Source organism: Curtobacterium sp. ZW137 (assembly GCF_003762905.1).
In the GTDB taxonomy this organism is placed as follows: domain Bacteria; phylum Actinomycetota; class Actinomycetes; order Actinomycetales; family Microbacteriaceae; genus Curtobacterium.
Genome location: NZ_RJKS01000003.1, coordinates 1 through 56986 on the forward strand (window position 1 = coordinate 1; position 56986 = coordinate 56986).

Sequence of the window (56986 nt, forward strand, 5' to 3'; positions counted from 1 at the left end):
CACGTCTCCGCCGACGCCGCGAAGCTGCTCAACAGCACCTTCAAGACCGACGCCGTCAAGGCCGGCCTCCTCGTCGGAACCGCCACGATCACCGCCCAGATCAAGTAACACCCAGCACCACCAGCACCACACACGAGAACGCCGCCCCCACCAGGGGACGGCGTTCTCGTCGTTGCGGTACCGGTCAGGCGTCGTGCCGGTCAGGCGTCGTGCCGGTCAGGCGTCGAAGCGCGTGCCCTTCGGGTTCGGCGGCAGCAGGAACATCACGAAGAGCACGAGCGACCCGATGCCGACGAGCACGTGCAGGAACTGCCAGAAGCCGGACAGGTTCGCGTCGTGCAGACGACGGGCCCCGAGGGCGAGCGAGCCGATCAGGGTCACGAGCGCCCAGAGCACGAACAGGTACGAGCCGACCGGGTTCTCGAGCATCGGGGTGTCCGGCGTGAAGATCTGCGGGACGAGCTGCAGAACCAGGCCGATGGCGAGCGACGTGATCCACCACCACCAGAACTCGGCACGCGAGGCCCGGCCGGTGAACACCGTGTACTTCCGCCAGAACCGCCGGACGGCCTCGGTGAACGGGGCGCCGTAGAAGGGGTCCCGGAGGGCCACACCGCCGGGCTGGGGGCTGTCGTCACTCATGCCCCAAGCCAACCATGTGACCCTGCCGGGAGACCCCCGCCTACACGAGCGAGTCGCGCCAGGCCGCGTGCAGCTGGGCGAAGCGCCCGGTACCCGCGATCAGGTCGTCGGGGGTGCCGTCCTCGACGATCTTGCCGTACTCCATCACGAGCACCCGGTGGGCGATCGCGACGGTGGACAGACGGTGCGCGATGATCACGGCCGTGCGGTCGGCGAGGAGGGTCTCCAGGCCTTCCTGCACGAGCCGCTCGGACGGGATGTCGAGCGATGCCGTCGCCTCGTCGAGGATGAGCACCTTCGGGTCCGCGATGAACGCCCGGGCGAACGAGAGCAGCTGTCGCTGCCCCGCCGAGACACGACCACCGCGCTTGTTCACGTCGGTGTCGTACCCGTCGGGCAGCGCCATGATGAACTCGTGCGCGCCGACCGCCTTCGCCGACGCCTCGATCTCGGCGCGGGAGGCCCCGGGCTTCCCGAGGGCGATGTTGTCCGCGACGGTCCCGGAGAACAGGTAGGCCTCTTGCGTGACCATGACGATCGCGCGGCGCATGTCCTTCGTGTCGAGGTCCCGCAGGTCCACGCCGTCGAGCTTCACGGAGCCCTCGGTCGGGTCGTAGAAGCGCGCCATCAGCTTGGCGAGCGTCGACTTCCCCGCACCGGTCGATCCCACCAGGGCGATGGTCTGCCCCGCCGGGATGTGCAGGTCGAACGCCGGCAGCACGACCTTGCCCGCGTTGTAGGCGAACACGACGTCGTCGAAGTCCATCTTGCCGTGGGCGTCGGCGAGCTTCGTCGGCTTCACGGGGTCCGGCACGCTCGGCCGCTCCTCGAGGACGCCGGAGATCTTCTCCATCGCCGCCGAGGCCGACTGGTACCCGTTGTAGAACATCGCGAGTTCCTGCGCCGGGTCGAAGAACCGCTTGGCGTACAGCGCGACCGCGAGCAGCGCGCCGACCTCCATCGAGCCGCCGATCACCCGGTAGCCGCCGACGATGACGACCGCCGCGAGCGTGGCGTTGCCGATGAGCACGAGCACCGGGTCGAAGGTCCCGAACAGGTTGAACACCTTCGTGTTCGCCAGCCGGTAGTCCTCGACGAAGCCGCCGTACTCGTCCTTGTTGCGGGACTCCTTGCGGAAGGCCTGCACCGCGCGGATGCCCGTCATGGTCTCCACGAAGTGCACGATCACGCGGGCCGAGGTGACACGCGTCGCGCGGAACAGCGTCTGCGAGTTCGTCTGGAACCAGCGGATCAGGAACCACAGCGGCACGAGCGACACCGCGAGCACGAGCCCGGACGTCGGGTCGAGCGACACGAGCGCCACCGCGGTGAACACCATGTAGAGCACGCCCTGGATGAGCTGGTTCAGCCCCGAGTCGAGGAGCTCGCGGATGGAGTCGAGGTCACTCGTCTGGCGGGAGATGATCCGGCCGGACGTGTAGGTCTCGTGGAACTCGAGCGACAGCCGCTGCGTGTGCAGGAACACCCGCTTGCGGAGGTCGAACAGGATGGCCTGGCTGATCCGCGCGGCGAGCACGGTGTACCAGGCGGTGAGGACCGCGCCGAGGACGGCGACGACGATGTACGTCGCGACGACCCCGAACGCCGGCACCCAGTCGTTTCGGTCGAGCACGTCGGGCAGGGCGTTGTCGATGCCCCACGCGATGAGCGCCGGGCCGGCGACGGTTCCCGCCGTGGAGACGACCACGACGATCCCGAGCAGCACGAGGCGCAGCTTCAGCGGCGCCGCGAGCGAGCCGAGCAGGGCGAGGGAGCGGCGCCGCAGGCGCTTGCTCTCCGCCTTGGTGAAGTCCTCGCGCTCCTCGCCACGGACTCCGAGGGTGGTGATCGAGGCAGTGATCGGCGCGGCAGTCTGCGTGTCCGCAGCGTCGTCGCTGACCGGTGCCGTGCCTCCCGGCAGGTTCTGGTCGGTCTGCTGGCTCATGCCATCGCCTCCTCTCGTGCGGTCGCGTCGTCGTCGTCCAGGGACGAGATGACGTAGCGGTAGTGGTCGTTCGTGGCCATCAGCTCCGAGTGGGTGCCGACGGCGGTGACGACGCCGTTCTCCATGAGTGCGACGCGGTCCGCGAGCGTCACCGTCGAGGGACGGTGCGCCACGATGAGCGACGTGGTCTCGGCGAGCACGCGCCGGAGCCCGGCCTCGACCCGCGCCTCGGTGTCGACGTCGAGCGCCGACAGCGGGTCGTCGAGCACCAGCACGGACGGACGGGCCGCGATCGCACGGGCGAGCGCGAGGCGCTGCCGCTGGCCGCCGGAGAGGGACAGGCCCTCTTCCCCGACCCGGGTGTCGACGCCGTCCGGCAGGTCGTCCACGAAGGACGCCTGCGCGATGTCGAGCGCCTCGCGCATCAGGGCCTCCGCCTCGTCACCCGTGACGTCCGGGCGACCGAGCAGCACGTTCTGCCGCACGGTCGTCGAGAACAGGGTGGCGTCCTCGAACGCGACGCCGACGTGGCGACGCAGCTCTTCGCGGGTGAGGTCCCGGATGTCGACCCCGTCGATCGTCACCGAACCGCCGGTGACGTCGTAGAGCCGCGGGACCAGGGACAGCAGCGTGGTCTTGCCGCACCCGGTGAGCCCGACGAGCGCCATGGTCTCGCCCGGCTCGAGCCGCAGCTCGACCCCGTTGATGAGGTCCGGGAACTGCGGGGGCGAGTCCTGGTACCGGAAGTGGACCCCGTTGAAGGACAACGCACCGTGCGGCTCCGCGATCGTCTTCGGGTGTTCCGGGTCCGTGATCGTGTTCTCGGAGTCCATCACCTCGAAGAAGCGGTCGACCGCGGTGCGCGTGTCGAACGTCATCGAGAGCAGGAAGCCGATCGACTCGATCGGGAACCGGAGCACCGTCGCTGTCGCGAAGAACGCGAACAGCTGCCCGACGGTGAGCTGGTCCTGGCTGGCCAGGTAGATCCCGGCGAGCAGGCACAGCGCGAAGGCGACATCCGGCACGAGCAGCAGCCACAGCCAGATGCTCGCGATGGCCTTCGCCTTCTTGATCTCGGTGCCGCGGAGCGCCTCGGCCTGCTCGCTGAACTCCTCGAGCTTGTAGCCGCCGCGTCCGAACGCCTTGAGCACGCGGATGCCGTGCACCGACTGCTCGACACTCGTCGCGAGGTCACCGACCTGGTCCTGGCTGCGGCGCGCGACGACGGAGTACCGGCGCTCGAACAGCAGCCCGTTGATCCACAGCGGGATCGACGCGATCAGGAAGATCAGCCCGAGCAGCCACCCGAAGGTGAACAGCACGACGAATCCGACCACGATCGTGACGATGTTGACGACGAGCAGCACGACGCCGAACGCCAGCCAACGGCGGATCAGGGACAGGTCGGAGACCGAACGGGACAGCAGCTGCCCCGACTCCCACCGGTCGTGGAACGCGACGGGCAGGTCCTGCAGCTTCGCGTAGAGCGAGTTCCGCATGCTCGCCTCGATGCGGGTCGACGGGCGCATCACCATCCGGCGGCGCGAGGCGATGAAGAACGCCTCGAGCACACCGAGGGCGAGCACGCCGAGACCGGCGGGCCAGATCTGTGCGGAGTCCTTCGACGACAGCGGGCCGTCGACCAGCCACTGCAGGACGTAGGGGATTGCGAGCGCCACCAGGGAGGCACCCATCGCCGCGGCCATGCCGGCGATGAGGCGGCCCTGGAAGGGCTTCACGTAGGGGTAGATCCGCGCGATCGCGCGGAAGGTGGACGGGCGCGCCGTGGTGGGCGACTTGGACATGCGTTGCGTCCTCATGCGTCTGCCGTGTCCCCGGGTCGCGTCACGCGGCGTGCGTCGCGCGTCGACGGCCTGGAGGCTCGGTGTTGCGTTGCGTGGTCATCATCAGCCGGGCGCGTGGTCGCGCGCCACCGCCGTCACTTCCGTGACGTCGGTCGGGCCGGTAGGCACCGGGAGACACTCGTCCCCCGGGTTCAGGCGGGTGGTTCGCGGTCGCCGTGGTGGTGCGACGCCGCGAGGCCGTGGGAGACGGCCTGGCTAGGCGGCGGCCGCGGCCCGGCGGGGTCGCGGAGCGGGAGCGGTCCCCACGACGGACACGAGACCTGCGCGGGCGGCCGTCGCCACGGTTCCGGTCATGTTGTCCATCGTCACTCCAGTCGTCGTCTTCGTCACCGTTGTGTCCGCGGTGCCGCCGACCCCGGGGAGTCGTCGGCTGCCTGTCGCGGAGCCTTACAGACTATTCACAGCACGTCACAGGGCGCAACAGGTTTCCGGCAATTGCTCGAATCAGTGGAAGAAGTGACGCTCGCCCGTGAAGTACATCGTGACGCCGGCGGCCTTCGCCGCGGCGATCACCTCGTCGTCACGGACGCTGCCGCCGGGCTGCGCCACCGCGCGGACACCGGCGTCGAGCAACACCTGCAGGCCGTCGGCGAACGGGAAGAACGCGTCCGACGCGGCGACCGAACCGGCCGCACGCTCGCCGGCCCGGTTCACCGCGAGGTGGCACGAGTCGACGCGGTTGACCTGGCCCATGCCGACACCGACGCTCGCGCCGCCGTTCACCAGCAGGATGGCGTTCGACTTCACGGCGCGGGACGCCTTCCACGCGAACGCGAGGTCGGCGAGGGTGGCGTCGTCCGCGGGCTCGCCCGAGACGAGGCTCCACGTGGACTGGTCGAAGCCGGTGAAACGGTCGGCGTCCTGCACGAGGAAGCCGCCGGAGATCTGCTTGACCTCGCGCGGGGCGAGCGCGAAGTCCGCCGGGAGCGTGAGCAGGCGGATGTTCTTCTTGCGGGAGAGGATCTCCAGCGCCTCGGGGTCGAAGCCCGGTGCGACGACGACCTCGGTGAAGATGTCCTTCACGGTCTCGGCCATCGCCACCGTCACGGGACGGTTCGCGGCGATGACCCCACCGAACGCGGACAGCGGGTCGCAGGCGTGCGCGGCGGCGTGCGCGGAGGCGATCGGGTCGGCGGCGTCCGCTGCACCGACCGCGATGCCGCAGGGGTTGGCGTGCTTGATGATCGCGACGGCCGGCTCGGCGAAGTCGAACGCGGCGCGGACCGCTGCGTCGGCATCGACGTAGTTGTTGTACGACATCTCCTTGCCGTGCAGCTGCGTCGCCTGGGCGATGCCGGTGCCCTCGGCGGACGTGTACAGCGCCGCGGCCTGGTGCGCGTTCTCGCCGTAGCGGAGGGTCGCGGCCAGGTCGGCGCCGAACGACAGGTGCTCGTCGAAGGTGCCGGGGGTCGCGATGTCGCCCGCCGCGCTCGGGGCTGCCGCGGCCGCGGCCACGTCGCTCGCGAAGTACGACGCCACCGCGGTGTCGTACGCGGCGGTGTGCGCGAAGGCCTGTGCGGCGAGGCGCTTCCGGAGCTCGAGCGTGGTGCCACCGGCACGGACCGCCTCGACGACCTCGGCGTAGGAGCCCGGGGACACGACGATCGCCACGTTCGGGTGGTTCTTCGCGGAGGCACGGACCATCGCCGGGCCGCCGATGTCGACGTTCTCCACGACGGTCGCGGTGTCGGCGCCCGAGGCCACGGTCTCGACGAACGGGTAGAGGTTCACGACGACGAGCTCGAACGGCTCGATGCCGAGGCCCGCGAGCTGCTGCTCGTGCGACTCGAGGCGGAGGTCGGCGAGGAGCCCCGCGTGCACGGACGGGTGCAGCGTCTTCACGCGGCCGTCGAGCGACTCCGGGAAGCCCGTGACGCTCGACACGTCGGTCACCGCGTACCCGGCGTCCCGGATTGTCTGGGCCGTGGAGCCGGTCGACACGATCTCGACACCGGCGTCGGCGAGGGCGCCGGCGAGCTCGAGCAGGCCGGACTTGTCGCTCACCGAGATGAGGGCGCGGCGCACGGGCACGACGTCCCGGTCGCGGTAGAGGCTGGGGTCGGCGGCGTGGACGCTCATGCGCTCGTGGTGCCCTTCAGGTCGGTGTGTCCGTTGGCGATGTCGAGGATGGTCTGGATGAGCAGGCGCCGCTCGACGGGCTTGATGCGGTCGTGCAGCGTCGACTCGGAGTCGCCGGGCAGGACGGGGACCCGCTCCTGCGCCAGGATCGGGCCGCTGTCGACGCCGTCGTCGACCTTGATGACGCTCGCCCCGGTCTGCTCGACCCCGGCGGCGAGGGCGTCGCGGACACCGTGCGCGCCCGGGAACTCGGGCAGGTACGCGGGGTGCGTGTTGATGATCGCGGGCCCGAACTCGGAGACGACGGCCGGGGGCAGCAGGCGCATCAGGCCAGACAGCACCAGCAGGTCGGGCGACCATGGCCGGATCTGCTCGGCGAGCGCCTGACCCCACTCGGCGCGGGAGTCGAAGCGGGAGAACGGGACCGTGAAGGTCGGGATCGAGTACTCCTCGCCGAGACCGAGGCCCTCGGCGTCACGGTCGGCACCGATGGCGACGACACGGGCGGGGTACTCGGCGTCACGGGTCGCTTCGAGCAGGGCTCGGAGGTTCGAGCCGGTACCGGAGATCAGGACGACCAGTTCGAGCACGGGTCAAGCCTAGCGGCGGTCGAGCGGTGCGACGCCCGTCACCGGTCGCCCTTGGGACGGCGCCACCAGGGCAGCTCCTCCTCGGGGATCTGGTCGGTGGCGTCCCAGCGCTTCCCGGCGGGTGCGGCGGGCGGGGTGACGACGGGTTCGTCGTCGACGTCGTCGCGGCCGGCCACGAACTCCTCCGTGCTCCAGGGGAAGGCGGGCTGTTCATCGATCCGGGCACCCGCGACGTCGGGGCGCTCCGGGCGGTGCCGGTCCGGGCGGTCGTCGGGCGCGGTGTCCGGGCGCTCGGCGTCCGAACCCGTGACCCGCTCGCGGAGGCTCTCCGCGCGGTTCTTCAGGCCGTCGGCCCGGCTCTTGAGGCCGTCGGCGCGGTCTCGGACGCCGTCGCGCACGCCGTCCGCCGCCCCACGGAGTCGGTCGCGGATGCTCCCGACCCGTCCGGCGGTCTCCGGGGTGCGGGAGGCGTCCGCGTTCGCCGGCACCGCGGGAGCGCCGGTCCGCGCCCAGTCCGGCAGCCGCACGTCGTGGTCGGTGTCGACCGCGTCCGGTGCGTGGTCGGTCTCGACCGCGTCCGGTGCGTGGTCGGTCTCGTCCGCGTCCGGTGTGTGGTCGTCGGCGCGGGTGACGGGGTGGTGCGCCTCGTCGACGACGAAGCGGTGCACGTCGGTGGTGCGCCCGGCGCCGGCGCGGTCGACCGCGTCGAGGAGGGACCCCTCGGCATCGACGGACGCCGCGGCCGCTGCGGTCTCGGTGTCCTCGGTCTCGTGCCAGCGTTCACGCGTCCAGGACCGCTCGGGCATCCGCACGAGGTCCTGCCCGATCGCGAGCGCCACGATCGCGGGCACACCGACCTCGAGCGCGGCGAGCGACCCGACGACCAGGGCGTGCGGCCCGACGTCGGCGAGACGCCCCGGCCCGAAGGACCCCGACGACAGCCACGCGACACCGCCGGTGAGCACGCCGGCGACGATGCCGGTCGCGAGTCCGGCGGACGCACGGAGGAGCGCGCTGTCAGCAGCGCCGAGCACCCGCACGAGCCGCGGTCGCAGCAACCCGCCAGCCGCGAACCCGGCGAGCACCGGGACGAGGATCCACAGCAGGCCGAAGGTGTGACCGGAGGACGGCAGCGCGCCGAACACCGGGATGCCGGGGATCGGGCCGAGCGTCGTGCCGATCGGCGAGACGCTCGATCCCGTCCCGATCGCGAACCCGGGGCCGACGAGCCACGCGGTGGCCCAACCGACGAAGTCCGGCAGGAACGCCAGCTGCCCGATCGTCAGCGAGATCCCGCCGACGACCCCGGCGTGCGAGCGCTCGTACAGGGTGATCACCTCGGCGAAGGACCCGAGCAGCAGGAACCCGACGACGATCCCCGCGACGGCGACGACCATCGCGGTCGCGGCGGTCCCGGCGCGGAGCCCGAAGCCGACGACGGCGCGCCAGACCTCGGGGATGCGGTGCACCTGGTCGAGCACGCGACCGGTCACCGCGTCCGCGGGCATCGAACGTCGACGGCGGCAGACCTCGGCGGCGACGAGTGCGGGGACGCCGAACCAGAGCGCGGGGAACACGATCGCCTGCCAGAGCGTGGGGTGCGACGCGGAGGACGTGGCGGACAGGCCGAGGCCGAGCCCGAGGAGCGCGACGGCGGCGGTGCCGACGAGGATCCCGGTGACGCGGTGCTCCGTCTCGGCGAAGCGGCGCCCGGCTCGTGCGCCGAGCCAGGCCGTGACGACGGCGAACCCGAGCGCTGCGAGCGTGATCGAGATCGGGGCGGCAGCCCCGCTGACCCCGGACGCCTTCGCGGCGGCGGCGCTCAGCACGAACGTGACGTCGACCCCGTGGCCGACGAGCCAGATGTTGCCGGCGGCCTTCCAGAAGACGTCCCAGTCGACCTGCAGCCCGTACTCGAAGCCCCAGAGGAGCGTCAGCGGGACCAGCACGAGGCCGACACCGACGCCGACCGTCACGACCGCCTCGATCGCGGCGAGCAGAGCGGTTCCCAGGCGGTTCATCGCAGCGAGGATACGTGCCCCGCACCGCGAACGACGGGAGGCTCGGCGCGGAACCCGCACCGAGCCTCCCGGCTGGCTCCTGTGGAGCCGTGATCCGCTCAGCGAGCGGCGACCACCTCGCGCAGCAGCGCCGCCGTCTCGGACGGCGTCTTGCCGACCTTGACACCGGCCGCCTCGAGCGCCTGCTTCTTCGCCTCGGCGGTGCCGGCCGAGCCGGACACGATGGCGCCCGCGTGGCCCATCGTCTTGCCCTCGGGGGCGGTGAAGCCCGCGACGTACCCGACGACCGGCTTCGTGACGTGCGCCTTGATGTAGTCGGCGGCACGCTCCTCGGCGTCGCCACCGATCTCACCGATCATCACGATGGCCTCGGTCTCGGGGTCGGCCTCGAACGCGGCGAGCGCGTCGATGTGCGTGGTGCCGATGACCGGGTCGCCGCCGATGCCGATGGCGGTGGAGAAGCCCAGGTCACGGAGTTCGTACATCATCTGGTAGGTCAGGGTGCCCGACTTGGAGACGAGCCCGATCGGGCCCTTGCCGGTGATCGTCGCCGGGGTGATGCCGACGAGCGACTCCCCCGGGGTGATGATGCCCGGGCAGTTCGGCCCGATGATGCGGGTCTTCTCGCCGAGCGCCTTCGCGTGCGCCCAGAACTCCGCGGAGTCCTGCACCGGGATGCCCTCGGTGATGACGACGACGAGGGGGATCTCGGCGTCGATGGCCTCCATCACGGCGTCCTTCGCGAACGCCGGCGGGACGAAGACGATCGAGACGTCGGCACCGGTGGTGTCGATGGCCTCGCGCACGGAGCCGAACACCGGCAGCGTGACGTCACCGTGGGTGACGGTGGTGCCGGCCTTGCGGGCGTTCACGCCGCCCACGACCTGCGTCCCGGCCTTGAGCATGAGCGCGGTGTGCTTGGTGCCCTCGCCGCCGGTGATGCCCTGGACGATGACCTTGGAGTCCTTGTTGAGGAAGATCGACATTGTTCTGAGCGCTCCTTACGCCGCGGCCGCGGCGAGCTCGGCGGCCTTCTCGGCCGCATCGTCCATGGTCGCGGCGATCGTCACGAGCGGGTGTGCCGCGTCGCGCAGGATCCGGCGACCCTCTTCCACGTTGTTGCCGTCCAGGCGGACGACGAGCGGCTTGGTGGCCGCGTCGCCGAGGATGCCGAGGGCGGCGACGATGCCGTTCGCGACGGCGTCGCAGGCGGTGATGCCGCCGAAGACGTTGACGAACACGCTCTTGACCTGCGGGTCGCCGAGGATGACGTCGAGGCCGTTGGCCATCACCTCCGCCGAGGCGCCGCCGCCGATGTCGAGGAAGTTGGCGGGCTTCACGCCGCCGTGGCGCTCACCGGCGTAGGCGACGACGTCGAGCGTCGACATCACCAGGCCCGCGCCGTTGCCGATCACGCCGACCTCGCCGTCGAGCTTGACGTAGTTGAGGCCGTGGGCCTTCGCCTTGGCTTCGAGCGGGTCCTCGCTCGCGGTGTCCTCGAGCTGCTTGTGCTCCGGGTGGCGGAAGTCGGCGTTCTCGTCGAGGGAGACCTTGCCGTCGAGGGCGAGGATCTGCCCGTCGCCGGTGCGGACGAGGGGGTTCACCTCGACGAGGGTCGCGTCCTCCCCGGCGAAGACGTCGTAGAGCTTCGCGAACACGCCGGCGACCTGGGTGACGAGCTCGTCCGGGAACCCGGCCTGGCGCGCGATGGCCTCGCCGGCCTCCTGGTTGATCCCGGTCAGCGGGTTGACCTCGACGCGGGCGAGCGCCTCGGGCTTCTCCACCGCGAGCTGCTCGATCTCCATGCCGCCCTCGACGCTGACGAGCGAGAGGTACGAGCGGTTGGCGCGGTCGAGCAGCACGGAGAAGTAGAACTCCTCGGCGATGTCGGCACCCTGGGCGATCATCACGCGCTGGACGGTGTGGCCCTTGATGTCGAGGCCGAGGATCGCCTTCGCGTGCTCGTAGGCCTCGTCGGGGGTCTTCGCGACCTTCACGCCGCCGGCCTTGCCGCGACCGCCGACCTTCACCTGCGCCTTGACGACGACCACCCCACCGATCTTCTCGGCGGCGGCCTTCGCCTCCTCGGGGGTGTCGGCGATGATCCCCTGGAGGACGGGGACGCCGTAGGACTCGAAGAGGTCCCTGGCCTGATACTCGAAAAGATCCACGCTGTTCTTCTTCCCGCACGGTGTCGTGCGTCGGCATCGGTTTCGCAGGTCGCAGCGCTCGACGTCGAGGGTCGCTCGATGTCGAGACAACGGCCGCCGACCACCCTAGCGCCGACACATGGACGTCGAGACAAGACGGACGGCTGAGGAGCCACCGACCGCTGCGGCGTACACAGGAACCACCCCACGGAAGGAGCGCACATGACGGCGTCAGAGAACCAGCAGGCACAGGAACGACTCGGCGAACTCCTCGAGCAGCGAGCGTTCGACCGCTTCGGCGAGGTCTGGGCCGAGGACGTGGTGGACCACGACCCGGCACCGGACCAGGCTCCCGGACTCGCCGGCATCGTCGACTTCTGGACGCAGTTCACGACCGCGTTCCCGGACTTGACGCTCGAGCCGGACCCGCTCGTCGTGACCGACGACTTCATCACCGCGGTCTTCACGATCCGCGGTACGCACACCGGCCCGTTCCAGGGCCACCAGCCGACCGGGCGCACGTTCACCGTCCGCGGCATCCAGGTCTCGAAGTTCCGCGACGGCAAGATCGCCGAGCGCTGGGGCGCCACCGACGAGAAGGGCCTGGCCGAGCAACTCCAGCTCGACCGGTCCGACGTGCACTTCGTCAGCGCCTGACCACCCGTACCCCCGACACCACGACCACCAGGAGGAACACCATGTCCGATCCCGGCATCAGCCCCGTCGACGACTTCGACTCCCAGGAGCGCCGCGACGACGACATCGACCGCGAACACGTCGGTCCCTACGAGGTCGACGAGGCCGAGGAGTCGCTCGAGACAGTCACCAACGACGCGGTCGCCGGCGAGACCGTCGAGCCGCAGGTCGGTGACGGCACCGACGACGGCCCCACCGGTGGCGCCCCGCGAGAGGGCAGCGCCGACCTCTGGGAACACGACGACGACACCGAACGCCCCGACCTCGGCGGCGACCTCGGGACCAAGCCGCTCTGAGCGGCGGTCCGGTCCGGCACACGGGTGCCGTGACCAACGGACGGACTGGAGGCTCGGCGCCGGACGTGCGCCGAGCCTCCAGTCCGTCGTCAGGTCGGGAACCCGACCTCGCGCACTTCCTCGCGGACAGCACGCCCGTCATCTCCGGTGGGCGCGCCATCCTGCTGCAGATCGCGGACCCGGTGGTCGCCGCCGGCGTGCGACGGCACTCCGACTTCGCCCGGCGGCCACAGCAGCGGCTCGCCCACACGCTCATGTACGTGTACGCCGTCGTGGTCGGGACGCCGTCGGACGCGGCGATCGCGACGTCCTTCGTGAACCGCGCGCACACGGCCGTCGCCGGCGCGGACGACGTCGACCGTCAGCTCTGGGTCGCGGCGACCCTCTACGACTCCGCGCTCCGGGCGCACGAGGAGTTCGGCGACCCAGTCCCGCCCGGACTTGCGCAGCGGGTGCTCGACGCCTACGCGCCACTCGGCGTCGCGCTGCGTGTCCCGGCCTCCCGGTGGCCCTCGACCGTCGCGGCGTTCGACGCGTACTGGACCGCGACGCTCGGGACGCTCCGGGTCTCCGACGACGCGCGCGGAGTCGTCCGCGACCTCCTGCACCCCCGGTTCGCTCCCCTGTGGGTGCGGGCGGCGATGCCGCTCGTGCGGATCGTCACGGTCGGGATGCTGCCGGACGTCGTACGCGCGCAGTACGGGTTCGCGTGGGGCCCGCGCGAACAGGCGCGGTACGCCCGCACCGTCCGGTTCGTGCGTCAGATCCGGGCCGTCGTGCCGGGCGCGTTGCTCCGGCTCCCCGGTCCGCTGCTGCTCCGCGCGATGCGTCGGTACGCCACCAGGCGCTAGGGGTTGGCTGGGGACATGGCTTCCGCTCCGCTCTCCGGCGACTCCTCGTTCGCGTTCCCCGAGCTCGACGACCCGCCCGCCTCGCCGCTCGACGTCGCGCGCACCTGGGTCGCGAACGCTCGGGACGTGTCCGAGCCGATGTCGATGACCCTGGCCACCGCGGCCGACGGAGCCGTGAGTGCCCGCACCGTCGACGTGAAGTCGATCGACGACCGCGGACTGGTGTTCGGGTCGTCGACCCAGAGCCCGAAGGGGCAGCAACTCACCGCGAACCCGGCCGCAGCACTCCAGGTCTACTGGCGGGAGACCATGCAGCAGCTGCGGTTCGAGGGCGTCGTCGTACAGCTCTCCGACCAGGAGTCCGACGAGCTGTTCAGCGCCCGGTCACCCAAGTCGCGCGCGGCCACCGCGGTCGCCGCCCAGTCGGCGCCGCTCGAGGGCTCGTTCCAGGACCTCATCGACGATGCGAACGCACTGCTCGAGGAGTCGGAGGACGTGCCGCGTCCGGCGTCGTGGAGGGCGTGGCGGCTCGAGCCGACGTCCGTGGAGTTCTGGCACGGCAGCCGCGACCGCATGCACCGACGCCTGCAGTACCGCCGGACCGCCGACGGCTGGACGTCCGCGGTGCTGCAGCCGTAGCGGGCGCGTCCCGGCGCGGGGCGAGCTCCGCGCGATCGGCCAGCTCGACCATCGGCGGCGGTGCGGCGGCGGCGGTGCGCTTCGGCGGCGGTGCGGCGCCGGCGGTGCGGCGCCGGCGGTGCGGCGCCGGCGGTGCGGCGCCGGCGGTGCGGCGCCGGCGGTGCGTTTCGGCGTCGCACTACCGATACCCGCTCGAACCACGGACGACCGTGGTTCGAGCGGGAATCGGTTGTGCGCCGCCGGCCAGAACCGCGGCGTCGAATCACCGAAACGCGAGAGGATGAGCGGGTGAAGCGAGGGAACGGACCCGCAGTGCGTCGGGCGACCAGTGCCGACGCCGCGGCGATCGCCCACGTGCACGTCACCGCGTGGCGCGAGGTGTACGCGCACCTGCTGCCCCCGTCGTTCCTGGCAGCCCTGGACGTCGACGCCCGGGCCGAACGATGGCGGGGCATCATCGCGGACCCGCAGACCGACGTGCTCATCGCCACGATCGGCGATGCCGTCATCGGGTGGGCATCCGCCGGCAGCGGGCGCGACACGACTGCACCCCGCGACCGCGAGCTCGAGGGCATCTACGTCCTGGCAGCGGCGTACGGCTCGGGTGCCGGCCAAGCACTGCTCGACGGAGCAGTCGGCGACGCTCCCGCGTACCTCTGGATGGCGGACGACAACCCCCGTGCCGAGGCGTTCTACCGGCGCAACGGGTTCCTTCGCGACGGCGCGGCCAAGCGTGAGCACCTCGGGCCGCACCCGATGGAGGCCGTGCGACTGGTCCGGTGAGGTCGGCTAGAGCTTCTCGATCGGAGCGATCTTGATGAGGAGCTTCTTGCGGCCCGCCGAGTCGAACGCGATCTCCGCGATGCGCTTGGCGCCCTGACCGGTCACCGCCAAGACGGTGCCCTCGCCGAAGTCGACGTGCTTGATGCGGTCGCCGGGTGCGAGTTCCATGTCGCCGTTGTCGCGGACCTGCCCGGACACCCGGTTCGCCCACTCGGTCTTCGGACGGGTCTTCGCCGCAGCGGCCGCGCGGTCGTACGAGCCGCCGCCCCAGCCGCCACCACCGCGGTAGCCACCACCGCCGCCACCGCCGGCGCCGTCGCGCTTGGCGTTGAGCGCCCGGGGCTGCGTGCCGCCGCGGCTGTTCGCCATGCCCGGGGACTGCTTCCACTCGATGAGCCCCTCGGGGATCTCCTGCAGGAAGCGGGACGGCATCGCCACGTTCACGTCGCCGAACTGGGCGCGGGTCATCGCCAGCGACAGGAAGAGCGACTTCTTCGCTCGGGTGATGCCGACGTAGAAGAGCCGGCGTTCCTCGGCGGGGCCGCCCGGCTCGTTCGCCGACATGCGGTGCGGCAGGAGGTCTTCTTCGACGCCGGTGAGGAACACCGCGTCGTACTCCAGGCCCTTCGCGGTGTGCAGCGTCATGAGCGACACCGTGCCGGACGAGTCGTCGAGCTCGTCCGCCGCAGCGACCAGCGAGACTTCGGTCAGGAAGTCGCTGAGGGTGCCGTCGGGGTTGTTCTTCTGGAACTCGCGAGTCACCGCGACGAGTTCGTCGATGTTGTCCGCGCGGGCGGCGTCCTGCGCGTCGGGCGACTTCCGGAGCTGCTCGAGGAGCCCGGAGCCGTCGAGCAGCTGCGTCAGGGTGTCCACGACCGGCTGGTCGGCGGCCTTCGCCGAGACCTCGTCGAGGAGCGCCGCGAACGAGGTGATCGCGTTCCGCACCTTCGGCCCGAAACCGAGCTCGTCCGCGTGCCGCAGGGACTCGCGCATCGTGACGTCGTGGTCGTCGGCGTAGCGCTGCAGCGTGGTCTCGGTGACGGCACCGATCCCGCGCTTCGGCACGTTCAGCACGCGGCGGAGCGCCATCGGGTCCGCGGGGTTCGCGACGGTGATCAGGTACGCCATCGCGTCCTTGATCTCCGCACGCTCGTAGAACTTCGTGCCGCCGAGCACCCGGTACGGGATCGCCGCACGGATGAAGATCTCCTCCAGCGCACGGGTCTGTGAGTTGGTCCGGTAGAACACCGCCATGTCGCGGTAGTCCATGCCGTCCTCGTGCAGGCGCTGGATCTCGTCCGCGACGAACTGTGCTTCGTCGTGGCCGGTGTAGCCCGTGAACCCGACGATCTTGTCGCCCGCGCCGACCTCGGTGAAGAGGTTCTTCACCTGCCGGTCGAAGTTGTTCGCGATGACGGCGTTCGCCGCGTCGAGGATGTTCTGCGTCGAGCGGTAGTTCTGCTCGAGGAGGACCACCTTCGAGTTCGGGAAGTCCCGCTCGAACTCGACGATGTTCCGGATGTCCGCGCCACGGAAGGCGTAGATCGACTGGTCCGAGTCACCGACGACCGTCAGCGAGGCACCCGCGATCGATCCGTCGGCTTCGCGCATGCGGGCGACGTGCTGCCCTTCGTCCTCGAGCCGGTCCACCTGCTCAACCGGCACCGGACGAGTGAGCTCGCGGATCAGGGAGTACTGCGCGTGGTTGGTGTCCTGGTACTCGTCGACCAGGATGAAGCGGAAGCGCCGCTGGTAGAGCGCTGCGACTTCCGGGAACGCCCGGAACAGGAACACCGTCTGACCGATGAGGTCGTCGAAGTCGAACGCGTTGGCCCGGCGGAGCTCGTTCGTGTAGCGCCGGAAGACCTCGGTGAACATGACTTCCTGCGGATCGTTCGCGTTGATGTTCCGCGCGTACGAGTCGATGTCCTGCAGCTCGTTCTTGAGCTTCGAGATCTTGGACGCCGCGGCGCCGACGGTCAACCCGAGGGTGTCCGCTTCGAGGTCCTTGATGATCCGCTTCAGGAGCGCACGCGAGTCCGCGGAGTCGTAGATGGTGAACGACTGCGGGAACCCGAACCGCTCGGCTTCGCGTCGGAGGATCCGCACGCACGCCGAGTGGAACGTGGAGATCCACATGCCTTCCGACGCCTGCCCGACGAGGGCACGGACGCGCTCGCGCATCTCGGCGGCGGCCTTGTTCGTGAACGTGATCGCGAGGATCTGCGACGGCCAGGCTTCACGGTTCGCCAGGAGCAGCGCGATGCGGCGCGTGAGCACGCTCGTCTTGCCGGAACCGGCGCCGGCGACGATCAGCAGGGATTCGCCGCGGTACTCGACCGCTTCCTTCTGCTGGGGGTTCAGACCGGCGGTGAACGGGTCTTCGTAGGGGCGGTTCCCGGCACCCGGCTCGGGCGTCGAGTCGAATGGGTCGAGCACGATCGTCATGTCCGGGACAGTCTAGGCCGGGCCCCCGACACCGGCGGTCCCGTCCTCGACGAGCGAACGTGCGCGGACCGCGAGGTCGGCGTGGTCGGCGAACACCCCGTCCACACCGGTCCGGATGATCGAGGTGAACCACCGCTCCCAGTCCCCGTGTCCCGCGACCTCGCCGCCACGACGGAGCGGCGCCGGCAGGAACCGGTTCTCCGGACGGAGCGTCCAAGTGAACACCGCGAGCCCGGCGGCGTGCGCACGATCGACGACGTCCGACCGGACCGGCCGGGGATCGTCAACGCGGACCGGATCGGTTCCCGCCATCACCGTGCCGACGGGGAGGCTGATCCCGTCGAACTCCGCGGCGAGCGCCGTCAGCGCCGGGTCGGTGCGTTCGGCGGCGTAGCTCGGAGCTGCGGACCCGTGGGCGGCGACCTCGTCCGCGGCACTGCCACGGGCCTCCTGGAGGTACACGAGCCGGCCACCCGCACCACGCGCGCGGAGGTCGCGGAGCACCCCCTTCTCGAAGCACTCGAACGTCAGTCGGTCGTCGTCGCGCCAGCCGGCGTCCCCGACGGCGGCGTCGACGAGCGCTCCCATCGGGTACCCGATGCCGTCGAAGTACGTTGCGTGCTTCACCTCGGCCACGAGGCCGACCGGTCGCGGAGCGGCGTCGAGGATCGCGAGCAGGTCCTCCAGCCGCAGGATCGGGTCGTCGCCGTCGTGCGAGGCGGACCGCGGGCGCAGCTCCGGCAGTCGCTCGCGGGTCCGGAGCGTGCTGAGCTCGTCCCACGTGAAGTCCTCGGTGAACCAGCCGGTCAGCTGGGCGCCGTCGATCCGCTTGGTCGTGCGGCGATCGCGGAACTCGGGGTGGTCGGCGACGTCGGTCGTGCCCGAGATCTCGTTCTCGTGCCGGAGCACCAGGACACCGTCCTTCGTGGGGACGAGGTCCGGTTCGATCGCATCGGCGCCCAGGTCGATCGCGAGTTCGTACGCACTGCGCGAGTGCTCGGGCCGGTACCCGGAGGCACCTCGGTGGGCGATCACCAGGGTCATGCGGCCGACCCTACTGGGGTGGGGTGTCGTGCCGGCCGCACGAGGCCCGGACGACGAGTTCCGGCGGGAACTCCTCGTGGTTCGGCGCGGTGCCGTCGAGCACACGCCGGACCGCGGCTTCCGCCATGGACTCGATGGGCTGCCGGACGGTCGTGAGGGGCGGCCACGTGTACTCGGCTTCCCACGAGCCGTCGAACGCGACCACTGCGACGTCCTCGGGGACACGGACCCCGCGCTCGTGGAAGGCGCGGAGCAGGCCGACCGCGGTGCGGTCGGAGGCCGCGAAGACCGCGTCCGGCCGATCCGCCTCGTCGGCGCCGTCGCCGCTGGCCGTGCCGTCGCCCTCGTCGGCGATCTGCAGGCCCGCCACGTAGCCGCCTTCCCGGGTGTAGCCGCCGTCGTACACCCGGCCTGGAGGCACGCCCTGACCCGCACACGCATCTCGCCATCCACGGTGGCGGGCTTCTCCCGCATCGGGCTGGCCGACGAACGCGATCCGGTTCCGTCCGTGGGCCAGCAGGTGCCGCGTTGCCAGCTCCGCCCCGGAGCGGAGGTCGGTGCCGACGCTCGCGACACCCGCACGTGCCGCGGAGACGTTGAGGTCGACCCACGGGAGCCCCACCGGGTCGATCGCGGACCGGTCGACCGCGCCACTCGAGAGCACGAGCACGCCGTCGACCATCCGGGCGGCGAACTCCTCGAACCGGGCGCGGATGCCGTCTGGCTCGAAGCTCGTCGCCGTCGAGTACAGGGCGTAGCCACGCTCGCGCGCTGCCGACTCGATCGCCGCCGCGTACTCGGCGAAGAACGGGTTGGCGAACACCGGGTCTTCTCGGTCGGGGACGGCGAGCACGAGTGTGCGCGCCGATCCGGACCGGAGTGCCCGTGCGGCCTGGTTGGGGCGGTACCCGAGTTCGGCCACCGCGGCGAGGACGCGCCGCCTGGTCTCCGGGGCGACCGGCGCGCCGCCGTTCAGGGCGTAGCTGACGACCGCGTCGGACACCCCGGCGAGCCGAGCGACGTCCCGCCGGGTGGGTTTACGTGCTCGTTCACCCGTCGGTGTCTCGTTCAGTCGCCCGCTCGGCTCCTCGTTCGGTCGCCCACTCGGCTCCTGGTTCGGTCGCCCGCTCGGCTCCTCGTTCGGTCGCCCGCTCGCTCGATCGGTCACCGGTCGATCATGACACCCGGTCGGCGACGGGCAGGCGCTCCCCGACGGCCACGGGCGCATCGCCCTGGTCCGGGATCGGCAGGCGCTCGCCGTCCCGACGAGCGGACTCGAACGCGATCAGGCCGGGCAGCGTGTACCGCGCGGCCTGCCAGGCGTTGACCGGGGGCAGGACGCCGTCGTTCACCGCGGTGACGAAGTCGTCCACCAGGAGCTGGTGCGAGCCTTCGTGCCCGTTGGGCGCGAAGTCGAACTCCGCGGGCAGGCGACCCGTCAGGGAGTCGTGGACGGGGGCGTGCCCGGAGACGAAGGAGCTGCGGAGCGCGGGCGAGACGTCGGCGAGGCGCGGGTCGTCTTCGTCCATGGTCGGACGAGTGGCGATCTCCTCGGAGACGTCCGTGACGCCGTCGCGGTCCTGCCAGACGGAGTTCGTGACGAGCTGCTCGAAGCTGCCGTCGGTGCCGAACCAGCGGAACCGGCTCTCACGGATGTACGACGGGAACCCGACACGGCGGAACTCGTTGATGCGCATCGAGCCGCCGCCGTCGAGCTCGAACAGCGCGGTCATGTTCGAGTAGTCGTTGTCGAACATGCTGACGTCGGTGTCGAACACCCCGTCGCCGCGGTCGTCGTGCACGCCGATGCAGCTGACGCTCGTCGCGTGCCGCGGGACGGCTCCGAGGACGCCGCCGATGGCGTGCGTCGGGTACCACATGGGCGGGTAGCTCGCGGTGGCCTTCCAGTCGTCGCCGCCGCTGTACTTGTAGGCGTCGTAGAACCCGAGGTCCATGTCGTGGACGTAGTCGCCCTCGGCGTAGAACACCCGGCCGAAGGCGCCCTGCTCGGCCTTCTGCCGCGCGAAGACGGTCGCGGGGTTGTACTGGCTGGTCTCCCCCATCATGTAGGTGAGGCCGGTCTCCTGCACCGCCGCGATGATCGCTTCGATCTCGGTGACGGCCACGGCCATCGGGACCGCGGAGTACACGTGCTTGCCCGCGCGGAGCGCCTGCAGCACGAGCGGCCCGTGGGTCCAGCGCTGGGTGAAGATCGCGACCGCGTCGACGTCGGGGCTCGCGAGCATCGCGTCGAGGCTCGGGAAGGTCCCCGCGAGGGCGAGTTCGTCGACGAGCTGGTCGGCGCGCTCCGGGATGACGTCCGTGGCGTACACCGCCGAGATGCCGGGGTGCTTGTCGAAGAGGGTCGCGAAGTGGCTGGCGAACTGGCCTGCTCCGACCATGCCGAGGGTGAACGTCATGCTGGCTCCTTCTGCCGGGGTGCGTCGTTGCTGTCCCATTGTGGTGACGCGGGTTTACTCGTGTCAACCCTCGGTTCCGGGTGTGGAGGGGCGTGTGTCCGAGGGCACATGTGGAGGACTGAGCGACTCCGGTCCCAGGTCCCGGCGCGAGCATCCGGTCATGGCCGACCGATCCCTCTCCACCGCCGTCGAGTACCGCATCGAGCGCGCGGCTCGCCGGGTCCTCGACGCCGGCCGGCAGCCGCGCAGCCCGGCCCGGGTGTTCGTGACGGAGTTCCTCGTGTTCGGGGCGAAGCAGGCGTGGGCGTGCACGTTCGGCGCCGCACTGCTCCTCGTCATCGCGACCGCACGGCTCGCGTGGCCGGAGGACGCACCGCTCGCCCGGAACGACGCCCTGACGATCGCCGCGGTCCTGATCCAGGTCGGGATGCTGGCGTTCGGGCTGGAGACGGTCCGTGAGCTCCGCGTCGTCCTGCTCTTCCACGTGGTCGGCACCGTGATGGAGGTCTTCAAGACCGACGTCGGCTCCTGGTCCTACGACGGCGGCGGTGTGCTCCACATCGCCGGGGTACCGCTGTTCTCCGGGTTCATGTACGGCGCCGTGGGGTCGTACATGGTCCGCGTGTACCGCCTGTTCGACCTGCGCTTCGAGCGGTACCCGCGCCAGTGGTGGACCGCGGTCGTCGCCGGCGGGGTCTACGGGAACTTCTTCGCGCACCACTTCGTGTGGGACGCCCGGTACCTGCTGCTCGGCGCGGTCGTGCTCCTCTTCGCCCGGACCACCCTGCACGCCCGGGTGCACCGCGCCACGCTCCGGATGCCACTGCTCGTCGCGATGGCCCTCGTCGCGGTGTTCATCTGGATCGCGGAGAACGTCGCGACCTGGGCAGGTGCGTGGACCTACCCGGCCCAGCAAGCCGCGTGGCACCCCGTCGCCCCGACGAAGATCGTCGCGTGGCTGCTCCTCATGACGATCTCGGTCGCGCTCGTCACCTGGCTCTACCGCCCGAAGCCGCCCGACGTGCCCTCGGCGAACTCCCGACGCCCGCCGATCCGCCGCGCAGCGCGTGCCCGTAGAGTGCAGGCACCGGTGGCAGCACCGGCGTCCGCTCGCCGCGAATCCTCAGCCTTCCGGCGCGATGCCCACCTAGGCTGAGAGGACGCGAAGGAACGGTCCACGTTCCCGCTCGACGACCCGAATCCAGAGGAATCACGAGGACACCATGGCTTTCAAGCCCGGTTTCGATCAGTCCCCCGCCTTCAACGACGCGGGCCGGAACGCTTGGGGCGCCGGCGCCAATTCGCAGCAGCGGACCGGATGGGGCCAGACCCCCCAGCAGTCGGCGGGCATGACGCCTGAGCAGCTGCAGCACATGTACGACCGTCCGTCGGCGAACACCGTCGACACGGACCGCATGTCGTACGAAGACACCATCATCAAGACGCTCGTGGCGTTCGGCGTGCTGGTCGTCGGTGCGGTGGCCGGCTGGAACCTCCCTCCGGTCGTCTGGATCGCCGGCGCGCTCATCGGCTTCGTGCTGGCGCTCGTGAACACCTTCAAGAAGAAGCCGTCCGCGGGCCTCGTGCTGGCGTACGCGTTCTTCGAAGGACTCTTCGTCGGCGGCATCTCCGGCTACTACAACAGCGCGTTCGAAGGCATCGTCACGCAGGCGGTCTTCGGCACCCTCGGCGTGTTCTTCGTGACGCTCCTGCTGTTCACGTCGGGCAAGGTCCGCGCGACCCCGAAGGCGACCAAGTTCTTCCTCGTCGCGATCGTCGGGTACATGGCGTTCTCGCTCGTGAACCTCGTCCTCATGTGGACGGGCGTCACCAGCACCGCGTTCGGACTCCTCGGCACGACGATCTTCGGCATCCCGCTCGGCGTCGTCATCGGCATCTTCGTGGTCATCATGGCCGCGTACTCGCTCATCCTCGACTTCGACCAGATCAAGACCGGCGTCCAGCGCGGCGCACCGCGCATCTACGGGTGGACGGCAGCGTTCGGCCTCATCGTGACGCTCGTCTGGCTCTACCTCGAGATCCTGCGCATCCTCGCCATCATCGCGAGCAGCCAGCGCAGCTAGGGCGCGCAGCGCCCGCACGAACGCGAAGGGCCCCGGCGAGTACGCCGGGGCCCTTCGTCATGCCCGCGCTGCCCCACCCGGACGCGCACGGCCGGACGCACGAAGGCCCGCCGAGCGCAGCTCGACGGGCCTCCGGGAGCGTCAGGCGCTCACTCCCACTCGATCGTCCCCGGCGGCTTCGACGTGACGTCGAGCACGACGCGGTTGACGTCCTTGACCTCGTTCGTGATGCGGTTCGAGATCTTCGCGAGCACGTCGTACGGCAGGCGCGTCCAGTCCGCGGTCATGGCGTCCTCGGACGAGACCGGACGGAGCACGATGGGGTGCCCGTACGTCCGGCCGTCACCCTGGACGCCCACGGAGCGGACGTCGGCGAGCAGGACGACCGGGCACTGCCAGATCTCCTGGTCGAGGCCGGCGGCGGTGAGCTCGGCGCGCACGATGGCGTCGGCCTCACGCAGCAGCGACAGCCGCTCGGCGGTGACCTCTCCCACGATGCGGATCCCGAGTCCGGGGCCTGGGAACGGCTGGCGCCCGACGATGACCTCGGGCAGGCCGAGCTCGCGGCCGACGGCGCGGACCTCGTCCTTGAACAGGGTGCGGAGCGGCTCCACGAGTTCGAACGTCATGTCCTCGGGGAGGCCACCGACGTTGTGGTGCGACTTGATGTTCGCGGTACCGGCACCACCGCCGGACTCGACGACGTCCGGGTAGAGGGTGCCCTGCACGAGGAACTTGACCTCGCCCTCGTCGCCGTCCGCGCGGGCCTCGAGGACGAGTGCCTCGGCCGCCGCTTCGAACGTGCGGATGAACTCGCGCCCGATGATCTTGCGCTTCTGTTCCGGGTCGCTCACGCCGGCGAGGGCGTCGAGGAACTGCTGCTCGGCGTCGACCGTGACGAGGCGGACACCGGTCGAGGCGACGTAGTCCTCTTCGACCTGCTTGCGCTCGTCGGCGCGGAGGAGCCCGTGGTCGACGAAGACACAGGTGAGCTGGTCGCCGACGGCCTTGTGCACGATCGCGGCGGCGACGGCGGAGTCGACGCCACCGGAGAGCCCGGCGATCACGCGTGAGGAGCCGACCTGCGCCTGGATCCGGGCGACCTGCTCCTCGATCACGTTCGCCGAGTTCCAGTCGCCGGGGAGCCCGGCGGCGCGGTGCAGGAAGTTCTCGAGCACGGCCTGGCCGAACGCGGAGTGCTTGACCTCGGGGTGCCACTGCACGCCGTAGAGCTTGCGCTCGTCGGAGGCGAAGGCAGCGACGGGGGTCGACGAGCTGGACGCCAGGACCTCGAAGCCCGCCGGGGCCTCGGACACGGAGTCGCCGTGCGACATCCACGTGGTCTGGGACGCCGGCTGTCCACCGAGCAGGACGCTGTCGGTCCCCGTCACGGAGACGTCGGTCGCGCCGTACTCCCGGAGCCCGGTGTTCGCGACGGTGCCGCCGAGTGCGGTGGCCATGGCCTGGAAGCCGTAGCAGATGCCGAGGACGGGGACGCCGAGCTCGAGGATCTCGCCGTCGAGGGCCGGTGCCCCCTGCTCGTAGACGGACGACGGGCCACCGGACAGCACGATGGCTGCGGGGTCCTTCGCGCGGATCTCCTCCGCGGAGATCGAGTGCGGGACGATCTCGCTGTAGACGTTCGCTTCACGGACGCGGCGAGCGATGAGCTGCGCGTACTGTGCTCCGAAGTCGACGACCAGGACGGGGCGCTGTTCGGTCTCGCTCACCGAGCGGCCTCCTTCTCACGCGCCTGTTGCGCGGTCAGCTCGTGGTAGGTGTCCATGGCGATCTTCTGCATGCGGTGCTCGACCACGAACGACATGAACGGGATGATGCCCCCGAGGGCGATGAGCAGGAAGCGGATCGGCTTCCAGCGCATGATGCTCCACAGACGGAAGTCGGTGAACAGGTACAGCACGTACAGCCAGCCGTGGGCGATGAGGATGCCGATCGACAGGTTGAACGTGCCCGGGTCCTTGCCCGCCGTGCCTTCCGGCACGAAGAACGCGCCCCCGCCGAGCTGCATCTCGAGGTGCAGCGGCGTGTACTTGATGACCATCTCGATCACCAGGGCGAGCAGGAGCACACCGGTGATGTACGCCGAGACGCGGTACCACTTCACCGCGCCCGGGATCTTCGGGATGTCGCGGGTTCGGACGGTCAGAGCCATATCGGCCATCCTACCGTCGCGTGAGGAGGACCTCTTCGTCCTCGTTCTCGCGCTCCCAGGCGTCCTTCACGAAGCGCCACCAGAGGAACACGGCGAACCCGGCGAAGACGACCCACTCGACCGCGTAGAAGAGGTTGAGCCAGTCGAACTGGACGTCCCGGGTGGGGGCACGATCGGCCACGGTGCCGAGGTCGGCTGCCGACGAGGTGGTGCCGTCGGCGACGACGTACCCGCCGTACATCCGGTCGTCGAAGGCCTTCCAGGTGTTCACGAAGCGTGCGGGCGCGACGGCCGAGTACTGGTCCTGTGTGAAGGAGTCCTGGTCCGGCGACTCCGACGGGTAGTAGCGGCCCTCCACCGTGATCGTCGCGCCGTCCGCCAGGCGGTCACCACCGGCGACGGCGGCCGAGCGCTGGTCGGACCATCCGAGGACGACCGGGAGGCTCGCTCCGGTGACCGTGTCGACCATGTGTCCCACGGTCTGGTAGCGCCCACCGCCGCTCCGCCCGGTCAGCACGGTCGTGTCACCCGCGACGAACCGACCGGTGACGGTCACCTTCTGGCCGGCGAGGCTGTCACCGACCCCGCGCTCGGGCTTCGAGACGTCCGAGAGCACGTGGCGCGTCTCGGTGGTGGCCGGCAGTGGCTTGCCGTTCTCGATGCTCCGTTCGAGCTGCCACTTGCCGAGGAAAGCGAACACCGCAGCGAGGACCAGCGCCAGCAACAGCAGGGCGATCCACCTCGGTCGTCGGGCAACGGCCCACATGCGTTTCAGTACTCCGGATCGCGTTGGCGTGCCGGGCGTTCGGGGCGCTCGGCGGGGATCTCGACCGACGACGTCCCGCTGCTCACCGTCTCCGGTTCTGGCGTGGGTGTCGTCTCCGGTTCCACATTCTCCCGCTCGTCCCTGCCAGCAGCCTCCACGAGGGCGATCTCCTCGGCGAACCGGGCGTCCCGCTCGGCCTTCCGCGCTGCCGCCGCCTCGGCGGCGGCGCGCTCGCGCCCACGCAGCTTGCGCACCCGGGCGGGACGCAGCACGAGGCGGCCGATCCGGTCCGAGTTCGACGCGAGCACGGGGCCCAGAACAGCCATGATGAGGACGTAGAGGCCCGCGAACGCGGTGATCCGAGCCTCCAGACCGGCGGCGGCCGAGAGCGTCGCGAGGATCAGCGCGAACTCACCACGGTTCACCAGGATGACGGCGGTGTTGATGCCCTGCTGAGCGTTGAAGCCGTTCATCCGGGCGACCAGCTGACCTGCGACGGCGTTCAGCACCACGGTCATGCCGATGGCCGCGAGGACCGGCCAGACGACCTCACCGAAGGTGGAGATGTCGAGGCCGAGGCCGAAGTTGACGAAGAAGAACGCGGCGAAGACGTCGCGCATCGGCAGAGCGAGCTGCTCGATCCGGTCGCGGTACCGGGTGGCGCCGCAGAGCAGCCCGATGACGAAGGCGCCGATCGCGTCGGTCACGCCGAGCAGGTCGCCGATGCCACCGAACATCACCGCGAGGCCGAAGAACAGGATCGTGAACAGCTCGTCGTCACGGGTCGCGAAGATCCGGGAGACCTGCTTCCCGCCCCACCGCGCCAGGCTGAACATCACGATGAGGAAGCCGAACGCCAACGCGAGCTTGCCGATCACGCCCCAGATGTTCGTGTCGCCGGAGAGCACGACGGACACGATCGCGAGGTAGATCGCGATGAAGACGTCCTCGATCACCGTGACACCGAGGATCATCGGCGTCTCGTCGTTCGCGAGTCGTCGGAGCTCGATGAGGAGCTTCGTGACGATGGCGCTCGACGAGGTCGCCGTCATGCCCGCGATGACGAGCGCTTCTCGCGTGCCCCAGCCGAGCGAGAAGCCGAACGCGAACCCGGCGGCCATGTTGATCGCGACGTACGTGCCGCCGGAGATCAGGAGCTTGCCGGCGTTGCCGTAGAACTCCTCCTGGTCGAACTCCAGCCCGAGGTTGAACAGGAGCAGGATCAGCCCGAAGGTGGCGATCAGCTCGATGGTGTGGGACTCGACGCTCAGCCCGATCCACGGCGTGTGCGGACTCGCGATGAGCCCCACGATCATGTAGATCGGGATGGCGGGCAGGCCGATGAGCTTGCCGAGTCGTCCGAGGACGTAGGCGATGAGGAACAGGCCGCCGATGGTCAGCAGCTCACCACCGAGGTCCATCCGCGTTACCTTCCGGGCGGGGCCTCGGCAGCAGCTGCCGCCGCGAGCTCACCGCTGCGGTAGAACGAGAAGGCCTTCGCGACCTTCTCGGGGGAGCCGGCCACGACGATGGTGTCGCCGGGGAAGACCACGAAGTCGGGCGAGGGCGCCGGGTTGGCGCTGTCACCGCGGACCACGGCGACGACGGTCAGGCCGATGAAGCCGGAGTCGTGGAGGTCGCCGAGGGGCTTGCCCGCGATCGCGTCGTCGTAGTCGACGGAGAACCAGTCGATGGAGAGGCCGGGGATCTCGTCGAGCTTGTCGAGGCCCTCGGTGATCCGGGTACCGCCGAGGAGCTCGGCGAGCGTGTGCGCTTCGTCCTCGCTGAGACGGAGCGAGACCTTCTCGGACTTGTCCGCGCCGTCCGAGACGTCGGCGAACGAGATGAGGTCGGAGTGCCCCGACCGGTGCGTGATGACACCACACTTGCCACCGTCGTCGGTGTAGAAGCTGTGCAGCACGCCGACTCCGGGGAGTTTGACGCGATGAACGTCGACCATGATGGCTCCCTTTTCGAGTACGCCCATGCTAACCACCGTGGAGTCCCGAGCATTCCATCTGTGGAAACTCGGTCAGCGCAGGATCCCGAGGCTCCGGGCTGTGGAGACGGCCGCCGTTCGCGACGTCACCCCGAGCTTCGAGAACACGTGCACCAGGTGCGACTTCACGGTCGCGTCACTGATGTGGAGCGCCGCGGCGACGTCACCGTTCGAGGCACCGTCGGCGACGAGTCGGAGGACCTCGAGCTCTCGGCCGGAGAGGCTCACCTGCGGCGACCGCATCCGCTCCATCAGCCGTCCGGCGATCGCCGGGGCGAGTGCGCTCTCGCCCGCCGCGGCGGCGCGGACCGCAGCCACGAGCTCCGCCGGCGGCGCGTCCTTGAGGAGGTACCCGCTCGCGCCCGCTTCGACCGCGCTCAGGATGTCGCCGTCGGTGTCGTAGTTCGTCAGCACGAGGACGTACGGCGGGGCATCGAGGGCGCGGATGCGTCGCGTGGCATCGGCACCGGTGAGCGACTGCCCGAACTGCAGGTCCATGAGCACGAGCTCGGGGCTGAACGCATCGGCGTACTCGACCGCTTCGTCGGGATCACCGGCTTCGCCGACCACCTGGATGCCCTCGGCCGCGTCGAGCAGGGCACGGAGCCCGGCCCGGACGACCGGGTGGTCGTCCGCGATGACGATCCGGATCACCTCCCCACCTCCAGCACCGCCACCAGCGTCGTCCCCCGGCCGAGAGCGGTGTCGACGTCGAGTGTGCCGCCGAACTGGGCGACGCGCTCTCGCATCGCCCGCAGACCGAACGAGTCCGTCCGCCCGGCGCCGGACTGCACGGTGACCGGATCGAACCCGGACCCGTCGTCCGCGACGGTGAGACGGGCTTCGTGCTCATCGGTGGTGAGCACGATGCGGACGATCGTCGCCCCGGCGTGCTGGACGACGTTGGCCACGGCACCCTGGGCGATGCGCAGGAGTGCGCTCTGTGCCGTCATCGGCAGGTCGATGGCATCCGGGACGCTGACCCGCACGGCGAGGCCGTCACGCGTCGAGGACTCGGCGAGACGGCGGAGCGCGGCGGCCAGACCCTGGTCGAGCGACGGCGGGGAGAGCTCGCGGATGAACCGTCTGGTGTCGGCGAGGCCCTCGGCCGCGGTCGCACGGGCGAGTCGGATGTGCTCGATCCCCGGGCGCTCCCCGTCGGCCAGTTCGGCGGCGTGCAGGAGCATCTGGATGCTCGAGAGGCCCTGCGCGACGGTGTCGTGGATCTCGCGTGCGAGCCGCGACCGCTCGGCGAGGACGCCCTGTTCGTGCTGGGTCGCCGCGAGCTCGCCCTGGGTGGCGATGAGTCGCGCGACGATCTCTTCGCGTTCGACGGCTTCACGGGCGAGCGCACGGTACCCGAGCCCGATCAGCAGCGCCACGCCGGCACCGACGAGCGGCCCGACGACACCGCCCACGGTGAACCCGCCGTGGACCCCGAGCGCCACGATCGCGACCCCGGTCGCCACGACCACCGCCGCGGGGCCGACGACGCCCGGGAGTACGTGGAGGTACAGGAAGAAGAGCGGGAAGACCAGGTAGGCGGCCTCGGGCACGAGGACGAGGAGCGCGATCCAGACCACCGTGAGTGCACCGATCCAGCTCGCGCTCGCAACGGTGCGCCAGCGTGGTCCCGCACGCGCCACGCGGCCACCGGCGACGTAGACCGCGGCGAAGACCACGGTGAGCGTGAGGGCGATCCACATCGACGGGCCACGATCGACGAGGACCCGCACCACGACCAGGACGGTAAGCACGGAGAAGAGCACGTGCAGCCCCGTCCGGAGCCCCACGAAGACCGGGGTGAGCGTGCTGTGTGCCATGGCACCACCAGCGTACGGAGCAGGCATCCGGAGGAGATCAACCGAAAGTTCGATCCCAGGACCAACCCGGACGACGATGCTCCGCGACCCCCATCCGGCGAGGCTGATGGAGACGTCGCAGAGGGTCTGCGACGCAGAAGGGAGACACCGTGTTCGTCGCCTGGCGCGACCTGCGACATGCCCGCGGACGCTTCGTCCTCATCGCCGCGGTGGTCGCGTTGATCACGTTGCTCGTCGGCTTCCTCGCGGGGCTCACCGGGGGCCTCGCCGCCCAGAACGTCTCGGCGGTGCTCGGCCTCCCCGGCAGCCGGCTCGTCCTCCAGCAACCGTCGAGCGGCCAGCCCTCGTTCTCCGAGTCCACGGTCAATGCGGACACCGTCGCCGCCTGGCGTGCCACGGGCGGCGTCGACGGGGTGGTCCCGATCGGGATCGTCCAGGGCCGCGCGCAGGGGGTCGAGACCAGCAGCGCGGCCACGGGCACCCCCGTCGGCGTCGCGCTGTTCGGGCTCCCGCACGACGCGCCCCGTTCGGCGGTCTCGGACCTGGCACCGGCCCGCGACGACCAGGTGGGGCTCTCCGCCGGCGCGGCCGAAGACCTGGGCGTCTCGGCCGGTGGCCACGTCACGATCACGGGCAGCACCTACCGCGTCGCCAGCGTGGGCGTCGACGCCTGGTACAGCCACACGCCCGTCGTCGCGATGACCCCGAACGCCTGGGCAGCGGCCGACCAGCGACTCGGCGGCGACGGTGAGGCCACCGTGCTGGCCGTGCGCGGGGACCCCGACTGGGACGCCGCCGCCGATCGCACCCACACCGCCGCCGATGCACCACTGCTGAGCCTCGGCGCCCTCGAGACCTTCAAGTCCGAGGTCGGGTCCCTCGCGCTGATGATCGCGATGCTGTTCGGCGTCTCGGCACTCGTCGTCGGGGCGTTCTTCACCGTGTGGACGATGCAACGCGCGGGAGACGTCGCCGTGCTCAAGGCGCTCGGGGCGAGCACGGGCTCGCTCGTCCGCGACGCACTCGGTCAGGCTCTGGTCGTACTCGTAACGGGGATCGGCGTCGGCATGCTCGCGGTCGTCGGCCTGGGCGCACTCGCCGGTGGCGCGTTGCCCTTCCTCCTCAGCCCGCTGACCACCCTCGTCCCGGCCCTCGCGATGGCCGTGCTCGGTCTCGCCGGGGCAGCGGTCGCCCTCCGGACCGTCACCGCGACCGACCCCCTCACCGCCCTCGGGAGCAACCGATGATCACCCTCGACGACGTCACCCTCACCTTCCCGGACGGCGCATCCCGCGTCACCGCTGTCGACCACGTGACACTCCGAGCCGACGCGGGCGTGGTCACGGGCATCACCGGTCCGTCCGGCTCCGGCAAGTCCTCGCTGCTCGCGGTCGCGGCGACGCTCATCCGGCCAGACGCCGGCCGCGTGCTCATCGGCGACGTCGACGCGGCGGAACTCACCCGTGACGAGGCCACGACGATGCGGCGGGAACGGATCGGCATCGTCTTCCAGCAGTCCAACCTGCTGCCATCGCTCACCGCCCGGGAACAACTGCTCGTGATGGCCGAACTCGGCGGGACACCTCGAGCGCAACGCCACCGGATCGCTGAACGCGCCGACGAACTCCTCGACGCCGTCGGCCTGTCCGGTCAGGCGGGCAAACGCCCGGCGCAGCTCTCCGGCGGGCAACGGCAGCGGGTCGCCATCGCCCGGGCGCTCGTCCACGAACCGGACGTGCTGCTCGTGGACGAACCCACGAGCGCGCTCGATCAGGAACGCGGGTGGGCGATCATGGACCTCGTCGCACGCCTCACGCACGAACGTCGGACGGCCACCCTGCTCGTCACCCACGATCTCGTCCACCGGGACGCGCTCGACGACCTCGTCACCATCGTGGACGGTGCGATCGCAACCAGTGCGCTCTCGATGGCCCGCGGGGGCTGAACGATGCGGACGAGCACAAGCCGCCGGTCTCCCGATCTCCTACTCGGGTTCGGTCGTCTTCTCGCCGACCACCTGCTCGTCGGACGCCTTCGCCCCGTCGGTCGTCCCCGAGCCGGCGGCGCCGGGCACCTTGACGTCGTCCTCCTCGAAGCCGAACGCGATGTCCGGCGCCTCGAGACGCACGCGGTCCGCCGACTCGTCGTCGGGCTGCAGCTGCGACTCGCGTTCGGCCGCGACGCGCTTGAGGTAGTTCGCGACCTCTGCCTCGGTCTGCTCCTGGTCCCAGCCGAGGACACCGGCCATGAGCCTGGCCGCGACCGGGGCCGCCGACTCGCCACGGTCCCACGCCTCGATCGAGATGCGGGTGCGGCGGGCGAGGACGTCCTCCAGGTGCAGGGCACCCTCGTGCGAGGCCGCGTACACGACCTCCGCGCCGATGTAGTCGTCCGCGCCGGGCAGGGCCTCGGCGAGCGCCGGGTCCTCCTTCACCAGCTGGAGCACCTCGGTCGTCAGCGTGCCGTAGCGGTTCAGGAGGTGCTCGATCCGCACCTTGTGCACCCCGAACGACTTCGCGGTGCGGCCGCGCTTGTTCCACGCGGCCGGGTAGCCCTCGGCGCCGAGCAGCGGGATGTCCTCCGTCGTCGAGGCGGGGATCTTGCCGTCCATCGCCGCGACGGCCTCGTCGATGGCGTCCTTGCCCATCACGCGGTACGTCGTCCACTTGCCGCCCGCCACGACGACCAGGCCGGGGGCAGTGTGCGCGACCACGTGCTCGCGGCTGAGCTTCGACGTCTGGTCGGACTCGCCTGCAAGGAGCGGACGGAGTCCGGCGTAGACGCCCTCCACGTCCTCGCGGGTGAGCGGGACACGGAGCACCTTGTTGACGTGCTCGAGGATGTAGTCGATGTCCGCCGCGGTCGCCGCCGGGTGCGCCTTGTCGAGGTACCAGTCGGTGTCGGTCGTGCCGACGAGCCAGTGCCGCCCCCACGGGATGACGAACAGCACGCTCTTCTCGGTGCGGAGGATCATGCCCATGTTCGACTGGAAGCGGTCACGCGGGATGACCAGGTGCACGCCCTTGGACGCCCGGACCTTGAACTGCCCGCGGGTCCCCACCATCGCCTGGGTGTCGTCGGTCCAGACGCCCGTCGCGTTGACGACCTGCTTGGCCCGGATGTCGAACTTCTCGCCCGTCTGGATGTCGTGCGCGTGCGCACCGACGACCCGCTCGCCCACCTTGATGAAGCCCTCGATCCGGACCCGAGCGGCAGCGTGCGCACCGTACGACGCCGCGGTGCGGACCAGGGAGGAGACGTAGCGCGCGTCGTCGACCTGCGCGTCGTAGTAGGTCATGCCGCCGACGAAGGCGTCCTTCTTCAGGGACGGCATCGAGCGCAGCACCTGCGTGCGGCTGAGGTGCCGGTGGTGCGGGACGCCGGGCGGACGACCGCCGGACCAGCTGAAGGCGTCGTACATCGCCATGCCGATCCCGATGTAGAAGCGCTCCCACACGCGGTGGTTGAGCGGGAAGAGGAAGCGGACCGGCTTCACCAGGTGCGGAGCGATGCGCTGCAGGAGCAGGCCGCGCTCGATGAGGGCTTCACGGACGAGCGCGAAGTTGAGCTGCTCGAGGTACCGGATGCCACCGTGCACGAGCTTCGAGGATCGGCTCGAGGTCCCCGAGCCCCAGTCCCGCGCCTCGACGATGCCGACGCTCAGGCCGCGGGTCACGGCGTCGAGCGCACTGCCGCCGCCCACGATGCCGCCGCCGACGACCAGGACGTCGAGCTCCTTGGTCTTCAGCGCCTCGATCGCTGCGGCCCGTTCGTCCGGGCCGAGCTTCGCCCCGGGGTCGAACCCCGCCGTGCCGAACGCTCCGGTGGGTGCCTTCTTGCCCGAGACCGTCGATGCCATGGTCGCCTCCGCGCTGCCGAGCACGTCGTGCGTGCTTCTCGTCGAGCGCCGTGGCGTCACCCGCGCTGTACGGGTGCCACCGTCACTGCTGGTGGTACGGCGCCACGACCACTTCTACTCGCTGGAACTCCTTGGCGTCGGAGTATCCGGTCGTGGCCATCGAGCGACGCAGCGCGCCGACGATGTTCGCGCGGCCGTCCCACGTCGGGGTCGGGCCGTTCAGGACGTTCTCGAGCGGGGCGATCGTGCCGACCTCCACCCGTCGGCCACGGGGCAGCTCCGGGTGGTGTGCCTCGGCACCCCAGTGGAAACCGCCACCCGGCGCTTCGGTCGCGCGGGCCAGCGCGGTGCCGAGCATGACCGCGTCGGCGCCCATCGCGATTGCCTTGACGACGTCTCCCGCGGTGTCGAGGCCGCCGTCGGCGATGACGTGCACGTACCGGCCACCGGACTCGTCCATGTAGTCACGGCGGGCACCGGCGATGTCGGCCACCGCGGTCGCCATCGGGGCGTGGATGCCGAGCGCCGCGCGCGTGGTCGACGCGGCACCGCCACCGAACCCGACGAGGACACCGGCCGCACCGGTGCGCATCAGGTGCAGCGCCGCCGTGTAGGTGGAGGCGCCGCCGACGATCACCGGGACGTCGAGCTCGTAGATGAACTTCTTGAGGTTGAGGGGCTCGGTGCTCTGCGAGACGTGCTCGGCGGAGACCGTGGTGCCGCGGATGACGAAGAGGTCGACACCGGCGTCGACGACCGTCTGGGAGAACTCCTGCGTGCGCTGCGGGCTCAGGGAACCGGCGACCGGGACCCCGGCGGCGCGGATCTCGGCGAGACGCGCGGTGATCAGCTCGGCCTTGACGGGCTCGGCGTAGATCTCCTGCATGCGCTTCGTGACGTTGCCGTCGGTGAGCGCGCGGATCTCGGCGTAGTAGGGCTCCGGGTCTTCGTACCGGGTCCAGAGGCCTTCGAGGTCGAGCACACCGAGGATCCCGAGCCGGCCCATCTGGATGACCGTGGCGGGCGAGGACACCGAGTCCATCGGCGCCGCGAGGATCGGCGCTTCGAACGTGAAGGCGTCGATCGACCACTGGACGTTCACGTCGCGCGGGTCACGGGTGCGCCGCGAGGGAACCACCGCGATGTCGTCGAACGCGTACGCCCGTCGTCCGCGCTTGCCTGCACCGATCTCGACTTCACTCACCCGGCAAGCCTACCGGGCGGGGTTCTCACGCCGCACGGTCCAGGTGGACGGGTCGGGTCGCGCGCGCGGCGGGACGGGCGTCGGCGAGCGCGGCGGGACGGGCGTCGGCGGGCGCGGCGGGACGGGCGTCGGCGGGGCGGGGCGTTTGGCGGGCGCGGCGTTGGCGGGCGCCGCGTCAGCGCGCGCGGCGTCGACGCAGCACGCGGAGCGTCAGGCCGAGGCCGAGCGCCAGGACGATCAGCACGACGAGCAGTGCGGCCGCGACCTTGACCAGGAGCGCGGCACCGACGAAGAGCACGGCGAACACGATCCAGACCAGGACGTCCATCGCGACGCTCGACACTCGTTGCACGCCGAGAACCTACCCCGTCGGGCGTCTGGCCGCGTCCGCTCCGGGGAAAGCGACACGGTGCGGCGTTGTGCGCGGCGCATTGCCCTGCGCGCTGTCGCTTCCGTCGCGTCGACCCCGAGCGCACCGCATCGACGCGGCCGAGTGACCCCGGGCGTGGGAGAGGGGCCGTGCGGCGCTGACGCGACTTCGCACGACCCCTCTCGGTGCCGGTACCGCCCCCACAGCGGCACCGGCGGGTCGACCCCGCTCAGCGATTGCTCGCTACCGAGCGGCGTCGACGTCCTTGGCGAGCGTCCCGAGGTAGAGCTCGATGACCTTGGGGTCGTCGGCGAGCTCACGTCCGGTGCCCGAGTAGGCGTTCCTCCCCTGGTCCAGCACGTACCCACGATCGCAGATCTGCAGACAGCGTCGCGCGTTCTGCTCGACCATGATGATCGACACTCCGGCCTTGTTGATCCGGCGGGTGCGGATGAAGGTCTCGTCCTGGCGCACCGGGGACAGGCCGGCGCTCGGCTCGTCGAGCAGCAGCACCTTCGGGTCCATCATCAGCGCACGGGCCATCGCGACCGACTGCCGCTCACCGCCGGAGAGCGATCCGGCCCGCTGCCCCTTGCGCTGACCGAGCACCGGGAACAGGTCGTAGATGACCTCGAGGCGCTCGGCGAACTTCCGCGGCCGCAGGTAGAGGCCCATCTGCAGGTTCTCCTCGATGGAGAGCGAGGGGAACACGTTGTTCGTCTGCGGCACGAAGCCGACACCCGCCTGCACGAGCTTGTTCGCCTTCATGTTGGTGATGTCCTCGCCCTGCAGGGTCACCGTCCCCTCACGCACGGAGACCAGGCCGAACAGTGCCTTGAGGAGCGTCGACTTGCCGGCGCCGTTCGGGCCGATGATGCCGATGAGCTCGCCGGGGTAGCAGTCCAGGTCGCAGCCGTTGAGGATGTTCACGCCGGGCAGGTAGCCGGCGACGAGGCCACTGGCCCGCATCACCGGTTCGAGCGTCGCCGTGGCGGTGCCGCCACCGGTCACGTCGGGCGCGCCGGTCGGGTCGGCCGGACCGGAGGCCCTGTTCGGGTCCACGGGGTTCGTCGCGTCGGTCATCGGGTCGCCTTCCCGTCGTCGGCGGCGGTCTCCGCCGTGCCGTCTTCTGCCTGGTCTTCCTCAGCGACCTCTTCCGCGAGTTCCTCGTAGGTCTCCTCGGTGAGGAGCGAGTCGTCACCGAGGTCGGTGTCGTGGTGCGCGCCGAGGTACGCGTCGATGACGGCCTGGTCGTCCATCACGGTGCCCGCCGGCCCCTCGGCGACGACCTTGCCCTCCGCCATCACGACGACCCAGTCCGAGATGTGCCGGACCATGTGCATGTCGTGCTCGACGAACAGCACCGTCATGCCGTCGTCGCGCAGGGACTGGATGTGCCCGAGGAGCGACTGGGTCAGCGCCGGGTTCACGCCGGCCATCGGCTCGTCGAGCATGATCATCGTCGGGTCGGACATCAGCGCCCGCGCCATCTCGAGGAGCTTCCGCTGGCCGCCCGAGAGCGAGCCGGCGTAGTCGTCCTTCTTCTCGAGGAGCTTGAAGCGCTCGAGGAGGTCCTCGGCCTTCGCGGTGATCTCGCGCTCACGCTTCGACCACACCGGCTTGATCAGCGCGGCGAAGAAGTTCTCGCCGGGCTGGTCCTTCGCACCGAGCAGCATGTTCTGCATCACGGTGAGCCGGGACAGCGCCTTGGTGAGCTGGAAGGTGCGGACCATGCCGGCGCGCGCCACCTTCGCGGCGCCGGTGTTGCCGAGCGTCTTCCCGTTGAAGACCCAGCGCGCGTCCTTGCCGCTCGAGGGCTTGTCGAAGCCCGTGAGCAGGTTGAAGAACGTGGTCTTGCCCGCGCCGTTCGGGCCGATGAGCGCGGTGATCGAGCCGCGCTGGACCTCGAGGTGGTCCACGTCCACCGCCGTCATGCCGCCGAAGTGACGGGTGATGGCGTCGACCGTGAGGATCGGGTCGGGCTTCGCGGAGCCCGGGGTGTGCGCGACCGTGGTCGTCGATGGTTCAGACACTGAACGTCAGCTCCTTCTTGTTCCCGAGGAGTCCCTGTGGGCGGAAGACGATGAGCAGCATGAGCGCGACGCCGACGAGCACGTAGGAGAACTGCTCCGCCTGCTGCGCGTTCATGATCGAGTTGGGGATGAAGTCGCCCGCGAGCGTGCGGATCGCGAGCCGGAGGACGAAGAACAGCACCGAGCCGAGTACCGGGCCGAACACCGTCGCAGCACCGCCGAGGATGAGCGCCGTCCAGATGAAGAAGGTCATCGAGCGGCCCATCGCGTCCGGTTGCACCGAACTCGGCAGGACGTAGATGATGCCGGCCAGAGCGCCGAGCGCACCGCCGAACACGAGCGCCTGCATCTTGTAGGAGTACACGCTCTTGCCGAGGGAACGGACCGCGTCCTCGTCTTCACGGATGGCCTTCACGACGCGGCCCCACGGGCTCCGCATCAGGAGGAACAGCACGAAGGTGAACAGGGCGACGAGGCCCCAGCCCACGATGCGGATCCACCAGCCGTTGACCCCGTTGTTCGAGTACGTGAACCACAGGATGGTGGTGGTGCCGTCCGGCAGGAAGCTCAGCGCGTTGAACGCGTCGCGGTAGCTCGACCCGGTGATGCCGTTCGATCCACCGGTCGTGGTGGTCAGCAGACTCGACCTGCCGACCATGCGGATGATCTCCGCGCCGGAGATCGTCACGATCGCCAGGTAGTCGCCACGGAGCCGCAGTGTCGGGATGCCGAGGATGATCGCGAACACGATCGCGACGAGCAGGGCGATCAGGACGGCCATCCCGAACGGCAGCCCGTTCGTGATCGAGATCGCGAAGCCGTAGGCGCCGAGCAGCAGGAACGCCGCCTGGCCCATGTTCACCAGACCGGTGAGCCCGAAGTGCACGTTCAGCCCGATCGCGGCGAGCGCGAACGCCGCCGTGGTGGGCGCGAGGGCCTCCTGCGTCAGCGCGCTGAGGAGGTTGACGATGTAGTCCATGGCTGCCCCTTAGCCGATCCGCTCGGCACGGCCGAAGATGCCCTGCGGCCGGAACAGCAGGATGAGGATGAGGATGACGAGTGCGGTGGCGTACTTGAAGTCGCCCGGCAGCACCAGGTTCGTGAGCTCGACGACGACGCCGATGATCATCGAACCGACGAGTGCGCCGTACGCGGTACCGAGACCACCGAGGGTCACGGACGCGAACATGAGCAGGAGCAGCTGCAGACCGGTCTGCCAGTTCACGCCGTTGAGCACGAGGCCGAGCATCACGCCGGAGAGACCGGCGAGACCCGCGGCGAGCGTCCACACGAAGCGGATCACCCGGTCGACGTCGATGCCGGACGCCGACGCGAGCGCCGGGTTGTCCGAGACCGCACGCGTCGCCCGGCCGAATCGGGTCTTCGCGAGGAAGAGCCCGGTCGCGATCAACACGACGAGGGCGATGCCCATCGCCACGTAGGACTGCACGGTCAGGGTGACCCCGGCGAACGTGACCGTCGACGGGTTGCTCTGCTGGATGCGGACGGTCGAGGCACCGAAGAAGTACTGGAACGCGTACTGCGCCGCGATCGACAGCCCGATCGTCACGATCATGAGCTGCGTCAGGCTGATCCGTCGGCGGCGCAGCGGTTTCCAGATGATCATGTCCTGGAAGTAGCCGCTCGCCGCGCAGAGGACGACGACGATCACCCCGGAGAGCCAGATGTTCCAGCCGAGCTGGTTCGCGAACACGTACGCCAGCAGACCGCCGAGCGTCACCTGCTCACCGTGGGAGAAGCTCGACAGCCCGGTCGTGCCGTAGATCAGCGACAGGCCGATCGAGGCGAGGGCGATGAGCAGTCCGAGCCGGATGCCGGACACGAACTGCTGCCAGGCCCGTGCGGCGGTGACGCTCGTCGTGGCGTCGCTCGTCGTCGCGCCCTGCTGGTCGGACAGCTGGAAGATCTGTCCCGCGTTGGCGTTGAGGTTCGCCTGCACCGTGCGCTTCGCGTCGGCGGCGTTCGTCAGGTACTGCCCCTTCGGGAGGGTGTCCTGGTCCACGGTCACGGTGTACTGACCGGAGGCCGGGACGCTCACCGACCAGCGGCCGGCGTCCGTCGTGGTCGACGTCGCCGTGAAGCCCGACGGGCCCGCGACGTCGACGTCCACGCCGGACGCGGGCTTCCGCGCGGAGTCGAGGATCGTGCCCTGGATGCACCCGTTCGTCGGGCTGACGGTGCAGGGCAGGGTGCTGGACGGTGCGGTGCTCGCGCTCGCGCTGGCACTCGCCGTCGCGGTGGTGGTCGCGCCCTGGGCGGGGAGCGTCACCGCCCAGTCGATGAGGAAGGTCGCCAGGAACGCCGCGACGAGCACGACGACGAGCACCAGTCGGCGACGGCCTGGCGCACCGGGGCGGAATCGGCGCAGCAGCGCCGATCCCGCAGGAGTGATGGATCCCACGGAAGAGCCTCTCGTTCGGATGACGAGGAACCTATGGTGATTTTGTGTCACCCGTGTTTCCAAAAGATTCCCTGTGGAATTCGTGGCGCAACTGTGACGATGTGGAGGAACCGTCCGTTGCGGAGCCGACCCCAGCCTCCAGGCCGGTTCCGGAGCCGCTCCCCACCGGGCACCCGCCGGAATGCGCGACCCGCCGCGCGCGTTAGCATGGTCTATCCGGAACCCGACGCTGCGTCCGGTGTCTCACCACTTCACCTCGCCCACGAAGGGGACCCATGGACCAGCCGGATCCGTTCGGATTCATCGGACTCACGTACGACGACGTCATGCTCCTGCCGGGGTACACCGACGTCATCCCGAGCGAGGCGTCGACGACGTCCCGGCTCACCAAGCGGATCTCCGTCAACGTCCCGCTGCTCTCCGCGGCGATGGACACCGTCACCGAAGCCCGCATGGCCATCGCCATGGCGCGCCAGGGCGGCATCGGGATCCTGCACCGCAACATGTCGATCGCCGACCAGGCCGCAGCTGTGGACAAGGTCAAGCGCTCCGAGTCGGGCATGATCACCAACCCGGTGACCACGACCCCGGACGCGACCGTCGCCGAGGTGGACGCGCTCTGCGGCCAGTTCCGCGTCTCCGGGCTGCCGGTCGTCGAGGGCGACGGCACGCTCGTCGGCATCATCACCAACCGCGACATGCGGTTCGTGGCGCCGTTCGAGCAGCAGACCACGCTCGTCCGCGACGTCATGACGAAGGCGCCGCTCATCACGGCACCGGTCGGCATCGACCCGGACGACGCCGTCGCGATCTTCGCCGAGCACAAGATCGAGAAGCTGCCGCTCATCGACGAGGCCGGCAAGCTCCGCGGCCTCATCACCGTCAAGGACTTCGACAAGAGCGAGAAGTACCCCGACGCCACCAAGGACGACGCCGGCCGACTCCGTGTCGGTGCCGCGATCGGGTTCTTCGGCGACGCGTGGCAGCGCGCGACCGCCCTGCTCGAAGCGGGTGTGGACGTCCTCGTCGTGGACACCGCCAACGGCCACAGCGCCGGCGTGCTCGACATGGTCCGTCGCCTGAAGGCCGACCCGGCGTTCGCCGGCGTCGACGTCATCGGCGGCCAGGCGGCCACCCGCGAAGGCGCACAGGCGCTCATCGACGCGGGCGTGGACGCGGTCAAGGTCGGCGTCGGCCCCGGGTCGATCTGCACCACCCGCGTCGTCGCCGGCGTCGGTGTGCCGCAGGTCACCGCCGTGTACGAAGCCTCGCTCGCCGCGCGTGAAGCCGGCGTGCCGGTCATCGCCGACGGTGGTCTGCAGTACTCGGGCGACATCGCGAAGGCCCTCGTCGCCGGCGCGGACACCGTGATGCTCGGATCGCTCCTCGCGGGCACCGACGAGTCCCCCGGGGACCTGGTCTTCGTCAACGGCAAGCAGTTCAAGGCGTACCGCGGGATGGGCTCCCTCGGTGCACTGCAGACCCGTGGCAAGAAGACCTCGTACTCGAAGGACCGCTACTTCCAGGCGGACGTCCCCTCGGACGACAAGCTCGTCCCCGAGGGCATCGAGGGCCAGGTGCCGTACCGCGGCTCCGTGGCGAACGTCGTGTACCAGCTCGTCGGTGGGCTGCGGCAGTCGATGTTCTACGTCGGCGGCCGGACCATCCCGGAGCTCAAGGCCCGCGGCAAGTTCGTCCGGATCACCCCGGCGGGGCTGAAGGAGTCGCACCCGCACGACGTGCAGATGGTCGTCGAGGCGCCGAACTACAGCCGGTAGCCAGAACTCCTGCTCGAAAGCGACAGTCCCCGGTGGGTAGCCCACCGGGGACTGTCGCTTTGCGGCACCACACCGCCCGCAGCGCAGCCCGCGCGGTGCCCGGGCGCGCGCGGCGCCCGTCCCCGCGGGCCACCCGCGAACCGGAGTACCCGCACAGGTTTCGTCACGGCTCGGTAACGAAACACTTTCCGTACCGCCCCGTCACACGGGCGAAACACCCGGACCCTACTTTTGCTCGCATCCCCACACGGAGGCGTCGCACTCGACCCGATGCGACAACAGCCCCCGTGCCGAGAAAGGGTTCCACGGATGATCAGAACCACCCGCGCCACCACGGCGCTGGCACTGGCGGGAGTCGCGGCGGTGCTGCTCGCGGCGTGCTCGACCTCCGGCAGCGCCGACCCGTCGTCGTCCGCCTCCGCGTCCAAGAAGGACCCGGCGGCCAGCTGCCAGGCCCCGTCGTCGCCCGGCACCGACGCGCTGAAGATCGGCACGATCCTGCCCCTCACGGGCTCGCTCGCCTACCTGAACCCGCCGGCCGAGGCCGGTGTGGGCCTCGCGGTCGACGACATCAACGCGGCCGGCGGTGTGCTCGACAAGGACGTCTCCATCGACCCGCAGACGGACTCCGGCGACAGCACGGACATGACGGTCTCGAGCTCGGCGGCGTCCAAGCTCGTGAACGCGAAGGTCCCGGTCGCGATCGGCGCGGAGTCCTCGTCCGTGACGCTCAACGTCATCGACCAGCTCACCAGCAACTGCATCGTGGAGATCTCCCCCGCGAACACCGCGTCCGACCTCTCGGGCTACTCGTCGTACTACTACCGGACCGCTCCGCCGGACTCGGTGCAGGGTTCGGCGCTCGGCCAGCTCGTCACGGGTGACGGCAACGCCAAGGTCGCGTTCCTCGTCTTCAACGACACGTACGGCACGGGTCTCCGCAACTCCGTCCAGGAGGCCGTCGAGTCCTCCGGTGGCCAGGTCGTCTACGGCGGCAAGGGCAAGGGCCAGGAGTTCCCGCCCGGACAGACCACGTTCTCGTCCGAGGTCACGGCGGCCCTCGCCGCCAAGCCCGACGCGATCGTCGTGCTGGCGTTCGACGAGACGAAGTCGATCATCCCCGAGCTCGTCTCGCAGGGCTGGGACATGTCGAAGGTCTACATGTCGGACGGCAACACCGCCGACTACTCGAAGGACTTCGACAAGGGCACCCTGAACGGTGCGCAGGGCACGATCCCCGGCGCCTCGCCGAAGGACGACCTGAAGCAGCGTCTCGCCGCCTACTACAAGAAGTCGTCGGGCAAGGACCTCGCCGACTACTCGTACGCGGCTGAGTCCTACGACGCCACCACCCTCGCCGCACTCGCTGCGGTGAAGGGCAAGGGCACCGACTCCGGCACGATCCAGGCCAACATGGACAAGGTGTCCGGGGCCGACGGTGGCACCGAGTGCTCGACGTTCAAGGACTGCAAGGCCCTGCTGGACGACGGCAAGGACATCCACTACACGGGTCCGTCGGGCATCGGTCCGTTCGACTCGAACAACGACCCGTCGAGCGCCTACATCGGCATCTACAAGTTCGACGGCGACAACAAGCCGGTGTACCAGAGCGCCATCCAGGGCTCGGTCAAGAAGTAGCACCGCAACGAAAGCGACAGTCCCCGGGAGGGTTCCTCCCGGGGACTGTCGCTTTCCGCGATCGGTCGCGTCCGGCCCGGCAGCTGGTCGCCACCACGGCGGACGGGAGGCTCGGTTCGGCCCCGTCAGGCCGCCACGGCTGGCACCGCGGTGCGGCGGGCGCGGCGCGCAGCCACGAACGAGTCCGTGGACAGGATCAGCAGCGCGATCCACACGATGCCGAACCCGATCCACCGCGAGGTCGACATCGCCTCGTGCTGGATCGTCACCCCCACGATCAGCTGCATCACCGGCGTCAGGTACTGGGTCAGCCCGAGCGTGGACAGCGAGAGGCGCCGCGCCGACGACGCGAAGAGGAGCAGCGGCACCGCCGTCGCCGGGCCCGCGCCGATCATGATGAGCGCGTGCACCCAGCCCTGGTTGCCGAAGGTGATGCCGCCGCCGATGCCGGTCACGCCGAGCACCACGAGCGTGACGACGGCGACGGGGGTCAGCCACATCGTCTCGATCGTCAGCCCGGACAGCGCGTCGACGGTCCCGCCGACGCGCTTCTTCACGAGCCCGTACAGCCCGAACGAGAACGCCAGCGCGAGGGAGATCCACGGCATCTGCCCGTAGCCGACCGCGATGACGACGACCGCGACGATGCTGATGCCGACGGCGGTCCACTGCGCCGGGCGCAGCCGTTCCCGGAGGAGCACGACGCCGAGCGCGATCGTGACGAGCGGGTTGATGAAGTACCCGAGCGCTGCCTCGACGGTGTGGCCCGTCGTCGTCGCGATGACGTACACGGTCCAGTTCACGACGATGAGCACCGCGGCGATCGCCATCACGCCCATCACCCGGCGCTGGGCGATGAGGGAGCGCGTGCGCAGCCACGACCGCGTGACCAGGATGGCGACCAGGCAGAACCCCAGCCCGAAGACGATCCGCCACGCGACGATCTCGAACGCTCCCGCCGGCGCCATCGCGACGAACAGCAGCGGCATCAGCCCCCAGAGCCCGTACGCGACGATCGCCTGCACGACGCCGACCGATGCCTCGCTCCGAACCGCCCGCTCTGTCACGGACCAATGCTACGGAAACGGCGAACGCCCCGGCAGCACGAGGCTGCCGAGGCGTTCGACGGGTGGAGCAGGTGTCAGTGCTCGATGACCGCGAGGACGTCGCGAGCGGAGAGGACCAGCAGGTCCTCGCCCGAGTACTTGACCTCGGTGCCGCCGTACTTCGAGTAGATGACCTTGTCGCCGACGGCGACGTCGAGCGGGACGCGGTTGCCGTTGTCGTCGATGCGACCCAGGCCCACGGCCACGACCTCGCCCTCCTGCGGCTTCTCCTTCGCGGTGTCCGGGATGACGAGACCGGAAGCAGTGGTCTGCTCCGCCTCGACCTGACGGATGACGATGCGATCTTCGAGCGGCTTGATGGTGACGGCCACGGTGACCTCTTCTTTCTCGGTACTGACTCGGTACAGATGAAAACCGGTTGGCACTACGCACACGAGAGTGCCAGGTCCAACTGTAGGGGGCCTCTGGCACTCGGTCAATCCGAGTGCCAGTCCTCCTGGTGATGACAGGATCGTCTCATGGACGCCACCGAACTCGCTCAGCTCCTGACCCCGGACGGGATGGCGCTCCTCGACCGGACGCCGGCGGTCTCCGACGACGGCGAGATCGTCCGCGTCGTCTCCCGCCTCCGGGCCGAGGGACACGATCCCCGCCTCGTCGCCGCGGTGCTCACGCAGGCGAAGCTCCGGCAGAAGGCCCGCGGCAAGTTCGGCGACTTCGCGAGCCGGATGCTGTTCACCGAGGCGGGCCTCGAGCAGGCGACGCGGCTCTCCGTCGCCGCCCGGCACGCCGGGCGGTTCGCCGCGGCCGGGCTGCACCGGGTGGCCGACCTCGGCTGCGGGATCGGCGGTGACGCACTCGCGATGGCCGCGCTCGACCTCGACGTCACCGCGGTCGACCAGGACGAGGTGACGGCGGCGGTGGCGACGCACAACCTCGCACCGTGGCCGGACGCCCGTGTGCTGCTCGGTGACGCGGCGACGTTCGACGTGTCGAGCGTCGACGGGGTCTGGATGGACCCGGCACGACGGACCGCCGGGCACACCAACACCCGTCGGCTCGCCGACCCGGACGACTGGTCGCCATCGCTCGACACCGTCTTCGCCGCCGCCACCACGACCCCGACCGGCGTGAAGCTCGGACCGGGCATCGACCGCGACCTCATCCCGGACACCGCCGAGGCGCAGTGGACCTCCGTCGACCGGGAGGTCGTGGAGCTCGCACTGTGGTTCGGCCCGCTCGCCCGACCCGGCATCCGGCGCGCCGCGACCGTCATCGGTACGCACGGCATCGCCGAGCTGACCGGGGCGGAGGACGCCGAGGACGTCGAGGTGGGCCCGGTCGGCGAGTACCTCCACGAACCCGACGGCGCGGTCATCCGGGCACGGCTCATCGGCGACCTGGCCCGGTCGATGGACGGCCGGATGCTCTCCGAGGGGATCGCCTACGTGACGTCGGACAGCCCGGTGACGACCCCGTTCGCGCAGACCTTCCGGGTGCTCGACACGATGCCGCTCGACGTCAAGCAGCTCGCCGCACGACTGGCCGCGGACGGGGTCGGCACGGTCGAGATCAAGAAGCGCGGCGTCGACGTCGACCCGGCGCAGTTCCGGAAGCGTCTGCGGCTGCGCGGCGGCTCACGCCGGATGACGCTCGTCCTCACCCGCGTGGCGGGACGGCACACCGCGCTGCTGTGCGAGCGCCTCAGCTGACGAAGGCGCCGGAGTCCGAGCCGTAGTCGGTGCCGTAGTCCGAGTAGCCACCGGAGTGGCCGATCGCGAAGACCACCAGGGCGATCCAGAGGATCCAGATGCCGGTCATCACCCAGCCGGCGATGATGCCGGTCAGCGCGAGACCGCGGCCCTGCTCGCCGCTCTGCCGGATCTTGCCGAGCGCCACGTGCCCGAGGATCGCGCCGGCGGGGCCGAGCAGGATCGCGATGAAGAAGAACGGGACCGCGCCGAGGCCGAAGACGATCGACAGGATCGCGAGGATGTTCGTCTTCGGGCGCTGCGCGTACGGCTGGTACCCGGTGTTGGCGTAGGCGCTGCCGGGGGCGGCGTACGGGTTCTGCTGCTGCGCGTACGGGTTCTGCTGGGCGTACGGGTTCTGCGGCTGCTGGGCGTACGGATTCTGCTGCTGGCCGGGCTGCGCATACGGGTTCTGCTGCTGCTGCTGGCCGGGCTGCGCGTACGGGTTCTGGGGAGCGCCGTACTGCGGCGGCTGCGGTGCGCTGTACGGGTTCTGCGGCTGCTGCTCGTCCGGCTTCGGCCGCTCGTTCTGATCGGACACGGTGCACCCCTCCCGACGGCCCGTGCGGCCGTCCGTTCGATCCTCCCACACCGGCGGGGACCGGACCTCAGACCTGGACGGTGGTGACGGGGAGCGTCGAGTCCGCGGCGATCCCGAGGTCGCTCGGCGCGTGCCCCTCGGCGACGAGCCGGGCACCGACCGCCGCGATCATCGCGCCGTTGTCGGTGCAGAGGTCGAGCGGGGGGATCCGCAGCGCGACCCCCGCCTCCGCGCAGCGCGCCTCGGCGACCGCACGGAGCCGGGCGTTCGCGACGACGCCGCCGCCGAGCAGCAGCCGGGGCACCCCGGAGTCCCGGCAGGCGTTCAGCGCCTTGGTCACGAGGACGTCGACCACGGCTTCCCGGAACGACGCTGCGACGTCCGCCACGGGGACCTCACGCCCCTCGTCGCGGCAGCGCTCGACCCACCGGGCAACGGCGGTCTTCAGCCCGGAGAACGAGAAGTCGTAGCGGTGCGCGGCCATGTCCTTCGGCAGGGTGAGCCCGCGCGGGAACCGGATCGCCTTCGGGTCCCCGTCGGCAGCGGCGCGGTCGATCTGCGGCCCGCCCGGGTACGGCAGCCCGAGGAGCCGTGCGACCTTGTCGAACGCTTCGCCCGCGGCGTCGTCGATGGTCTCGCCGAGGAGTTCCACGTCGTCGACGAGGTCCCGCACGAGGAGCAGCGACGTGTGCCCACCGGACACCAGGAGCGCCACCGTCGGCAGCTCGAGTTCGCTGCCGTCGGCGCGGAGGACGTCCGCCCCGACGTGTCCGACGAGGTGGTTCACCCCGTACAGCGGCTTGCCGGTGGCCACGGCGAGCGCCTTCGCCGCCCCGACACCGACCATCAGGGCACCGGCGAGCCCGGGGCCGGCGGTGACGGCGACCGCGTCGAGCTCGTCGAGGGTCACGCCGGCGCGCTGCAGCGCCTCGGACAGGGTCGGGGTCATGGCCTCTAGGTGCGCGCGTGCGGCGACCTCGGGCACGACGCCGCCGTAGCGCGCGTGCTCTTCCATGCTCGACGCGATGACGTTCGCCAGGAGGGTGCTCCCCCGGACGATGCCGACGCCGGTCTCGTCGCACGAGGTCTCGATGCCGAGCACCAGTGGTTCACGCATCGAGTGCCTCCTGTCCGACGGGGCCGGGCCCCGGCGTCTGCGCGGGTGCGAGCGCGGCCCGCATCACCCACGCGTCGACGCCGTCCGGCTGGTAGTAGCGCGGCCGGGTGGCGATGTGCTCGAACCCGAACGCGGTGTACATCGCCTGGGCGACCGGGTTGTCGGCGCGGACCTCGAGGAAGACCTCTTCCACGCCACGGCGACGGGCTTCGTCGAGGAGCTCGGTGAACAGCACGCGGCCGATGCCCTCCCCGCGGTGCTCCGCCGACACCGCGATCGTCTGGACGTCGGCGACCGGGTTGCCCGCGAGCGAGGACAGGCCCGCGTACCCGACGATCGTCGGCGCACCGTCGTCGGTGGTCTCGACGACGACGTAGTACCCGTGGGGCGAGTACAGCTCGCCGGACATCTGCGATGCCGACCAGGCGTCGGTGGGGAACGAGGCGTGCTCCAGCCACATCACGTCGTCGAGGTCCTGCGGATGGGCGCGCCGCAGGCGCAGCCCGGCGGGCAGGGTCACCGGCCCACCCGCTTGGGTGCGCCGGGCATCGTGACGTCGGGATCGCGGAGGTAGAGGGGGGCGTCCTCGGCGAAGGAACCGCCGGACGCGAGCCGGTCCGCGGCGAGCGCCCCGAGCCTCCCGGCGGGGATGGTGGTCGCGGTGACCCGCGGGAGCTGCCTGGAGGCTCCCAGCACGTCGTCGAGGTCCGCCGGCCTGGCCAGGCCAGGGCCCGCAGTGCGCGTGCCGGTCTGGTCGTGGACGCTCCAGTAGACCTCGCGCCGGCGGGCGTCCGTCAGGACGACGACGGGGCCGTCGGCTTCCGACGTCGCCTCGGCTGCGACCGCGTCGTGGCTGACCAGCGGCAGGAACGGGACGTCGCGTGCCACGGCGAAGGTGCGTGCGGCCGCGATGCCGACGCGGAGGCCGGTGAACGGGCCGGGGCCCATGCCCGCGACGACGCCGGTGACGTCCGCGGCGGTGATGCCGGCGTCGTCGAGCACGCCCTGCAGGAACGGACCGATCACCTCGGCATGGCGGCGGGAGTCCTCGGTGGACCGTTCCGCGAGGACCGTCCGGGTCTCGGGGTCGACGACGGCGACGGAGGTCCCGGCGGAGGTGTCGATCGCGAGCAGCACCCGTCCATCGTAGGCGGACAGAACCGGTGGTTCGCCCTCCCTCTGGGGGCAGGACGGCGCTGTCGGGCCGGTCGCCGCGACCGACAGTTCCGGGTACGAGCCCGCCGGGAGGGCTCGATCCCAGGGAGAGCTCATGCACAAGCGCTTCACCACGGCCGCCGTCGCCGCCGTGATCCTCACCGCCGCACTGGTCGCTGCACCGCTCGGAGGCGGAGGCACCGCCGAGGCTGCCGTGCCGGTGGGCAACATCGGGAAGTTCAAGCAGACCTTCCGCGAGGACTTCAAGACCGCTGCTCCCGCGAAGGGCAAGTTCGCGAAGACCTACGCGAAGTCGTGGCAGCCGTACCCGGACGGGATGTCCGGGATGTACTACTCGGGTTCACAGATCAGCGCGCACGACGGCTCGATGGACGTCGTCCTGGACGGCAAGCACGGCGCTGCCGGGACCTTCGGGACGCCGACCGGCGCCTGGGGGCACGTCGGCGGGAAGTTCTCCATCCGCGCTCGGGCGCTCGGCGGCAAGGCCAACGGTGCGGCGTTCATGCTCTGGCCGACGTCGAACGTGTGGTCCGACGGGGAGATCGACTTCCCGGAGAGCAACTTCGAGGCGACGCCGATGGTCCACCACCACTCGATGGTGAAGGGCAAGGAGGTCAACGCGATCAGCACCTCGACGGGCGTCAAGTGGAAGGACTGGCACGTCTACTCGGTCGAGTGGATCCCCGGGAAGTCCGTCACCTACTTCGTCGACAACCGGGTGATCAGCAAGGTCACGAAGGACGTCCCGAAGACCGCGCACCGGTACATGTTCCAGGTCGGGAACTGGGGCGCTGCCGGACACCTGTACATCGACTGGGTCACGACCTACGACTACAAGCCCTGACCGGGTGTCCCCTACTCGGGGGACTTTTCGGCTGTCCAATCCTTGTGATACGTCATCGAATCTGCTTAGAGTGCTCGCCGTGCCGAGATCCGGCTGTGCGGCACTCGTGGGGACGGGCGCTGCGCTCACGTCAGGGAAATGACATCCATGCAGACACGTACCAAGCGAGCGGCACTCACTGCGGCACTGCTCGGCGCCACACTCGTCGCCGTCCCGTTCGGAGGGGCGTCGGCCGCATCCGCAGCGACGACCTCCGTCACCGGAGCCCAGTTCGAACAGACCTACGGCGAGGACTTCGCCACCGATGCGGCGGCCGGCGGACAGTTCGCGCGGCAGTACGCGAACTCCTGGCAGCCGTACCCGGACGGGACCGGCGGGATGTGGTACTCCGGCTCGCAGATCAGCGCGCACGACGGGTACATGGACGTCGCGCTCGACGGGCGGCACGGCGCAGCCGGGACCTTCGGCACCCCGTCCGGAGCCTGGAGCCACCAGGGCGGCAAGTTCACCGTCCGGGCGATGGCGACCGGCGGTGACCGGAACGGCGCGGCGTTCATCCTCTACCCGACGTCGAACCGCTGGGCCGACGGGGAGATCGACTTCCCGGAGAGCAACTTCGAAGCGACGCCGATGGCGTACCAGCACCTGATGACCCCTGGACTCGAGGGCCTCTCGCACAGCGCCAGCACCGGCGTCTCGTGGCGGGACTGGCACACCTACTCGGTCGAGTGGATCCCGGGGCAGTCCGTGACGTACCTCGTCGACGACCGGGTGGTCCAGCGGATCACCTCGGACGTCCCGACCACGCCGCACCGCTACATGTTCCAGGTCGGCAACTGGGGCGCTTCCGGGCACCTCTACATCAACTGGGTCAGCATGGCCGAGTACGTGGGCTGACCCGATGGCCGAGGAGCAGACGCTGGACGACGGGCCGTTCTTCCACGGGACGAAGGCCGACCTCCGGGTGGGTGACCTGCTGACCGCGGGGTTCCGGTCGAACTACCGTCCGGAGATCGTGATGAACCACGTCTACTTCACGGCCGTCGGTGCCGGCGCCGGGCTCGCAGCGGAACTCGCTGCGGGTCCCGGCGAGCCGCGCGTGTACATCGTCGAGCCGACGGGTGCGTTCGAGGACGACCCGAACGTGACCGACCGGAAGTTCCCGGGCAACCCGACGCGGTCCTACCGCAGCACGTCGCCCATCCGGGTGGTCGGCGAGGTGACGGACTGGACCCGGCTCACGCCCGAGGCGCTGCAGACCTGGCGGGACCGGCTCGCCGTGCTCCGGACCGAAGAACGCGGCGCCATCATCAACTGACGCCGCACCACCTGACGGTCGGCGTCAGAGCGTGACGCCGACCCAGCGTGGACCGGTCGCGGTGACGACCACGCGGCGGGGTTCGTCGGGGACGTCGTCCGGGTCGAGGTCGTCCGGCGCGGCATCGGTCGCGTCGGCTCCGGTCGCGCGGACGATCTCGACGTCGAGCACGCTGTCGGTGATGCCCTCGACGAAGCCCCGCCCCCACTCGACGACGACGATCGAGGCGTCCCAGTCGAGGTCGAGGTCGTCGAGCTCCACCGGGTCGGACAGTCGGTACGCGTCCACGTGCACGAGGTCAGGGCCGGACGTCGTGGGATGGGTCCGCGCAAGCACGAACGTCGGGCTCGAGACCTGCCCGCGAGCGCCGAGCGCCGCCCCGAGACCCCGCGTCAACGTGGTCTTGCCGGCACCGAGCGGCCCGGTCAGGACGACCAGGTCGCCGGCGCGGAGGACCGCGGCGAGCCGGGCACCGAGCGCACCCATCTCCTCGGTGCTCGCGACCGTGGTGTCCAGGAGGACGGTCACGGGTTCTCGCCCCGGAGGTACTCGCCCACCCGGCCCTCGACGGAGTGCCCCGCGTAGACGCGCGGCACGCGGGAACCGATCCGGCAGACGATCTCCTCGCCGATGGTGCCGAGCGCCTCGCCCCACTCCAGGACGGTCATCTCGTCGCGCTCCCCCGTGCCGAACAGCACCACGGTGTCACCGACCTGGACGTCGTCGTCGCCGACGTCCACCAGGAACTGGTCCATCGCGACCCGCCCGGCGATCGGGTACCGCTTGCCGCCGATCGTCACCTCGAGCCGGCCCTGCGCGGACCGCGGGACCCCGTCCGCGTAGCCGAGCGGGACGAGCGCCAGCGTGGTCTCGCGGTCGGTGCGGTACGTGTAGTCGTACGACACCCCGGTGTCGACGGGGACCCGCTTGGTCTTCGCGACCGACGCCGTCAGGGTCATCACGGGTTCGAGGCCGAGGTCCGCCGCGGAGACGCCGTCCGCGCCGGGGATGCCGAACAGGTTCGCCCCCATCCGGACCATGTCCTTCCGGAACTCCTTGCGCTCGAGGCCGGCGAGCGACGCGGCGACGTGCTCGAGCGGCAGGTCGAGGCCGAGGTCCTCCGCCCGCTCGATCGCGTCCTCGAACAGCGACACGGCGGCGCGGTCGTCGTCGTCCGAGGACTCCGCCAGGTGCGTGTACGCGGCGACGACCTCGATGCGTCCGGCACGCTCGGCGTCCCGGGCCGTCTCGACCAGGGCGGGCCAGTCGTCGACGGCGGAACCGTCGCGGTGGAGGCCGGTGTCGACGCCGAGGTGCACCCGCGCCGGGCGCTGGTCCACCGCGTCGACCACGCGCTGCAGCTCGGCGACGTTCGAGACGCCGAGGTCCACCGCGGAGTCGATCGCGTCACGGAAGTCGAGGGCCGGGTCGTGCTGCCACGTGAAGAGGTGGACGTCCTCGCCGACGCCGATCGACCGCAGCCGGAGCGCGGCCGGGACGGTGAGGACGCCGATCCAGCGGATGCCGGCATCGACGGCCGCGAGGGCGATGGGCTCGAGGCCGTGCCCGTACGCGTCGGCCTTCATGATGGCCATCACCTCGACCGGGTCCATCCACCCACGGACCCGCTCGAGGTTCGCGCGGTACGCGTCGAGGTCGATCTCGGCCTGGCGCAGGGGCGCGCTCACGTCGTCCTCCGTTCGATGCTCCGGCCGAGCCGGGCCACCACCTCGTAGTTGATCGTGTCGACGGCGGCCGCCCAGTCCTCGACGGCGGGGTCGCCGTTCGCCGGGTCGCCCCAGAGGACGACCTCGTCGCCGGCGGCCACCTCGGCGTCGCCGATGTCGATGTGCATGGCGTTCATCGCCACCCGGCCGACGACCGGGAAGCGTCGGTCGCCGATGCGGACCGAGACGTGGTTGCCGAACGCACGGTCGAAGCCGTCCGCGTACCCGAGTCCGATCACCGCGAGCCGGGTGTCCGACTCCGCACGCCACGTGTAGCCGTAGCTGACGCCGTCCCCAGCGGGCACGACGACCGTGCGGAGGACCGCCGCCGTCACGCGCATCGCCGGGCGGAGCCCCAGCTCGGCGGACGTCCGGTCCGCGAACGGGCTCAGCCCGTAGAGCGCGATCCCGATGCGGGCCAGGTCACGGCGGGTCTCCGGGACCGCGATGCTCGCGGCGCTGGCGGCCAGGTGCACCACGTCCGGCACGATCCCCCGCGACGACAGGCCGTCGAGCGCCCGCTGCAGTGCGGCGTCCTGGTCGAGGTCGTCGGTGCGTGAGGCGTTCGACAGGTGCGACATCAGTCCCTCGACGCGGGTCCGGGCACCGCCGCGGGCGAGCGACGCCGCACGGTCGAAGAGCTCCGACCACTCGGACTCCACCGCGCCGTTCCGGCTGAGGCCCGTGTCCACGCAGATGTGCACGGCGCGGACCTCGGCGTCGGCGGCGCTGGAGAGCTGCTCGACGCTGGAGACGGCCGGGGTGATCCCGAACTGGGCGGCACGACGGAAGTCCTCGTCCGGGGCGTGCAGCCACGCGAGGATGCGGACCCCCTCGTCGATGCCGGCCTGCCGGAGCGCGATGCCCTCGTCGATGTCCGCGACGCCGAGCCACTCCGCACCGGCGTCCACGAACGCCTGCGCGGCCGCAGCCGCGCCGTGGCCGTACGCGTTCGCCTTGACGACGGCGATGACGCCGGACGGGGCCACCTGTTCGGCGACCGTCGCGTAGTTGGCGATCAGGGCCTCCCGGTCGACCGTGATCCCGGTGAACGCACTCAAGCCTTGTCCTCTGTCCCCTCGATGACCACGAAGGCCGTGGCGATCCCCCCATCATGGGAGAGCGACAGGTGCACCGCCGTGACGCCACGCGCGTCGGCCACCCGCCGGGCACCCTCGTGGAGCGTCAGCGACGGGTTCCGCTGGTCGTCCGAGACCACCTCGAGCTCCTGCCAGCTGAGCCCAGCACTCGACCCGAACGCCTTGATCAGCGCTTCCTTCGCGGCGAACCGCGCCGCGAGGGACGCGATCGGCCGGGGCTCGCCGTCACGGACGAGCTCCGACGTCGTGAACAGGCGCGTCCGCATCGCGGGCGTCCGTGTCAGGACCCGCTCGAACCGCTCCAGGTCGACCACGTCGACCCCGATGCCGATGATCACGCGCGACTACTCGACGGTGACCGACTTCGCGAGGTTGCGCGGCTGGTCGACGTCGAGGCCCTTCGCGGCCGCGAGCTCCATGCCGAACATGTGCAGCGGGGCCACGGCGAGCAGCGGCTCGAAGAGCGGCGTCGCGAGCGGGATCCGGAGGACCTCGTCGGCGAAGGGCAGCACCGCGGCGTCGCCCTCTTCGGCGATGGCGATCACCCGGGCGCCGCGAGCGCGGATCTCCTGGATGTTCGACACCACCTTCGGGTGCAGCGAACGGGCGTCACGCGGCGACGGCACGATGACGAAGACGATCTGCCCCGGCTCGATGAGCGCGATCGGACCGTGCTTCAGCTCACCGGCGGCGAAGCCCTCGGCGTGGATGTACGCGAGCTCCTTGAGCTTCAGCGCGCCCTCGAGTGCGATCGGGTACCCGACGTGGCGGCCGAGGAACAGCACGCTGCGGGTGTCGGCCATCCACTTCGCGAGCTCGGCGACACCGGAGGCGTCCTCGATGGTCTGCTGCAGCTTCGCCGGCAGCGCTTCGAGCTCGGCGACCTGCACGGCGATCTGCTCCGCCGTCAGGGTGCCGCGGATCGTGGCGAGGTGCAGCCCGAGCAGGTACAGCGCGACACCCTGCGCGAGGAACGCCTTCGTCGATGCGACGGCGACCTCCGGCCCGGCGTGCGTGTAGATCACGGCGTCGGACTCGCGCGGGATCGTGGCGCCCTGGGTGTTGCAGATCGAGAGGACCTGCGCGCCCTGCTCCCGCGCGTACTTCACGGCCATCAGCGTGTCCATGGTCTCGCCGGACTGGCTGATCGACACGACGAGGGTGTTCTCGTCGAGCACCGGGTCGCGGTAGCGGAACTCGTGGGCCAGCTCCACCTCCACCGGGACGCGTGCCCACTGCTCGATGGCGTACTTGCCGAGGATGCCGGCGTACGCCGCGGTGCCGCAGGCGATGACGATGACGCGGTCGACCTGCTGCAGGCGCTCCGCGATCGGGTCGAGGTCGTGCAGGGTGACCGCGCCGTCGTGCACGCGGCCGAGGATCGTCTTCGCGACGGCCTCGGGCTCCTCGCTGATCTCCTTCGCCATGAAGGAGGACCAGCCGCCCTTGTCCGCGGCGGACGCGTCCCAGTTCACCTCGAACTCGTTCGCCTCGGCGGGGGTCCCGTCGAAGTGGATGACGTCGACGCCGTCCGGGCGGATCGTGACGATCTCGTCCTGACCGATCGACAGGGCACGCTGCGTGTACGCGACGAACGCGGCGACGTCCGAGCCCATGAAGTTCTCGCCGTCGCCGAGCCCCACCACGAGGGGCGAGTTGCGACGGGCGCCGACGACGACACCCGTCTGGTCGGCGTGCACGACGAGGAGCGTGAAGGCGCCCTCGAGCCGCTGCACGGTCTGCTGCATGGCGCTCGTCAGGTCGCCGGTGGCACGGAAGGCGCGGGCGACGAGGTGCGCCGCGACCTCGGAGTCGGTCTCGCTGAGGAACTCGACGCCCTCGGCGACGAGTTCGGCACGCAGCTCGGAGAAGTTCTCGATGATGCCGTTGTGGATGAGCGCCAGCTTGCCGCCGTCGGCGAGGTGCGGGTGCGCGTTCTCGTCCGTCGGGCCGCCGTGGGTCGCCCAGCGGGTGTGCCCGATGCCGGTCCCACCGTCGGCGATGGGGTGCGATTCGAGCTCGTCCACGAGGGCCTGGAGCTTGCCGGCCTTCTTGGCCGAGGTCAGGTCACCGGACGGGTCGATGACCGCGATGCCGGCCGAGTCGTACCCGCGGTACTCGAGCCGACGGAGACCACCGAGGAGCACGTCCGTGCTGCTGTTGCTGCCGACGTAGCCGACGATTCCACACATGGTCCCGATCCTACGATGCGGCGGGGACTGCTCCCTGCGAGGAGACCTGATCGATACTGATCTGGCGGTCTGCCGCTTTCTGGCAGAGTCTCATCGAAACGACAGACAGCACTAGAATCTGTCAGATGCACGCCGAACTGAACCCCTATGCGCCTGGCGCCGGTCTGCGCCCACCGGAGCTCGTCGGGCGTCAGGCCGAAGTGGACGCGTTCGACCTCCTCGTGGCCAGGTCTCGACGGGGGCAGACCTCCCGGAGCCTCGTGCTGCACGGACTGCGCGGCGTTGGGAAGACGGTGCTGCTGAACCAGTTCCGAGCACAAGCCGACAGCGCTGGATGGCTCGTCGTCGACGTCGAGGGGCAGACCTCGGACTCCGGGCAGCAGAACACACGCCGACGTCTCGCGCGGGAGATCGCGCTCGCCGCCCGCCGCCTCCACCGCGGGCGGACTGTCACCTCCGCAGTGCGGAATGCGCTCGCGACCGTGAAGGCGTTCAGCGTCCAGTTCGGTGGACTCGGGTTCTCGATCGACGTCGATGCTTCTGTCGGACGGGCCGACACCGGAGTGATCGAGATCGACCTCGAGGAACTCGTCGAGGACCTCGCCCCGGCGCTCCGCGAGCAGCAACGTGTCCTGGCCCTGTTCATCGACGAGCTGCAGGACCTGGAACCTGCACTCCTTGCAGCACTGATCTCCGTGCAGCATCGCGCCGGACAGCGAGACTGGCCCTTCGTCGTCGTCGGCGCAGGGCTGCCGAGCGTGCCGGGGACCCTGACGGCCGCCAAGTCGTACGCGGAGCGGCTCTTCGACTACCGAGAGATCGGATCGCTGCCGTCCGGCGCCGCGGCCGATGCTCTCGTCCTGCCAGCGCGACGCTCCGGTGTGTCCTTCGATGCGCCCGCCCTCGACATCCTCGTGGACGCAGCCGGCGGCTATCCGTACTTCCTGCAGACGTACGGGTCCGCCGCCTGGGACCTGGCCGCCGACAAGCGGATCACCGAAGCTGACGCGATCGGGGCAATCGACCGGGGCAATGCCGAGCTCGACAGCGGATTCTTCCCCGGCAGATGGGCCAGCGCCACTCCTTCAGAGCGGCAGTACCTCGTCGCCATGGCCGAGGACGCTACTGGGGAATCGTCGACCGGTGAAGTCGCATCTCGGCTCGGCGTGCCCGCCAAGGCAACAAGCCAAGCGCGTCACGCACTCATCGGGAAGGGCATCGTGTTCTCACCGCAGCGCGGCCGCATCGCCTTCACAGTGCCGAACATGTGCGAGTTCGTCCGCCGTCAGGCCGATCTCGACCTCGACGACTAGCGTCCGGGCCATGGGACGTTTCGACGAGATCGACATCACGACGCTGCACGGTGAGCACACCACGTTCGGCGCGTACGCGGACAAGGCGGTGCTCGTGGTGAACGTGGCGTCGCGCTGCGGGCTCGCACCGCAGTACGAGCAGCTCGAGGAGCTGCAGAAGACCTACGGACCGCGCGGCTTCACGGTCCTCGGGTTCCCGAGCAACCAGTTCCTGCAGGAGCT

The 56986-nt window shown here is 70.4% G+C and carries 54 protein-coding genes (1 of these 54 cut by a window edge); 17 read left to right on the forward strand and 37 right to left on the reverse strand.

The window, feature by feature from the left end; genetic code table 11:
• Positions 1-216: 216 nt before the first annotated feature.
• The 8 genes from EDF55_RS09545 to sucC form a co-directional block, all read right to left on the reverse strand.
• Positions 217-642, reverse strand: a complete 426-nt coding sequence (locus EDF55_RS09545; protein WP_123654752.1) for a DUF805 domain-containing protein — start codon at positions 640-642, stop codon at positions 217-219.
• 40 nt (positions 643-682) lie between these two features.
• Complete coding sequence (locus EDF55_RS09550; RefSeq protein ID WP_123655412.1) at positions 683-2491, reverse strand: ABC transporter ATP-binding protein; 1809 nt, start codon at positions 2489-2491, stop codon at positions 683-685.
• Positions 2492-2583: 92 nt separating this feature from the next.
• The gene (locus EDF55_RS09555) at positions 2584-4392 is read right to left on the reverse strand and encodes an ABC transporter ATP-binding protein (protein WP_123654753.1); all 1809 of its coding nucleotides are present in this window, start codon (positions 4390-4392) and stop codon (positions 2584-2586) included.
• Positions 4393-4896: 504 nt separating this feature from the next.
• Positions 4897-6531 carry a bifunctional phosphoribosylaminoimidazolecarboxamide formyltransferase/IMP cyclohydrolase gene (purH, locus tag EDF55_RS09560; protein ID WP_123654754.1) on the reverse strand — a complete coding sequence of 545 codons (1635 nt, stop codon included), beginning with the start codon at positions 6529-6531 and terminating at the stop codon, positions 4897-4899.
• Positions 6528-7121, reverse strand: coding sequence for a phosphoribosylglycinamide formyltransferase (gene purN, locus EDF55_RS09565; protein WP_123654755.1), 594 nt, complete (start codon positions 7119-7121; stop codon positions 6528-6530). Before purN ends, purH begins: the two co-directional genes overlap by 4 nt.
• A 38-nt stretch (positions 7122-7159) precedes the next feature.
• Positions 7160-9142, reverse strand: a complete 1983-nt coding sequence (locus EDF55_RS09570) for a DUF6350 family protein (RefSeq protein WP_123654756.1) — start codon at positions 9140-9142, stop codon at positions 7160-7162.
• A gap of 98 nt (positions 9143-9240) precedes the next feature.
• Positions 9241-10128 (reverse strand): succinate--CoA ligase subunit alpha, encoded by an 888-nt coding sequence (gene sucD, locus EDF55_RS09575; protein WP_123654757.1) that lies wholly within the window; start codon positions 10126-10128, stop codon positions 9241-9243.
• A 15-nt stretch (positions 10129-10143) separates the two neighbouring features.
• Complete coding sequence (gene sucC, locus EDF55_RS09580; protein WP_123654758.1) at positions 10144-11313, reverse strand: ADP-forming succinate--CoA ligase subunit beta; 1170 nt, start codon at positions 11311-11313, stop codon at positions 10144-10146.
• Between the two features lie 201 nt (positions 11314-11514).
• Here sucC and EDF55_RS09585 point away from each other — a divergent pair, with 201 nt between their 5' ends.
• The 5 genes from EDF55_RS09585 (at position 11515) to EDF55_RS09600 (ending at position 14557) form a co-directional block, all read left to right on the forward strand.
• Complete coding sequence (locus EDF55_RS09585) at positions 11515-11949, forward strand: ester cyclase (RefSeq protein ID WP_123654759.1); 435 nt, start codon at positions 11515-11517, stop codon at positions 11947-11949.
• A 41-nt stretch (positions 11950-11990) separates the two neighbouring features.
• Positions 11991-12284: a hypothetical protein gene (locus EDF55_RS18805; RefSeq protein ID WP_165931364.1), complete on the forward strand. Its 294-nt coding sequence runs from the start codon at positions 11991-11993 to the stop codon at positions 12282-12284.
• A gap of 29 nt (positions 12285-12313) precedes the next feature.
• Complete coding sequence (locus tag EDF55_RS09590) at positions 12314-13135, forward strand: oxygenase MpaB family protein (protein WP_185017299.1); 822 nt, start codon at positions 12314-12316, stop codon at positions 13133-13135.
• 15 nt (positions 13136-13150) lie between these two features.
• Positions 13151-13774 (forward strand): pyridoxal 5'-phosphate synthase, encoded by a 624-nt coding sequence (locus EDF55_RS09595; protein WP_123654761.1) that lies wholly within the window; start codon positions 13151-13153, stop codon positions 13772-13774.
• Between the two features lie 288 nt (positions 13775-14062).
• Complete coding sequence (locus tag EDF55_RS09600; protein ID WP_260235881.1) at positions 14063-14557, forward strand: GNAT family N-acetyltransferase; 495 nt, start codon at positions 14063-14065, stop codon at positions 14555-14557.
• Positions 14558-14563: 6 nt separating this feature from the next.
• Here the strand turns inward: EDF55_RS09600 and EDF55_RS09605 are convergent, their stop codons facing one another.
• The 4 genes from EDF55_RS09605 to EDF55_RS09620 form a co-directional block, all read right to left on the reverse strand.
• Positions 14564-17005 carry an ATP-dependent helicase gene (locus tag EDF55_RS09605; protein ID WP_123654762.1) on the reverse strand — a complete coding sequence of 814 codons (2442 nt, stop codon included), beginning with the start codon at positions 17003-17005 and terminating at the stop codon, positions 14564-14566.
• Between the two features lie 12 nt (positions 17006-17017).
• The gene (locus tag EDF55_RS09610) at positions 17018-18049 is read right to left on the reverse strand and encodes a glycerophosphodiester phosphodiesterase family protein (RefSeq protein WP_123654763.1); all 1032 of its coding nucleotides are present in this window, start codon (positions 18047-18049) and stop codon (positions 17018-17020) included.
• Between the two features lie 10 nt (positions 18050-18059).
• Positions 18060-19121, reverse strand: coding sequence for a LacI family DNA-binding transcriptional regulator (locus EDF55_RS09615; RefSeq protein WP_123655414.1), 1062 nt, complete (start codon positions 19119-19121; stop codon positions 18060-18062).
• A 103-nt stretch (positions 19122-19224) separates the two neighbouring features.
• The gene (locus EDF55_RS09620; protein ID WP_123654764.1) at positions 19225-20469 is read right to left on the reverse strand and encodes a Gfo/Idh/MocA family protein; all 1245 of its coding nucleotides are present in this window, start codon (positions 20467-20469) and stop codon (positions 19225-19227) included.
• Between the two features lie 160 nt (positions 20470-20629).
• Between EDF55_RS09620 and EDF55_RS09625 the strand changes: the two genes are divergently transcribed.
• Both EDF55_RS09625 and EDF55_RS09630 read left to right on the forward strand, forming a co-directional pair.
• Entirely contained in the window at positions 20630-21625 is a 996-nt protein-coding gene (locus EDF55_RS09625; RefSeq protein WP_123654765.1) for a DUF817 domain-containing protein, read from the forward strand.
• A 193-nt stretch (positions 21626-21818) separates the two neighbouring features.
• A complete protein-coding gene (locus EDF55_RS09630) occupies positions 21819-22553 on the forward strand; it encodes a Bax inhibitor-1/YccA family protein (RefSeq protein WP_260235882.1) in 735 nt (244 codons plus the stop codon).
• A 149-nt stretch (positions 22554-22702) separates the two neighbouring features.
• Here the strand turns inward: EDF55_RS09630 and guaA are convergent, their stop codons facing one another.
• The 7 genes from guaA to EDF55_RS09665 are packed head-to-tail and all read right to left on the reverse strand — an operon-like array spanning position 22703 to position 29314.
• The gene (gene guaA, locus EDF55_RS09635) at positions 22703-24283 is read right to left on the reverse strand and encodes a glutamine-hydrolyzing GMP synthase (RefSeq protein WP_123654767.1); all 1581 of its coding nucleotides are present in this window, start codon (positions 24281-24283) and stop codon (positions 22703-22705) included.
• A complete protein-coding gene (locus EDF55_RS09640; RefSeq protein WP_123654768.1) occupies positions 24280-24726 on the reverse strand; it encodes a DUF3817 domain-containing protein in 447 nt (148 codons plus the stop codon). Before EDF55_RS09640 ends, guaA begins: the two co-directional genes overlap by 4 nt.
• 10 nt (positions 24727-24736) lie before the next feature.
• Positions 24737-25492, reverse strand: coding sequence for an SURF1 family cytochrome oxidase biogenesis protein (locus EDF55_RS09645; protein ID WP_123654769.1), 756 nt, complete (start codon positions 25490-25492; stop codon positions 24737-24739).
• A 5-nt stretch (positions 25493-25497) separates the two neighbouring features.
• On the reverse strand, positions 25498-26913 hold the full coding sequence (locus EDF55_RS09650) for a cation:proton antiporter (RefSeq protein ID WP_123654770.1): 1416 nt from the start codon (positions 26911-26913) through the stop codon (positions 25498-25500).
• A 5-nt stretch (positions 26914-26918) separates the two neighbouring features.
• The gene (locus tag EDF55_RS09655) at positions 26919-27479 is read right to left on the reverse strand and encodes a cation:proton antiporter regulatory subunit (RefSeq protein ID WP_243698202.1); all 561 of its coding nucleotides are present in this window, start codon (positions 27477-27479) and stop codon (positions 26919-26921) included.
• Positions 27480-27524: 45 nt separating this feature from the next.
• Positions 27525-28145 (reverse strand): response regulator transcription factor, encoded by a 621-nt coding sequence (locus EDF55_RS09660; protein ID WP_123654771.1) that lies wholly within the window; start codon positions 28143-28145, stop codon positions 27525-27527.
• The gene (locus EDF55_RS09665) at positions 28142-29314 is read right to left on the reverse strand and encodes a sensor histidine kinase (protein WP_123654772.1); all 1173 of its coding nucleotides are present in this window, start codon (positions 29312-29314) and stop codon (positions 28142-28144) included. The genes EDF55_RS09660 and EDF55_RS09665 overlap by 4 nt, the downstream gene beginning before the upstream one ends.
• 149 nt (positions 29315-29463) lie before the next feature.
• On the opposite strand from EDF55_RS09665, the gene EDF55_RS09670 reads away from it, so the two are divergent.
• Both EDF55_RS09670 and EDF55_RS09675 read left to right on the forward strand, forming a co-directional pair.
• A complete protein-coding gene (locus tag EDF55_RS09670; protein WP_123654773.1) occupies positions 29464-30561 on the forward strand; it encodes an ABC transporter permease in 1098 nt (365 codons plus the stop codon).
• Positions 30558-31259 carry an ABC transporter ATP-binding protein gene (locus EDF55_RS09675; RefSeq protein WP_123654774.1) on the forward strand — a complete coding sequence of 234 codons (702 nt, stop codon included), beginning with the start codon at positions 30558-30560 and terminating at the stop codon, positions 31257-31259. The genes EDF55_RS09670 and EDF55_RS09675 overlap by 4 nt, the downstream gene beginning before the upstream one ends.
• Positions 31260-31298: 39 nt before the next feature.
• Here EDF55_RS09675 and EDF55_RS09680 read toward each other — a convergent pair whose 3' ends face one another.
• The 7 genes from EDF55_RS09680 to EDF55_RS09705 all read right to left on the reverse strand — a co-directional run bounded on the left by EDF55_RS09680 (position 31299) and on the right by EDF55_RS09705 (position 39202).
• Entirely contained in the window at positions 31299-33173 is a 1875-nt protein-coding gene (locus EDF55_RS09680) for a glycerol-3-phosphate dehydrogenase/oxidase (RefSeq protein WP_123654775.1), read from the reverse strand.
• Between the two features lie 82 nt (positions 33174-33255).
• Positions 33256-34377: a GuaB3 family IMP dehydrogenase-related protein gene (locus EDF55_RS09685; protein ID WP_123654776.1), complete on the reverse strand. Its 1122-nt coding sequence runs from the start codon at positions 34375-34377 to the stop codon at positions 33256-33258.
• A 175-nt stretch (positions 34378-34552) separates the two neighbouring features.
• Positions 34553-34729: a hypothetical protein gene (locus EDF55_RS18810; protein ID WP_185017301.1), complete on the reverse strand. Its 177-nt coding sequence runs from the start codon at positions 34727-34729 to the stop codon at positions 34553-34555.
• 261 nt (positions 34730-34990) lie between these two features.
• On the reverse strand, positions 34991-35830 hold the full coding sequence (locus EDF55_RS09690; RefSeq protein ID WP_123654777.1) for an ABC transporter ATP-binding protein: 840 nt from the start codon (positions 35828-35830) through the stop codon (positions 34991-34993).
• A complete protein-coding gene (locus EDF55_RS19175) occupies positions 35827-36780 on the reverse strand; it encodes an ABC transporter ATP-binding protein (RefSeq protein WP_123654778.1) in 954 nt (317 codons plus the stop codon). The genes EDF55_RS09690 and EDF55_RS19175 overlap by 4 nt, the downstream gene beginning before the upstream one ends.
• On the reverse strand, positions 36773-37759 hold the full coding sequence (locus tag EDF55_RS09700; RefSeq protein WP_123654779.1) for a branched-chain amino acid ABC transporter permease: 987 nt from the start codon (positions 37757-37759) through the stop codon (positions 36773-36775). The genes EDF55_RS19175 and EDF55_RS09700 overlap by 8 nt, the downstream gene beginning before the upstream one ends.
• 9 nt (positions 37760-37768) lie before the next feature.
• Positions 37769-39202, reverse strand: a complete 1434-nt coding sequence (locus EDF55_RS09705; RefSeq protein ID WP_260235883.1) for a branched-chain amino acid ABC transporter permease — start codon at positions 39200-39202, stop codon at positions 37769-37771.
• A gap of 275 nt (positions 39203-39477) precedes the next feature.
• Here EDF55_RS09705 and guaB point away from each other — a divergent pair, with 275 nt between their 5' ends.
• A complete protein-coding gene (guaB, locus tag EDF55_RS09710; RefSeq protein ID WP_123654780.1) occupies positions 39478-40980 on the forward strand; it encodes an IMP dehydrogenase in 1503 nt (500 codons plus the stop codon).
• 309 nt (positions 40981-41289) lie between these two features.
• Positions 41290-42618, forward strand: a complete 1329-nt coding sequence (locus EDF55_RS09715) for an ABC transporter substrate-binding protein (RefSeq protein WP_123654781.1) — start codon at positions 41290-41292, stop codon at positions 42616-42618.
• A 125-nt stretch (positions 42619-42743) separates the two neighbouring features.
• On the opposite strand, the gene rarD is transcribed toward EDF55_RS09715, so the two are convergent.
• Both rarD and groES read right to left on the reverse strand, forming a co-directional pair.
• A complete protein-coding gene (rarD, locus tag EDF55_RS09720; protein WP_123654782.1) occupies positions 42744-43685 on the reverse strand; it encodes an EamA family transporter RarD in 942 nt (313 codons plus the stop codon).
• Between the two features lie 74 nt (positions 43686-43759).
• A complete protein-coding gene (gene groES, locus EDF55_RS09725) occupies positions 43760-44056 on the reverse strand; it encodes a co-chaperone GroES (RefSeq protein WP_123654783.1) in 297 nt (98 codons plus the stop codon).
• Positions 44057-44203: 147 nt separating this feature from the next.
• Here groES and EDF55_RS09730 point away from each other — a divergent pair, with 147 nt between their 5' ends.
• Positions 44204-45397: a class I SAM-dependent methyltransferase gene (locus tag EDF55_RS09730; RefSeq protein WP_123654784.1), complete on the forward strand. Its 1194-nt coding sequence runs from the start codon at positions 44204-44206 to the stop codon at positions 45395-45397.
• Here the strand turns inward: EDF55_RS09730 and EDF55_RS09735 are convergent.
• The 4 genes from EDF55_RS09735 to tsaB all read right to left on the reverse strand — a co-directional run bounded on the left by EDF55_RS09735 (position 45390) and on the right by tsaB (position 48231).
• Positions 45390-45977 carry a DUF4190 domain-containing protein gene (locus EDF55_RS09735; protein ID WP_123654785.1) on the reverse strand — a complete coding sequence of 196 codons (588 nt, stop codon included), beginning with the start codon at positions 45975-45977 and terminating at the stop codon, positions 45390-45392. The genes EDF55_RS09730 and EDF55_RS09735 overlap by 8 nt on opposite strands.
• 67 nt (positions 45978-46044) lie before the next feature.
• Positions 46045-47094: a tRNA (adenosine(37)-N6)-threonylcarbamoyltransferase complex transferase subunit TsaD gene (gene tsaD, locus EDF55_RS09740; protein WP_123654786.1), complete on the reverse strand. Its 1050-nt coding sequence runs from the start codon at positions 47092-47094 to the stop codon at positions 46045-46047.
• Positions 47087-47614: a ribosomal protein S18-alanine N-acetyltransferase gene (gene rimI, locus EDF55_RS09745; protein ID WP_260235884.1), complete on the reverse strand. Its 528-nt coding sequence runs from the start codon at positions 47612-47614 to the stop codon at positions 47087-47089. The genes tsaD and rimI overlap by 8 nt, the downstream gene beginning before the upstream one ends.
• Positions 47611-48231, reverse strand: a complete 621-nt coding sequence (tsaB, locus tag EDF55_RS09750) for a tRNA (adenosine(37)-N6)-threonylcarbamoyltransferase complex dimerization subunit type 1 TsaB (protein ID WP_123654787.1) — start codon at positions 48229-48231, stop codon at positions 47611-47613. Before tsaB ends, rimI begins: the two co-directional genes overlap by 4 nt.
• A 133-nt stretch (positions 48232-48364) precedes the next feature.
• Between tsaB and EDF55_RS09755 the strand changes: the two genes are divergently transcribed.
• The 3 genes from EDF55_RS09755 (at position 48365) to arr (ending at position 50432) form a co-directional block, all read left to right on the forward strand.
• On the forward strand, positions 48365-49114 hold the full coding sequence (locus tag EDF55_RS09755; RefSeq protein ID WP_123654788.1) for a glycoside hydrolase family 16 protein: 750 nt from the start codon (positions 48365-48367) through the stop codon (positions 49112-49114).
• Between the two features lie 147 nt (positions 49115-49261).
• Positions 49262-50011, forward strand: coding sequence for a glycoside hydrolase family 16 protein (locus tag EDF55_RS09760; RefSeq protein ID WP_243698200.1), 750 nt, complete (start codon positions 49262-49264; stop codon positions 50009-50011).
• A gap of 4 nt (positions 50012-50015) precedes the next feature.
• Positions 50016-50432: an NAD(+)--rifampin ADP-ribosyltransferase gene (arr, locus tag EDF55_RS09765; RefSeq protein WP_123654790.1), complete on the forward strand. Its 417-nt coding sequence runs from the start codon at positions 50016-50018 to the stop codon at positions 50430-50432.
• Between the two features lie 24 nt (positions 50433-50456).
• Here the strand turns inward: arr and tsaE are convergent, their stop codons facing one another.
• Genes tsaE through glmS form a run of 5 tightly spaced genes read right to left on the reverse strand, consistent with a single transcriptional unit; the run spans position 50457 to position 55451 of the window.
• Positions 50457-50918 carry a tRNA (adenosine(37)-N6)-threonylcarbamoyltransferase complex ATPase subunit type 1 TsaE gene (gene tsaE, locus EDF55_RS09770; protein WP_123655417.1) on the reverse strand — a complete coding sequence of 154 codons (462 nt, stop codon included), beginning with the start codon at positions 50916-50918 and terminating at the stop codon, positions 50457-50459.
• Positions 50919-50956: 38 nt separating this feature from the next.
• Complete coding sequence (alr, locus tag EDF55_RS09775) at positions 50957-52120, reverse strand: alanine racemase (protein ID WP_221180743.1); 1164 nt, start codon at positions 52118-52120, stop codon at positions 50957-50959.
• Entirely contained in the window at positions 52117-53220 is a 1104-nt protein-coding gene (gene alr, locus EDF55_RS09780; protein ID WP_123654791.1) for an alanine racemase, read from the reverse strand. The genes alr (EDF55_RS09775) and alr (EDF55_RS09780) overlap by 4 nt, the downstream gene beginning before the upstream one ends.
• A complete protein-coding gene (locus EDF55_RS09785) occupies positions 53217-53597 on the reverse strand; it encodes a holo-ACP synthase (protein WP_123654792.1) in 381 nt (126 codons plus the stop codon). The genes alr (EDF55_RS09780) and EDF55_RS09785 overlap by 4 nt, the downstream gene beginning before the upstream one ends.
• Before the next feature lie 6 nt (positions 53598-53603).
• Complete coding sequence (glmS, locus tag EDF55_RS09790; RefSeq protein ID WP_123654793.1) at positions 53604-55451, reverse strand: glutamine--fructose-6-phosphate transaminase (isomerizing); 1848 nt, start codon at positions 55449-55451, stop codon at positions 53604-53606.
• Between the two features lie 125 nt (positions 55452-55576).
• On the opposite strand from glmS, the gene EDF55_RS09795 reads away from it, so the two are divergent.
• Both EDF55_RS09795 and EDF55_RS09800 read left to right on the forward strand, forming a co-directional pair.
• Positions 55577-56764: an ATP-binding protein gene (locus EDF55_RS09795; protein WP_123654794.1), complete on the forward strand. Its 1188-nt coding sequence runs from the start codon at positions 55577-55579 to the stop codon at positions 56762-56764.
• A gap of 10 nt (positions 56765-56774) precedes the next feature.
• Positions 56775-56986, forward strand: the 5' end (the start) of a protein-coding gene (locus EDF55_RS09800; protein WP_123654795.1) for a glutathione peroxidase. Its footprint extends 277 nt past the window's final position; the window shows 212 of its 489 coding nt (coding positions 1-212); the start codon lies at positions 56775-56777; its stop codon lies off the right edge, out of view.

What these genes read in the sequence shown, in the direction of transcription:
- EDF55_RS09545 (WP_123654752.1), bottom strand. Translation starts at nt 642, where the DNA reads ATGAGTGACGACAGCCCCCAGCCCGGCGGTGTGGCCCTCCGGGACCCC.
- EDF55_RS09555 (WP_123654753.1), bottom strand. Translation starts at nt 4,392, where the DNA reads ATGTCCAAGTCGCCCACCACGGCGCGCCCGTCCACCTTCCGCGCGATC.
- purH (WP_123654754.1), bottom strand. Translation starts at nt 6,531, where the DNA reads ATGAGCGTCCACGCCGCCGACCCCAGCCTCTACCGCGACCGGGACGTC.
- EDF55_RS09570 (WP_123654756.1), bottom strand. Translation starts at nt 9,142, where the DNA reads ATGAACCGCCTGGGAACCGCTCTGCTCGCCGCGATCGAGGCGGTCGTG.
- sucD (WP_123654757.1), bottom strand. Translation starts at nt 10,128, where the DNA reads ATGTCGATCTTCCTCAACAAGGACTCCAAGGTCATCGTCCAGGGCATC.
- EDF55_RS09585 (WP_123654759.1), top strand. Translation starts at nt 11,515, where the DNA reads ATGACGGCGTCAGAGAACCAGCAGGCACAGGAACGACTCGGCGAACTC.
- EDF55_RS18805 (WP_165931364.1), top strand. Translation starts at nt 11,991, where the DNA reads ATGTCCGATCCCGGCATCAGCCCCGTCGACGACTTCGACTCCCAGGAG.
- EDF55_RS09595 (WP_123654761.1), top strand. Translation starts at nt 13,151, where the DNA reads ATGGCTTCCGCTCCGCTCTCCGGCGACTCCTCGTTCGCGTTCCCCGAG.
- EDF55_RS09605 (WP_123654762.1), bottom strand. Translation starts at nt 17,005, where the DNA reads ATGACGATCGTGCTCGACCCATTCGACTCGACGCCCGAGCCGGGTGCC.
- EDF55_RS09610 (WP_123654763.1), bottom strand. Translation starts at nt 18,049, where the DNA reads ATGACCCTGGTGATCGCCCACCGAGGTGCCTCCGGGTACCGGCCCGAG.
- EDF55_RS09620 (WP_123654764.1), bottom strand. Translation starts at nt 20,469, where the DNA reads ATGACGTTCACCCTCGGCATGGTCGGAGCAGGCCAGTTCGCCAGCCAC.
- EDF55_RS09625 (WP_123654765.1), top strand. Translation starts at nt 20,630, where the DNA reads ATGGCCGACCGATCCCTCTCCACCGCCGTCGAGTACCGCATCGAGCGC.
- EDF55_RS09630 (WP_260235882.1), top strand. Translation starts at nt 21,819, where the DNA reads ATGACGCCTGAGCAGCTGCAGCACATGTACGACCGTCCGTCGGCGAAC.
- EDF55_RS09640 (WP_123654768.1), bottom strand. Translation starts at nt 24,726, where the DNA reads ATGGCTCTGACCGTCCGAACCCGCGACATCCCGAAGATCCCGGGCGCG.
- EDF55_RS09645 (WP_123654769.1), bottom strand. Translation starts at nt 25,492, where the DNA reads ATGTGGGCCGTTGCCCGACGACCGAGGTGGATCGCCCTGCTGTTGCTG.
- EDF55_RS09650 (WP_123654770.1), bottom strand. Translation starts at nt 26,913, where the DNA reads ATGGACCTCGGTGGTGAGCTGCTGACCATCGGCGGCCTGTTCCTCATC.
- EDF55_RS09655 (WP_243698202.1), bottom strand. Translation starts at nt 27,479, where the DNA reads ATGGGCGTACTCGAAAAGGGAGCCATCATGGTCGACGTTCATCGCGTC.
- EDF55_RS09665 (WP_123654772.1), bottom strand. Translation starts at nt 29,314, where the DNA reads ATGGCACACAGCACGCTCACCCCGGTCTTCGTGGGGCTCCGGACGGGG.
- EDF55_RS09675 (WP_123654774.1), top strand. Translation starts at nt 30,558, where the DNA reads ATGATCACCCTCGACGACGTCACCCTCACCTTCCCGGACGGCGCATCC.
- EDF55_RS09680 (WP_123654775.1), bottom strand. Translation starts at nt 33,173, where the DNA reads ATGGCATCGACGGTCTCGGGCAAGAAGGCACCCACCGGAGCGTTCGGC.
- EDF55_RS09690 (WP_123654777.1), bottom strand. Translation starts at nt 35,830, where the DNA reads ATGACCGACGCGACGAACCCCGTGGACCCGAACAGGGCCTCCGGTCCG.
- EDF55_RS09700 (WP_123654779.1), bottom strand. Translation starts at nt 37,759, where the DNA reads ATGGACTACATCGTCAACCTCCTCAGCGCGCTGACGCAGGAGGCCCTC.
- guaB (WP_123654780.1), top strand. Translation starts at nt 39,478, where the DNA reads ATGGACCAGCCGGATCCGTTCGGATTCATCGGACTCACGTACGACGAC.
- EDF55_RS09715 (WP_123654781.1), top strand. Translation starts at nt 41,290, where the DNA reads ATGATCAGAACCACCCGCGCCACCACGGCGCTGGCACTGGCGGGAGTC.
- EDF55_RS09730 (WP_123654784.1), top strand. Translation starts at nt 44,204, where the DNA reads ATGGACGCCACCGAACTCGCTCAGCTCCTGACCCCGGACGGGATGGCG.
- tsaD (WP_123654786.1), bottom strand. Translation starts at nt 47,094, where the DNA reads ATGCGTGAACCACTGGTGCTCGGCATCGAGACCTCGTGCGACGAGACC.
- EDF55_RS09755 (WP_123654788.1), top strand. Translation starts at nt 48,365, where the DNA reads ATGCACAAGCGCTTCACCACGGCCGCCGTCGCCGCCGTGATCCTCACC.
- EDF55_RS09760 (WP_243698200.1), top strand. Translation starts at nt 49,262, where the DNA reads ATGCAGACACGTACCAAGCGAGCGGCACTCACTGCGGCACTGCTCGGC.
- arr (WP_123654790.1), top strand. Translation starts at nt 50,016, where the DNA reads ATGGCCGAGGAGCAGACGCTGGACGACGGGCCGTTCTTCCACGGGACG.
- tsaE (WP_123655417.1), bottom strand. Translation starts at nt 50,918, where the DNA reads ATGGGTGCGCTCGGTGCCCGGCTCGCCGCGGTCCTCCGCGCCGGCGAC.
- glmS (WP_123654793.1), bottom strand. Translation starts at nt 55,451, where the DNA reads ATGTGTGGAATCGTCGGCTACGTCGGCAGCAACAGCAGCACGGACGTG.
- EDF55_RS09795 (WP_123654794.1), top strand. Translation starts at nt 55,577, where the DNA reads ATGCACGCCGAACTGAACCCCTATGCGCCTGGCGCCGGTCTGCGCCCA.